The 57671-nt window shown below is 60.0% G+C and carries 49 protein-coding genes (1 of these 49 running past the window's edge); 24 read left to right on the top strand and 25 right to left on the bottom strand.

Features of this window, described 5'->3' with window-relative positions:
- Positions 1–15: 15 nt before the first annotated feature.
- The 7 genes from urtD to atzF all read right to left on the bottom strand — a co-directional run bounded on the left by urtD (position 16) and on the right by atzF (position 11265).
- Positions 16–813, bottom strand: coding sequence for an urea ABC transporter ATP-binding protein UrtD (gene urtD / locus KFZ77_RS09035; protein WP_264386169.1), 798 nt, complete (start codon positions 811–813; stop codon positions 16–18).
- Complete coding sequence (urtC, locus tag KFZ77_RS09030) at positions 813–1886, bottom strand: urea ABC transporter permease subunit UrtC (protein WP_031522696.1); 1074 nt, start codon at positions 1884–1886, stop codon at positions 813–815. The genes urtD and urtC overlap by 1 nt, the downstream gene beginning before the upstream one ends.
- A complete protein-coding gene (gene urtB / locus KFZ77_RS09025; protein ID WP_264386059.1) occupies positions 1886–3451 on the bottom strand; it encodes an urea ABC transporter permease subunit UrtB in 1566 nt (521 codons plus the stop codon). Before urtB ends, urtC begins: the two co-directional genes overlap by 1 nt.
- Before the next feature lie 71 nt (positions 3452–3522).
- Positions 3523–4794, bottom strand: coding sequence for an urea ABC transporter substrate-binding protein (gene urtA / locus KFZ77_RS09020; RefSeq protein ID WP_264386058.1), 1272 nt, complete (start codon positions 4792–4794; stop codon positions 3523–3525).
- Positions 4795–4826: 32 nt separating this feature from the next.
- Positions 4827–5528, bottom strand: a complete 702-nt coding sequence (locus KFZ77_RS09015; RefSeq protein ID WP_264386057.1) for a GntR family transcriptional regulator — start codon at positions 5526–5528, stop codon at positions 4827–4829.
- A 289-nt stretch (positions 5529–5817) separates the two neighbouring features.
- The gene (gene uca / locus KFZ77_RS09010; RefSeq protein ID WP_264386056.1) at positions 5818–9438 is read right to left on the bottom strand and encodes an urea carboxylase; all 3621 of its coding nucleotides are present in this window, start codon (positions 9436–9438) and stop codon (positions 5818–5820) included.
- Between the two features lie 9 nt (positions 9439–9447).
- A complete protein-coding gene (gene atzF / locus KFZ77_RS09005) occupies positions 9448–11265 on the bottom strand; it encodes an allophanate hydrolase (protein ID WP_264386055.1) in 1818 nt (605 codons plus the stop codon).
- A 341-nt stretch (positions 11266–11606) separates the two neighbouring features.
- On the opposite strand from atzF, the gene KFZ77_RS09000 reads away from it, so the two are divergent.
- A complete protein-coding gene (locus KFZ77_RS09000) occupies positions 11607–12647 on the top strand; it encodes an NAD(P)-dependent alcohol dehydrogenase (protein ID WP_264386054.1) in 1041 nt (346 codons plus the stop codon).
- Positions 12648–12733: 86 nt separating this feature from the next.
- Here the strand turns inward: KFZ77_RS09000 and KFZ77_RS08995 are convergent, their stop codons facing one another.
- The gene (locus KFZ77_RS08995; protein ID WP_031522687.1) at positions 12734–13837 is read right to left on the bottom strand and encodes a cobalamin-independent methionine synthase II family protein; all 1104 of its coding nucleotides are present in this window, start codon (positions 13835–13837) and stop codon (positions 12734–12736) included.
- 343 nt (positions 13838–14180) lie between these two features.
- On the opposite strand from KFZ77_RS08995, the gene KFZ77_RS08990 reads away from it, so the two are divergent.
- The 3 genes from KFZ77_RS08990 (at position 14181) to KFZ77_RS08980 (ending at position 17753) form a co-directional block, all read left to right on the top strand.
- Positions 14181–14975, top strand: a complete 795-nt coding sequence (locus KFZ77_RS08990; protein WP_264386053.1) for a MerR family transcriptional regulator — start codon at positions 14181–14183, stop codon at positions 14973–14975.
- A 283-nt stretch (positions 14976–15258) separates the two neighbouring features.
- Complete coding sequence (locus tag KFZ77_RS08985) at positions 15259–15912, top strand: epoxyqueuosine reductase QueH (protein WP_031522685.1); 654 nt, start codon at positions 15259–15261, stop codon at positions 15910–15912.
- Positions 15913–15965: 53 nt separating this feature from the next.
- Positions 15966–17753, top strand: coding sequence for a sensor domain-containing diguanylate cyclase (locus KFZ77_RS08980; protein ID WP_264386052.1), 1788 nt, complete (start codon positions 15966–15968; stop codon positions 17751–17753).
- Between the two features lie 398 nt (positions 17754–18151).
- Here the strand turns inward: KFZ77_RS08980 and dcp are convergent, their stop codons facing one another.
- The gene (dcp, locus tag KFZ77_RS08975; RefSeq protein WP_264386051.1) at positions 18152–20197 is read right to left on the bottom strand and encodes a peptidyl-dipeptidase Dcp; all 2046 of its coding nucleotides are present in this window, start codon (positions 20195–20197) and stop codon (positions 18152–18154) included.
- A 162-nt stretch (positions 20198–20359) separates the two neighbouring features.
- On the opposite strand from dcp, the gene ydfG reads away from it, so the two are divergent.
- The 3 genes from ydfG (at position 20360) to ydfZ (ending at position 22216) form a co-directional block, all read left to right on the top strand.
- Positions 20360–21109 (top strand): bifunctional NADP-dependent 3-hydroxy acid dehydrogenase/3-hydroxypropionate dehydrogenase YdfG, encoded by a 750-nt coding sequence (gene ydfG / locus KFZ77_RS08970; protein WP_264386050.1) that lies wholly within the window; start codon positions 20360–20362, stop codon positions 21107–21109.
- 88 nt (positions 21110–21197) lie between these two features.
- Positions 21198–21884 (top strand): GntR family transcriptional regulator, encoded by a 687-nt coding sequence (locus tag KFZ77_RS08965; RefSeq protein WP_031522677.1) that lies wholly within the window; start codon positions 21198–21200, stop codon positions 21882–21884.
- Positions 21885–22012: 128 nt separating this feature from the next.
- Positions 22013–22216, top strand: coding sequence for a putative selenium delivery protein YdfZ (gene ydfZ / locus KFZ77_RS08960; RefSeq protein ID WP_031522676.1), 204 nt, complete (start codon positions 22013–22015; stop codon positions 22214–22216).
- Positions 22217–22252: 36 nt separating this feature from the next.
- Here the strand turns inward: ydfZ and KFZ77_RS08955 are convergent, their stop codons facing one another.
- From KFZ77_RS08955 to KFZ77_RS08935, 5 genes are all read right to left on the bottom strand, one after another.
- Positions 22253–23719 carry a mannitol dehydrogenase family protein gene (locus tag KFZ77_RS08955; protein WP_264386049.1) on the bottom strand — a complete coding sequence of 489 codons (1467 nt, stop codon included), beginning with the start codon at positions 23717–23719 and terminating at the stop codon, positions 22253–22255.
- A 175-nt stretch (positions 23720–23894) separates the two neighbouring features.
- Entirely contained in the window at positions 23895–25268 is a 1374-nt protein-coding gene (locus tag KFZ77_RS08950) for an MFS transporter (RefSeq protein WP_264386048.1), read from the bottom strand.
- 87 nt (positions 25269–25355) lie between these two features.
- On the bottom strand, positions 25356–26375 hold the full coding sequence (locus KFZ77_RS08945) for a Zn-dependent oxidoreductase (RefSeq protein WP_264386047.1): 1020 nt from the start codon (positions 26373–26375) through the stop codon (positions 25356–25358).
- Between the two features lie 11 nt (positions 26376–26386).
- Positions 26387–27601, bottom strand: a complete 1215-nt coding sequence (gene manD, locus KFZ77_RS08940; RefSeq protein ID WP_264386046.1) for a D-mannonate dehydratase ManD — start codon at positions 27599–27601, stop codon at positions 26387–26389.
- A gap of 111 nt (positions 27602–27712) precedes the next feature.
- Entirely contained in the window at positions 27713–28039 is a 327-nt protein-coding gene (locus KFZ77_RS08935) for a YnfA family protein (protein WP_035891319.1), read from the bottom strand.
- Positions 28040–28156: 117 nt separating this feature from the next.
- Between KFZ77_RS08935 and KFZ77_RS08930 the strand changes: the two genes are divergently transcribed.
- Both KFZ77_RS08930 and speG read left to right on the top strand, forming a co-directional pair.
- A complete protein-coding gene (locus KFZ77_RS08930; protein WP_264386045.1) occupies positions 28157–28498 on the top strand; it encodes a DUF1283 family protein in 342 nt (113 codons plus the stop codon).
- Positions 28499–28545: 47 nt separating this feature from the next.
- A complete protein-coding gene (gene speG / locus KFZ77_RS08925) occupies positions 28546–29103 on the top strand; it encodes a spermidine N1-acetyltransferase (RefSeq protein ID WP_264386044.1) in 558 nt (185 codons plus the stop codon).
- A 20-nt stretch (positions 29104–29123) separates the two neighbouring features.
- On the opposite strand, the gene KFZ77_RS08920 is transcribed toward speG, so the two are convergent.
- Positions 29124–29834 carry a YnfC family lipoprotein gene (locus tag KFZ77_RS08920; RefSeq protein WP_031522660.1) on the bottom strand — a complete coding sequence of 237 codons (711 nt, stop codon included), beginning with the start codon at positions 29832–29834 and terminating at the stop codon, positions 29124–29126.
- A 107-nt stretch (positions 29835–29941) separates the two neighbouring features.
- Between KFZ77_RS08920 and KFZ77_RS08915 the strand changes: the two genes are divergently transcribed.
- The 5 genes from KFZ77_RS08915 to dmsD all read left to right on the top strand — a co-directional run bounded on the left by KFZ77_RS08915 (position 29942) and on the right by dmsD (position 34994).
- On the top strand, positions 29942–30244 hold the full coding sequence (locus tag KFZ77_RS08915) for a DUF1161 domain-containing protein (protein WP_264386043.1): 303 nt from the start codon (positions 29942–29944) through the stop codon (positions 30242–30244).
- Positions 30245–30436: 192 nt separating this feature from the next.
- Positions 30437–32866 carry a dimethylsulfoxide reductase subunit A gene (gene dmsA / locus KFZ77_RS08910; RefSeq protein ID WP_264386042.1) on the top strand — a complete coding sequence of 810 codons (2430 nt, stop codon included), beginning with the start codon at positions 30437–30439 and terminating at the stop codon, positions 32864–32866.
- A gap of 10 nt (positions 32867–32876) precedes the next feature.
- Positions 32877–33494 carry a DMSO/selenate family reductase complex B subunit gene (locus tag KFZ77_RS08905; RefSeq protein WP_264386041.1) on the top strand — a complete coding sequence of 206 codons (618 nt, stop codon included), beginning with the start codon at positions 32877–32879 and terminating at the stop codon, positions 33492–33494.
- A 1-nt stretch (position 33495) separates the two neighbouring features.
- Positions 33496–34353, top strand: coding sequence for a dimethyl sulfoxide reductase anchor subunit family protein (locus KFZ77_RS08900; RefSeq protein WP_031522651.1), 858 nt, complete (start codon positions 33496–33498; stop codon positions 34351–34353).
- A 2-nt stretch (positions 34354–34355) separates the two neighbouring features.
- Complete coding sequence (gene dmsD / locus KFZ77_RS08895; protein WP_264386040.1) at positions 34356–34994, top strand: Tat proofreading chaperone DmsD; 639 nt, start codon at positions 34356–34358, stop codon at positions 34992–34994.
- A 28-nt stretch (positions 34995–35022) separates the two neighbouring features.
- On the opposite strand, the gene KFZ77_RS08890 is transcribed toward dmsD, so the two are convergent.
- Positions 35023–35358 (bottom strand): GlpM family protein, encoded by a 336-nt coding sequence (locus tag KFZ77_RS08890; protein ID WP_031522647.1) that lies wholly within the window; start codon positions 35356–35358, stop codon positions 35023–35025.
- Positions 35359–35679: 321 nt separating this feature from the next.
- Here KFZ77_RS08890 and KFZ77_RS08885 point away from each other — a divergent pair, with 321 nt between their 5' ends.
- From KFZ77_RS08885 to osmV, 4 genes are read left to right on the top strand one after another with little or no spacing between them, the layout of a single operon-like run.
- Positions 35680–36390: an ABC transporter permease gene (locus KFZ77_RS08885; protein ID WP_264386039.1), complete on the top strand. Its 711-nt coding sequence runs from the start codon at positions 35680–35682 to the stop codon at positions 36388–36390.
- 14 nt (positions 36391–36404) lie between these two features.
- Positions 36405–37307 (top strand): glycine betaine ABC transporter substrate-binding protein, encoded by a 903-nt coding sequence (locus KFZ77_RS08880; RefSeq protein WP_264386038.1) that lies wholly within the window; start codon positions 36405–36407, stop codon positions 37305–37307.
- A 9-nt stretch (positions 37308–37316) separates the two neighbouring features.
- On the top strand, positions 37317–37964 hold the full coding sequence (gene osmW, locus KFZ77_RS08875) for an osmoprotectant ABC transporter permease OsmW (protein ID WP_031522641.1): 648 nt from the start codon (positions 37317–37319) through the stop codon (positions 37962–37964).
- Complete coding sequence (osmV, locus tag KFZ77_RS08870) at positions 37964–39109, top strand: osmoprotectant ABC transporter ATP-binding protein OsmV (RefSeq protein WP_264386037.1); 1146 nt, start codon at positions 37964–37966, stop codon at positions 39107–39109. Before osmW ends, osmV begins: the two co-directional genes overlap by 1 nt.
- A 110-nt stretch (positions 39110–39219) precedes the next feature.
- On the opposite strand, the gene bioD is transcribed toward osmV, so the two are convergent.
- The 3 genes from bioD to KFZ77_RS08855 all read right to left on the bottom strand — a co-directional run bounded on the left by bioD (position 39220) and on the right by KFZ77_RS08855 (position 42267).
- Positions 39220–39897, bottom strand: a complete 678-nt coding sequence (gene bioD / locus KFZ77_RS08865) for a dethiobiotin synthase (protein WP_264386036.1) — start codon at positions 39895–39897, stop codon at positions 39220–39222.
- A 125-nt stretch (positions 39898–40022) separates the two neighbouring features.
- Positions 40023–41240, bottom strand: coding sequence for a sugar metabolism global transcriptional regulator Mlc (gene mlc, locus KFZ77_RS08860; protein ID WP_264386035.1), 1218 nt, complete (start codon positions 41238–41240; stop codon positions 40023–40025).
- Positions 41241–41316: 76 nt separating this feature from the next.
- Entirely contained in the window at positions 41317–42267 is a 951-nt protein-coding gene (locus KFZ77_RS08855) for a LysR family transcriptional regulator (RefSeq protein WP_264386034.1), read from the bottom strand.
- Positions 42268–42380: 113 nt separating this feature from the next.
- On the opposite strand from KFZ77_RS08855, the gene KFZ77_RS08850 reads away from it, so the two are divergent.
- Positions 42381–43631, top strand: a complete 1251-nt coding sequence (locus KFZ77_RS08850) for an MFS transporter (protein WP_264386033.1) — start codon at positions 42381–42383, stop codon at positions 43629–43631.
- A gap of 48 nt (positions 43632–43679) precedes the next feature.
- Here KFZ77_RS08850 and glgX read toward each other — a convergent pair whose 3' ends face one another.
- The 6 genes from glgX to KFZ77_RS08820 form a co-directional block, all read right to left on the bottom strand.
- Positions 43680–45755, bottom strand: a complete 2076-nt coding sequence (glgX, locus tag KFZ77_RS08845; RefSeq protein WP_264386032.1) for a glycogen debranching protein GlgX — start codon at positions 45753–45755, stop codon at positions 43680–43682.
- Between the two features lie 68 nt (positions 45756–45823).
- Positions 45824–48349 (bottom strand): malto-oligosyltrehalose synthase, encoded by a 2526-nt coding sequence (gene treY / locus KFZ77_RS08840; RefSeq protein ID WP_264386031.1) that lies wholly within the window; start codon positions 48347–48349, stop codon positions 45824–45826.
- Positions 48346–50136: a malto-oligosyltrehalose trehalohydrolase gene (treZ, locus tag KFZ77_RS08835; RefSeq protein ID WP_264386030.1), complete on the bottom strand. Its 1791-nt coding sequence runs from the start codon at positions 50134–50136 to the stop codon at positions 48346–48348. The genes treY and treZ overlap by 4 nt, the downstream gene beginning before the upstream one ends.
- A 367-nt stretch (positions 50137–50503) precedes the next feature.
- Positions 50504–51400, bottom strand: coding sequence for a dihydrodipicolinate synthase family protein (locus tag KFZ77_RS08830; protein ID WP_264386029.1), 897 nt, complete (start codon positions 51398–51400; stop codon positions 50504–50506).
- Positions 51401–52073: 673 nt separating this feature from the next.
- Positions 52074–52613: a 5' nucleotidase, NT5C type gene (locus KFZ77_RS08825; RefSeq protein ID WP_264386028.1), complete on the bottom strand. Its 540-nt coding sequence runs from the start codon at positions 52611–52613 to the stop codon at positions 52074–52076.
- 45 nt (positions 52614–52658) lie between these two features.
- On the bottom strand, positions 52659–52988 hold the full coding sequence (locus KFZ77_RS08820) for a winged helix-turn-helix transcriptional regulator (protein WP_264386027.1): 330 nt from the start codon (positions 52986–52988) through the stop codon (positions 52659–52661).
- Between the two features lie 93 nt (positions 52989–53081).
- Between KFZ77_RS08820 and KFZ77_RS08815 the strand changes: the two genes are divergently transcribed.
- From KFZ77_RS08815 to asr, 5 genes are all read left to right on the top strand, one after another.
- Positions 53082–53831 carry an SDR family NAD(P)-dependent oxidoreductase gene (locus KFZ77_RS08815; protein WP_264386026.1) on the top strand — a complete coding sequence of 250 codons (750 nt, stop codon included), beginning with the start codon at positions 53082–53084 and terminating at the stop codon, positions 53829–53831.
- A 410-nt stretch (positions 53832–54241) separates the two neighbouring features.
- Positions 54242–54946: a hypothetical protein gene (locus KFZ77_RS08810; protein WP_264386025.1), complete on the top strand. Its 705-nt coding sequence runs from the start codon at positions 54242–54244 to the stop codon at positions 54944–54946.
- A 209-nt stretch (positions 54947–55155) separates the two neighbouring features.
- Positions 55156–55629, top strand: a complete 474-nt coding sequence (locus KFZ77_RS08805; RefSeq protein ID WP_264386024.1) for an Hcp family type VI secretion system effector — start codon at positions 55156–55158, stop codon at positions 55627–55629.
- 353 nt (positions 55630–55982) lie between these two features.
- Entirely contained in the window at positions 55983–57467 is a 1485-nt protein-coding gene (locus KFZ77_RS08800; RefSeq protein WP_264386023.1) for a carboxypeptidase M32, read from the top strand.
- A 150-nt stretch (positions 57468–57617) separates the two neighbouring features.
- A protein-coding gene (asr, locus tag KFZ77_RS08795) for an acid resistance repetitive basic protein Asr (protein WP_264386022.1) crosses the window boundary here: on the top strand, positions 57618–57671 show its start. The gene runs 309 nt beyond the window's last position; 54 of the gene's 363 nt are visible here — the first part of the coding sequence; the start codon lies at positions 57618–57620; its stop codon lies beyond the right edge, outside the window.

Below are 57671 nucleotides of genomic sequence, written 5' to 3'. Positions count from 1 at the left end.
CGTTATCTCTGCGCTTCAGCGCCCAAGGTAGACCTCAATCACCTGCTCATTGGCCTGCACGTCGCGCAGCGAGCCCTCGGCCAGCACCTGCCCCTGGTGCAGCACGGTCACGTGATCGGCAATGGTTTCCACAAAGCCCATATCGTGCTCCACCACCATCAGGGAGTGCTTTCCGGCGAGGGTGCGAAACAGCTCGGCGGTGTACTCGGTTTCGGCATCGGTCATCCCGGCCGCAGGCTCATCGAGCAGCAGCAGATGCGGCTCCTGCACCAGCAGCATGCCGATCTCCAGAAACTGTTTCTGTCCGTGCGAGAGCTGTCCGGCGCGGCGGTGCCGCTCCCCGCCCAGGCGCAGCAGCGTCAGCATCTCGTCGATGCGGTCGCGCTGTTCGCCGCTCAGGGCCGCGCGCAGCGTGCCCCACACGGTTTTGTCACCCTTCTGGGCGATCTCCAGATTCTCGAACACCGTCAGCGCCTCAAACACCGTCGGCTTCTGAAACTTGCGTCCGATACCCCGCCGGGCTATCTCTGCCGGGCTGAGCGCCGTAAGATCGGTGGACTGATCGTACCAGGCGCGGCCGGTCTGGGGCCGGGTTTTACCGGTGATGACATCCATCAGCGTGGTCTTGCCGGCTCCGTTGGGGCCGATTACGCAGCGTAATTCACCCACGCCGATGCGCATCGACAGATTGGTCAGCGCCTGAAAGCCGTCGAAGCTGACGTTGATCTCTTCCAGCTGCAGCACCGGGTCGGTATGGGCGCGAAAGCGGTCGCTCGGCTGCTGGCGGGTAAAGGGTTGCTCTGACGGCTGCATCATTTCTCTCCTCTGCGCAGCAGGCCAATCACCCCGCGCGGTAAAAACAGCGTAACCACAATGAAGATCAGTCCGAGGAACAGCTGCCAGTACTCCGGCATCGCCACGGTAAACAGGCTTTTTGCTCCGTTAACCAGCCCGGCACCGAGCACCGGGCCAACCAGGGTGCCGCGTCCGCCGAGGGCGACCCAAATCGCGGCTTCAATAGAGTTGGTGGGCGACATCTCGCCGGGGTTGATGATCCCCACCTGCGGCACGTACAGCGCCCCGGCCAGGCCACACAGCACCGCCGACAGCGTCCATACCAGCAGCTTGAAGCCGCGCGGATCGTAGCCGCAGTACATCAGCCGGTTCTCCGCATCACGCACCGCGGTCAAGATGCGGCCAAACTTGCTGCGCGCCAGCATGAAGCCGATGAGCAGTGTCGCCAGCAGCAGGATCACCGTTGCCAGAAACAGGCCGATGCGCGTAGATACCGCGGTCACCGGCTGGCCCAGCAGCGTGGTGAAGCCGGTGAAGCCGTTATTACCGCCAAAGCCAGTTTCATTGCGAAAGAACAGCAGCATGCCGGCATAGGTCAGCGCCTGGGTCATGATCGAGAAGTAGACGCCTTTAATTTTCGAGCGGAAGGCAAACCAGCCAAATACCAGGCCGAGCAGCCCCGGCAGCGCTACCACCAGCACCATTGCCCAGGCGAAATGCTGGGTGCCCCACCAGTACCATGGCAGCTCGCTCCAGGAGAGAAACGACATAAACGCCGGTAGCCCGTCCCCGGCGGCCTGGCGCATCAGATACATCCCCATCGCATAGCCGCCGAGGGCGAAAAACAGGCCGTGCCCCAGCGACAGCAGCCCGGCATAGCCCCAGACGAGGTCGAGCGCTACGGCGACGACGGCATAGCAGAGCACCTTACCCACCAGCGTCAGGGTCCAGGTTGACAGCGCCAGCGGATGCGCAGCGGGAAGCAGCGCCAGAAATGGCATAATCAGCAGCAGCGCCACCAGCACCGACCCGAGCAGCAGGCTCAGGCGCGGCGCGCGGCGCGTCAGGGTTAACGTCAGCGGCTGGCTCATCAGTCCATCACCCTCCCTTTGAGTGCGAACAGCCCCTGCGGGCGTTTCTGAATAAACAGGATCACCAGCACCAGAATGGCGATTTTCGCCAGTACCGCGCCGGTCTGCGGTTCAAGGATTTTATTGAAGATGCCAAGGCCAAACGCCGCGGCGACGCTGCCCGCCAGCTGCCCGACACCGCCCAGCACCACCACCAGGAAAGAGTCGATGATGTACCCCTGGCCCAGTTCCGGCCCGACGTTACCCAGCTGCGACAGCGCCACGCCGCCCAGCCCGGCAATGCCCGACCCCAGCCCGAAGGCCAGCATATCGACGCGGCCCGTCGGCACGCCGCAACAGGCCGCCATCGAACGATTCTGGGTGACGGCGCGGATCTGCATCCCCAGCCGGGTGCGGCTGAGAATAAGCCAGGTGAAGAACAGCACCAGCAGCACGAAGCCGACCACAACCAGCCGGTTCCACGGCAGGATCAGGTTCGGCAGCACCTGCAGCCCGCCCGAAAGCCAGCCGGGATTGGCCACTTCGAGGTTTTGCGCGCCGAAAGTCATGCGCACCAGCTGGATCAGCATCAGGCTGATCCCCCAGGTCGCCAGCAGCGTCTCGAGCGGACGACCATACAGGTGGCGGATCACCGTGCGCTCCAGCGCCATGCCAATACCCGCGGTAATAACAAACGCCACCGGCAGCGCTACCACCGGGTAGAGGGCAAGCCACTGCGGCGCAAACTGGATGAAGGCGCTCTGCACCAGCCAGGCGCTGTACGCGCCCAGCATCAGCATCTCCCCGTGCGCCATGTTGATGACGCCCAGCAGGCCGTAGGTAATGGCGAGGCCCAGAGCCGCCAGCAGTAGGATCGAGCCGAGGGAAACGCCCATAAACGCCTGCCCCAGCAGCTCGCCCACCATCAGGCGCTGGTCGATTTTGCGCAGGCTCTGGCTGGCGGCATCGCGCACCCTGGCATCAGGTTCATGTTCCGCCCCGGCGAAGGGAGCCAGCCGGGCGCGCATTTCCGGATCGGCAATGCTTCCCAGCCGCTCTACCGCCTGTAAGCGCAGCGCCGCATCCGGGCTGTTGAGCTGCAGCCCCGCCAGCGCGCCATTCAGGGCATCGCGCACATCGTCATCTTGCTCCACCGCCAGCCGGGCTTCGATCAGCGGCAGCATCTCGGGCTGCGGATCGCGTCCCAGTTCACGGGCTGCGGCCACTCTTTGCGTGACGTTGTCACTCACCAGCTGGTGCGTGGCGAGGGCGGTACGGGTCAGGTTGCGCAGGCGATTGGTCAGGCGCACCTGCTTTATCGCCCCGGAAGGCGTCGCGGCGTCGCCCAGCGGCGTCAGCGTCTCGCCGTGCCGGGCAAACGGGTGTTTCGCCTCATCCACCACCAGGCTCTCCGCCGCCAGCGCCTGCAGCAGCGGCAGACGTGCCGCATCGGGTGCCGCGGCCCAGTGTTGCAGCAGCGCGGTTTGCTGCGTGCGGTTCGCCGCAGTGAAGGCGTCGGCATCGGCGGCGCGCGCCAGGCCGGGAAGCAGCCAGGCGGCTATCAGCAGCCAGCGTAGAAATTGCATGGTCGTCTCCCTGGTATTCAGCGGATGGAAAATCCCCTCAGCGCCAGCGCCTTGCCTGAGGGGCTTTTTCGTCAGTTAGCGGCAGTTTTCACCGGCGCATCAGACTTCTTGTCATTCCCGGCGATAAACGGGCTCCACGGCTGGGCGCGCACCGGCTCTTCGGTCTGCCACACCACGTTGAACTGGCCGTTACCTTCGATTTCACCGATCATCACCGGCTTGTGCAGGTGGTGGTTGGTTTTATCCATGGTCAGGGTGAAGCCCGACGGCGCACTGAAGGTTTGCCCCGCCATCGCCGCACGCACCTTATCCACATCCGTGGTGCCCGCTTTCTCAACGGCCTGCGCCCACATATGCAGACCGACATACGTCGCTTCCATCGGGTCGTTAGTCACCACGGTGTCGGCGTTCGGCAGCTTGTGCGCTTTGGCCCAGGCCCGGTAGGCGGCAACAAATTTCGCGTTAGTCGGGTTATCCACCGATTCGAAGTAGTTCCATGCCGCCAGGTTACCCACCAGCGGTTTGGCATCGATGCCTCGCAGCTCCTCTTCCCCCACCGAGAAGGCCACCACCGGCACGTCAGTGGCCTTCAGGCCCTGGTTAGCCAGCTCTTTATAGAAGGGAACGTTGGAATCGCCGTTGATGGTAGAGACCACGGCGGTTTTGCCACCGGCGGAGAATTTCTTGATGTCAGCGACGATGGTCTGGTAATCGCTGTAGCCGAACGGGGTATACACCTCCTGGATATCCTTATCCTGCACCCCTTTCGAATGCAGGAAGGCGCGCAGGATTTTGTTGGTGGTGCGCGGATAGACGTAGTCGGTGCCGAGCAGGAAGAAGCGTTTCGCCTCCCCGCCATCCTCGCTCATCAGGTACTCCACCGCCGGGATCGCCTGCTGGTTCGGTGCCGCGCCGGTGTAGAAGACGTTCGGCGACATCTCTTCGCCCTCGTACTGCACCGGGTAGAACAGCAGGCCGTTCAGCTCCTCAAACACCGGCAGCACCGATTTACGCGATACCGAGGTCCAGCAGCCGAACACTGCGGCCACCTTGTCCTGGCTCAGCAGCTGGCGCGCTTTTTCAGCGAACAGCGGCCAGTTAGATGCCGGGTCCACCACCACCGGTTCAAGCTTTTTACCCAGCACGCCGCCGCTGGCGTTGATCTCATCGATGGTCATCAACGCCACGTCCTTGAGCGGCGTCTCTGAAATCGCCATGGTGCCGGAGAGCGAGTGCATAATGCCCACTTTGATGGTGTCGGCGGCCTGAGCGCTGAAGGCGAACCCCATGCTGATAACCGATGCAGAAAGTGCGAAAGCTTTTATTAAGGTACGACGATGCATAACTTCACTCCTGAAAAATGGGCTGTGTGTAATTAGCGAAACTTCGACTGCCGCGCCTCGTGCAGCATATGAAGCGTTATTTTGCGAACCTCTTGCTGACTCTGAGCGATATGACCGGACAACAGGGTATGCGCCTCCTTCAGGTTGCGGTTGAGAATGGCGAGCAGGATCTGGCTGTGCTCGGCGTACGTAGCCTTTACGCGCGCCGGTTGGGTGAAGTCCATGCGGCGCACGATGCGAATTTTATCGGTGACGTCGCGATGCACCCGCGCCATCTCCGGGTTGCCTGCGGCCTCCAGCAGCGCCATGTGGAACGCTTCATCGTGACGCGCCACGCTCTGGCCCTCCGGCAACGGCGGCGCGTCGATCCAGAACTGCTTTAAGGCCTGCAGCGCCAGCGGGGTAACGTCCGGAGGCAAGGCGCACAGGCGCTTCACCGCCTCGCACTCCAGCACCACGCGCAGGTCGTACAGCGCCTCCAGATAATCGAAATCGATGGTCTTCACCTGCCAGCCGCTGCGCGGCTGCACCGCCAGATAGCCCTCCTGCTCCAGGGCATACAGCGCCTGACGCACCGGCGTGCGGCTGGCCGCCATCCGCGCGGCGATATCGTTTTCGCTGAAGCGATCGCCGGGCAGCAGCTGGAAATCGAAGATCTCCTGCTTCAGCAGCCGGTAGATGCGATCGGCCTGGCCTTCGGCGTTCAGCGGCTTTAACCGTTTTTGCACGGGCATGGTGGTGCTCCTGAGTCGTGTGCCATTGCGGGTGCGCGGTGCTTACCCGCCCTACAAAACGGGAGAACGAGGTGCAGTTCGTAGGGTGGGTAAGCAACGCGCACCCACCTTCCGTCACCCGAGTAAAACCGAGGCCAGCCCCCTTATGACCGTCTGACCGTCGGCGGCGCAGGCAGATTGCGTGCGGACTGCACGGACCGAGGGGAACGTACACGCAGTACGTGACCCTCGGGAGTACAGCCCAGGCGCAAGCTGGCCAGTGAGCCAGGTCTGGCACCCGTAAGCCAGGTCAGGCGCCCGCCAGCCACAGCAGTGCATCCCCCGGCGCCACTGTCCGCCCCTGCTGGCAATGGATATGCGACACCGTGCCGTCGCAGGGCGCGCTGACCATCAGCTCCATCTTCATCGCTTCCACCACGATCAGCGGTTCGCCCTGCTTCACGCGCTGTCCCGGCTCGACGAGGATCTTCCAGATATTGCCGTTAAGATCGGCGCTTACACGCTGGCCTTCGCGCTCGGTTTCCTGGTGCTGGGGTGCATCGAATGCTGCTTCTACTGCTGCGCTCTCCTGAGCCTGCCAGTGCGCCACTTCGGCGCTAAAGGCGGCCTGCTGGCGGGTGCGGAAGGCGGCGATATCCGCTGCGTTTTCCTCCAGGAAGCGCCGGTAGTGCGCAAAATCAAACTCGCCCTCTTCGATGCGGATCGGCGCTCGCCCTTCGCGGAATGCCTCCCGGAAGTCGGTGAGTTCCGCTTCGGTTACCGGATAGAAACGCACCTGGTCGAAGAACTTCAGCAGCCAGGGCTCGTCGCCAAACTGGGCGTTTTTCAGGAATTTGTTCCAGATCGGCAGCGTGCGCCCCACCAGCTGATAACCGCCCGGCGAGTCCATGCCGTAGATGCACATGTACATCCCGCCAATGCCCACCGTGCCTTCAGCCGTCCAGGTGCGCGCCGGGTTGTACTTGGAACTGAGCAGGCGATGACGCGGGTCTACCGGCACAGCACAGGGTGCACCGAGATAGACGTCACCCAGCCCGAGGATCAGGTAGCTGGCATCAAACAGAATGCGCTCCACCTCTTCACGGCTTTCCAGCCCGTTGGCGCGGCAGATGAAATCGACGTTGTTCGGCAGCCACGGCGCGTCGCTGCGCACCGTCTGCTGGTAGCGATCCACCGCCGCCAGCGTGGCGCTGTCTTCAAACGCCATCGGCAGCCAGACCACGCGCGACGGCACTTTCAGTTCGCTGACGTCACCGAGGCTGCCGTCAATTTCCACCAGCAGCGCCAGCAGCTGGCGCTGGGAAATCAGCTGGCTGTCATAGCGCACCTGTAACGAGCGCACCCCCGGCGACAGCTCGGCGATGCCCGGCTCCTTCAGGCCGCGAATAGCCTCCATCAGCAGATGCACCCGCAGGCGCAGCGCCAGATCCATCACGTTCTCGCCGTACTCAATCAGCACGTAGTTGTCCCCGGCCTGACGCCAGACCACCGCCGGGATATTCCCCTGCGCCGGGCGCTCCGCGAGGATAGCGGCGCTGGAGGTAGCGGCGGGCAGGATTGACGGGTGCACATCCGGCAGCGTTGCCACCGCGCACAGGTTGGTCACCGCTACCTGCTGGGCAATTTCCAGCGACTGGGCGTGCTCAAAGGTAATGGCGTGGAAACGGATGCGATCCCCCGGCTTCACCTGGCCCACTTTCCACAGCTCCGCCTTCGCGATGGTTACCGGACAAACAAAGCCGCCAAGGCTCGGCCCGTCGCGGGTCAGGATCACCGGAAAGTCGCCGGTAAAGTTGATCGCCCCAATGGCATACTCGCAGTCGTGAACGTTGGAGGGATGCAGCCCGGCCTCGCCGCCGTCGGCGCGAGTCCATTCCGGTTTCGGGCCGACCAGCCGCACGCCGAGGCGGTTGGAGTTGTAGTGCACCTGCCACTCGGCATCGAAGAAGGTCGCCATCGATTCCGGGGTGAAAAAGTCCGGTGCGCCGTGCGGCCCGTAGAGCACCCCGATGTCCCATACCTCGCCGTAGGTCGGGATCAGCGCCGGCTCCGGGGCTTGCGGTAGTGCAATGGGGGCCGGCGTGGTACAGGCCGGCAGCGCCGGCTGGGAGATAGCCAGCACGTCGCCCGGACGCAGCGTGCGCCCGCTCTGACCGCCAAACTGCCCGAGGGCGAAGGTGGCGCGGCTGCCGAGATAGACCGGCACATCAATGCCGTTGCGCACCGCAAGGCAGGTGCGGCACCCGGTGGTGGCACGCCCCAGGGTCAGGATCTGCCCGGCTTTCACGATCACCGGCTGCCAGTACGGCACCGGCGTGCCATCAAGATCCGCCGGGCAGTTTGCTCCGGTCAGCGCCACGGTGGCATCAGTATGAAAACGCAGCGTCGGTCCCTGCAGCGTGAATTCCAGTCCGGCGGCGTCCGGGTGGTTACCGACGATGCGGTTAGCCAGCCGGAAAGCAAAATCATCCATTGGCCCGGAGGGCGGCACGCCGACATCCCAGTAGCCGGTGCGGCCCGGATAATCCTGCACGCTGCTCCAGGTGCCCGGCTCCAGCACCTCAATGGCATGAGCCTGCCAGGTCACCTCATCCAGCAGACGGGTCCACATCACCCCGGCGCGGAACTCATCGAGGCGCACGATCTGGCGCAGATAATCCAGGTTGGTGGCAATGCCGTGCAGACGCGTCGCGGCCAGCGCGGCATCAAGCTTATCCAGCGCCTGCTGGCGGGTTTCACCCCGGACGATAATTTTGGCGATCATCGGATCGTAGAAACCGCTGACTTCCGTGCCGGTGCTGACCCAGCCGTCAACGCGCACGTCGGGCGGGAATGCCACCTCGGTCAGCACACCGGGGCTGGGCTGGAACTGCCGGATCGGATCTTCGGCATACAGGCGTACCTCAATCGCGGCGCCCTGCGGTGCCTGACGCAGCCGCGTCCAGTCCGGGGTTACGCCTGCGGCGACGTTGACCATACAGGCCACCAGATCGACGCCGGTGACCATCTCGGTGACCGGATGCTCAACCTGCAGCCGGGTGTTCACTTCCAGGAAGAAGAAGCGGTCCTGCAGCGGATCGTAGATAAACTCCACGGTCCCCGCGCTGCGATAGTTAACCGACTCGCCGAGCGCCACCGCCGCGCGGTGCAGCGCCTCACGGGTCGCCTGCGGCAGGTTCGGTGCCGGGGTCTCCTCCACCACTTTCTGATTGCGGCGCTGGAGCGTGCAGTCGCGCTCGCCCAGGGCGACCACGGTGCCGTTGCCGTCACCAAAGATCTGCACTTCAAGGTGGCGGGCGCGGTCTACAAAACGCTCAAGGAACACGCCGTCATCGCTGAAGAACTGCGCCCCCAGCCGCTTAACGCTGCTCCAGGCCTCGTTCAGCGCCGCCGGGGTGTCACAGCGCGTCAGGCCGATGCCGCCGCCCCCCGCCGTGGTTTTCAGCATGACCGGAAACCCCATCTCCGCCGCCGCCAGCTGGGCTTCTGCCAGGCTGGTGAGCAGACCGGTGCCCGGCGTCATCGGCACGCCCGCTTCGGCGGCCAGCGCACGAGCGCGGTGCTTAAGGCCAAAATCGGCTATCTGCTGTGCGGTCGGGCCGATAAAGACGATCCCCGCCGCCTCGCAGGCCTCAGCGAACTCGGCGCGTTCGGAGAGAAAACCGTAGCCGGGGAAGATCGCCTGCGCGCCGCTGCGGGCGGCAGCGCTGAGGATTTTATCGATATCGAGATAGGTCTGCGCTGCGCTGTCTCCGCCGAGGGCAATGGCTTCACTGGCCGCGGTGACGTGCGGGGCATTGCGGTCGGCATCGGAGTAGATCGCAACGCTGGCAATTCCCAGGGCATCCAGGGTGCGAATGGCGCGACAGGCGATTTCGCCGCGGTTGGCAATTAACACTTTACTGAACATGGTGGCTCCTCAGGCACGGTGGTGGCGGGCAAGCCAGGCTTTCCAGCCGCCCCAGGATGTAATGTCGGTGGCGTGGTTAAGCGCCTGCGGTTCACAGATGAAGCCCTTCACGCTGCTACCGTCGGCCAGCTCAAGCGTGCCGATGCCGAGCGGGGCCGGGATTTCGGCGACGAACTCGCCAAAGCGCGCCAGCGGAATGTCCCACAGCTCCAGCGCGATGGGCTGCCCCTCGTCGCTGCGCACCAGACCCGGCTTTGGCGGCGTGGTATTAGCGAGGGCATACAGGCGGTACCCGTCGCCGGTGGTGGTTTCGCAGACGAAGCGCGCATCGCGCGTCGTCAGCTGGTGATTCAAAGGCTGGCCGCGCAGGTGCGCCCCCACCACCGCGACGCGCACGTGATCCTTTCCGATCTCCGGGCGCGTCTGTGGGGCCAGCGGTTTCTCCGTGGCGCCGGGCGGAAGGCTCTGCGCCTGCTGCCAGCGCACGCCAAACGCGCTCAGCGCCAGATCGTGCCAGGCCGGGGCGATAAGCGTGATCCCGAACGGCAGGCCGTCGGCACGGAAGCCCGCGGGCAGCGCCAGGGCGCTGAGATCGGCGAGGTTGGTGAAGTTGGTGTAGGTGCCAAACTGCGAGTTGTAACGCACCGGCTCCTGCGCCATCTCATGCAGGGTGCGGATGGTGGGCGATGTCGGCACCACCAGCGCGTCATACCGGGCCAGCTGCTGCTGGATGCGGCGCGCCAGCCCGGCGCGGGTGTATTCCGCCTGCCAGGCGTCGCAGGCGCTGTAGTTCAGCCCGCCGGCAACAATTCCGCGCACCGTCGGGTCCATTTCGTCAGGGTCGCGGGCCAGCATTTTCCCCACGGCCACGGTGCGCTCCGCCACCCAGGCACCGGAATAGAGCTGGGCCGCCAGCTCGCTGAAGGCGCTGAAATCGATATGCTCAAGCGTGGCGCCCATCGCTTCAAGCTGCGCCAGGCTACGGCTGAAGGCGGCCTCGCTCTGCGCGTCACCGAAGAATTCCAGCCGGTCCGGCACCGCGATGCGTGGCGCATCCGTGAAGCGCGCCGGGGCGGTGTGCGGATGCTGACGCGAATAGGGGTCGGCGGCGTCATAGCCCCCGGCAAGCGTCGCCACGGACCAGGCATCGGCCACCGTCAGGGCGAAGATCGACACGCAGTCATTGAGCCGACAGGCAGGCACTACGCCCCGGGTGGAGAGCCAGCCTTTGGTCGGCTTGAGGCCGATAATATTGTTGAACCCGGCGGGAACGCGCCCGGAACCGGCGGTGTCGGTGCCCAGCGCAAACGCCACCAGCCCGCGAGCTACCACAGACGCCGAACCTGAGCTTGACCCGCCGCTGACATAGTCCGGGTTGAAGGTGTTAGGCACGGCGCCGTAGGGAGAACGCGTGCCCACCAGCCCGGTAGCGAACTGATCGAGATTGGTTTTTCCCACCACAATCGCCCCGGCGGCTTTCAGGCGCGCCACCACAGTGGCGTCGTGGTCGGGCAGATAGCGAAAGGCCGGACAGGCGGCGGTGGTCGGCATCCCCGCGACATCGATATTGTCCTTCACGGCGAAGGGAACGCCGTAGAGCGGAAAGTCAGCCAGCGTCTTTTCGCCCTGACGTAACGCCGTCTGCAGAGCGGTTATTTGCGCACTCAGCGCAGCGTTATCGGCGCGACATATCCAGGCGCAGTCGTCATTATTTTGCTCGCGGGTAAAGGCATCGAAAATATCGCTGATACGCTCAGGCTGCGCGGCGTAATATTCCCGCCATTGCGTAAGGGTATATCCCTGAAATAAAGACCATGTGAGTGTCATGCGCTGGCATCCTTTCTGGTATACAAGTTGGGATACCTGTAGCAAACAGAGTGCCAGAATTAATTAAGTTATATTTTTCAAACAGATGAAAGAAACCGCTGCATTATTTGCCGTTAATTTCTAGACGGGGGTGAGGCTTTGCGGGCAATTATGGTGCGCGCTGCGTTATTTATGTGCAGCAAGGATAATAAAAATGCATGCATCGGTTATTTATGAGGCGATTAGCTTATATTTATTGGCAACTTGTGCGCTCAACCGGTCATTACCCGGCGGGGAGAGGTGCAGGCATGTACTATAGTTGTCCTGAATCTTATTCCCGCTATCACGACAGGATAATGACAATGTCTCAAGCTAAAGGTTATGCCGCCTTCGCGGCTACAACGCCCCTCGGTCCCTTCTCTTTTGAGCGCCGCGAGGCACGTGAAGACGATGTGGTGATCGATATTAAATATTGCGGCGTCTGTCACTCCGATATCCACATGGTGCGCAATGAGTGGGGCGGCGCGACCTATCCGATGGTGCCGGGTCATGAGATCGTCGGCATCGTGAAATCGGTGGGTGCGAAGGTGACGAAATTTAAGCCGGGCGACAAAGTGGGTATCGGCTGCTTCGTCGACTCCTGCACCACCTGCGGGCATCGCGACGAAGATATCGAGCAGTATCTGCCGGGTCTGGTGATGACCTACAACAGCCCGGAAGTGGGCACCGACAAGCCCACCTACGGCGGCTACTCTGACCATATCGTGGTAAAAGAGGGCTATGTGCTGCGCGTACCGGATAATCTGGAACTGAATGCCACCGCCCCGCTGCTGTGCGCGGGTATCACCCTGTGGTCGCCGCTGAAACGCTGGAACGCCGGTCCGGGCAAGAAGGTGGCGATTGTCGGTATGGGTGGTCTGGGTCATATGGGTGTTAAGCTTGGTCACGCGCTGGGGGCGGAAATCACTGTGCTGAGCCAGTCGCTGTCCAAAAAGGAGGACGGCTTGCGTCTTGGAGCCGATCACTACTACGCCACCAAAGATGCAGAAACCTTTGAGAAGCTGCAGAACCACTTCGATCTGATCATCTGCACCGTATCGGCTAACATCGACTGGAACGCCTACCTGCAGCTGCTGAAGCCGGACGGTACTTTTGTGGTGCTGGGTATTCCGGAGCAGCAGATCCCGATCTCCGCCATGCCGCTGGTCAGCGCCCGTCGTACCATTTCCGGTTCGATGATTGGCTCTATCAAAGAAACCCAGGAGATGCTCGATTTCTGCGGCGAACACAACATCGTGTCTGAAATCGAGATGATTAACATCGACCAGATCAACGAAGCCTACGAGCGCGTGCTGAAAAGCGACGTGCGCTATCGCTTCGTAATCGATATGGCGAGCCTGTAACACGCGCCTGTGGCGGAACCGCGCCATTAAAAAAGGGATGCACACTGTGCATCCCTTTTTAGTTCCTGCCGGTTACGCGCGCTGGCTTACCACACCTGCTCTGCGATGCGGGTGACGAGGCGCACCTTGTCCCACTGCTGTTCCGGCGTCAGGGTGTTGCCCTCTTCGGTAGAGGCAAATCCACACTGCGGGCTCAGGCAGATCTGCTTGAGATCGACATACTTCGCCGCTTCCTGCAGACGCGCTTTCACCCCTTCCGGATTTTCCAGCTCGCCGTTTTTGGTGGTGATCAGGCCCAGTACCACCTGCTGATGACCCGGACGGATAAAGCGCAGCGGCGCGAAATCGCCGGAGCGGTCATTATCGTATTCAAGAAAGAAGGCATCCACGTTGACGCTGCCGAACAGCACTTCCGCTACCGGCTCGTAGCCGCCTTCAGAGATCCAGGTGGAGCGGAAGTTGCCGCGGCAGACGTGCAGCCCGATGGTCAGATCGGCGGGTTTGCCCTCCAGCGCCTTGTTCAGCACGCGAGCGTAAGTGCGCGCCAGCTGGTCCGGGTCGTCACCGCGTTCGCGGATCTGGCGGCGCTGATCATCGGAGCACAGGTACGCCCAGACGGTATCGTCGAGCTGCAGATAGCGGCAGCCGGCGTTATAGAAGGCGTGAATCGCATCGCGCCAGGTGGTGGCGAGATCGTCGAAATACACATCAAGATCCGGATATACGCTGGCATCGATATCCTTGCGACCGCCGCGGAAGTGCAGCACGCTCGGGCTGGGAATGGTCATTTTCGGCTCGGCGTTACCGCTGATGCTCTTCAGGAATTTGAAATCTTCCAGCATCGGATGATCGCCGAAGCCGAGCTTACCGACGACGCGCACGCCGTGCGCTTTGGTCTGCACGCCGTTGAACTGAATCCCCTGCTGTGAATCGTAGCGCTCAACGCCCTGCAGGCCGTCAAAGAAATCGAAGTGCCACCAGGCGCGGCGGAACTCACCGTCTGTCACCACATGCAGACCGCAGTTGCACTGCTGCTCCACCACGTGGCGGATCTCATCGTTCTCAATCTGGCGCAGCGCAGCGGCATCGATTTCGCCGCGCGCAAACTGCTGACGCGCCGCTTTGATGGTATCCGGGCGTAAAAAGCTGCCGACTACGTCGGCGCGGAACGGGGCGTGCTGTCGTTGCATTCTTCTCTCTCCTGCCCTGCGCAGTAATTTAGCAGGGTGATAATTCACAGTCTGAATTTTAGACTTCTGGATGGCTATATGTCCAAAGAATGCCATGCACACGATGATTCGCCAAACGAAGAAAATTCATCATCCATGAATTTTCTTCATGTTGGTGGTCAGCGCCAGGCGGATAAAAGGCGTCATGATTGCGAATGAAAGCAGGCTATTAATAAATGTAGTTATTTTGCGAAACTATTAGCAAGTGAGGAACGTTCCCGGTATTTTTATGCCACGCAGTCGCTGCTCCTCCTCGTACTGAGGCCCGAACTTCCACCGCCCGTTTACCTTCGTCAGGAAATACATGGCCCAGTTTACTATCGAAATGCTTTCCGATCAGTGCGGTGTAAGTATACCTAACCTCCGCACCTGGCAACGTTACGGCCTGCTGAAACCGGCGCGCGATGGTAACGGGCGGCGCTTCTATGATTACAGCCACCTGATGCGTACGCAGATGATCGTGAAGTGGCTGGAACGCGGTATCCCGCTCACGGAAATCACGAAGCTGGTGAAGGGTGAACACGCCACCCTGAACAGCCAGTGGGCGCTGTATCAGGAGAGCCTCCTGTCGGCGCTGGAGAAGCCAACCAGCGATAAGCTACGGGCGCTGCTGCGCCGTCTGGGGCGGGAGTTGCCCGCAGGCTTGATGGTAGACAATATCATCGCCCCGCTGCGTCTGTGGTTGCAGCAAGGCCAGAATGCTACCCAGAACACGCGCCGGGTGCGGTTTGATACGCTGGTGCTGGAGTATATCACCTGGGTGCTACAGACGATGCGCAAGCGCCCCGCGGCCTCGCTGGTCATCATTCCGCTGAATATGAACGATCCGCTGGCGGTATGGCTGGAAGCGTTACGCTCTTCCAGCGAAGGCTTTCGCATTGAGGTGCTGTGCGAGGCGGTACAGCATCCGGAGCTGAAGATGTTCGTCGCTGAGCACTACATGCTCTACAGCGATCTCCCCCTGACGCCGCTCCAGGAGGTCCAGCTTCAGCAGTGGCAGAGCGAGGGCATGCCGCTGTTTTTCGCGGGCCGGGCGTTTCAGTCGCTTAGCACCTTCCCGTCTACGCTGTACAACGACGCGCTGGAAGATGTCGGCTGATGCCTTCTGAGCGGGATGACGGGCAAAAAAAACCGCCAGGGTAACCGGCGGCAATGCTTGCATGGATAGACTGTTTTATCTTTTATCGCTATGCGCATTTTCCTGGCGCATAACGGATCGCGTACCTACGCTAGCATCGTGATTCTTAACGGCGCTTAAACAACACGATCATTTATGCTTCACCGCGCTTTACGCCTCAGGCCATAAATTAAAGCCTTACCAGGCCCCTTTTTTCCTGGTAAGGTCAATAATAATTGTTAAGCAAACCGACTGAACTGAGATGATGACTGACGTAAAACGCCCGCAGCTTCAGCTGCCGAACAACGCACCAAAACTCCTGTTGCACTCCTGCTGCGCACCCTGCTCCGGTGAAGTGATGGAGGCACTGCACGCCTCTGGTATCGACTACACCATCTTTTTCTACAATCCCAATATTCACCCGGAAAAAGAGTATCTGCTGCGCAAAGAGGAAAATATTCGCTTTGCCGAGAAACACGGCGTGCCCTTTGTCGATGCGGATTACGACACCGATAACTGGTTTGAGCGGGCAAAAGGGATGGAGTGGGAGCCTGAGCGCGGCGTGCGCTGCACCATGTGCTTCGATATGCGTTTCGAGCGCACCGCGCTGTATGCCCACGAACACGGTTTTCGCGTGATCAGTAGCTCGCTGGGTATTTCACGCTGGAAAAACATGCAGCAGATTAATGACTGCGGCCAGCGTGCAGCAGCGCCTTATGAGGGCATGGTTTACTGGGACTATAACTGGCGCAAACAGGGCGGCTCCTCGCGCATGATTGAGATCAGCAAGCGCGAACGTTTTTATCAGCAGGAGTACTGCGGCTGCGTTTATTCGCTGCGTGACAGCAATCTGCACCGAAAATCCCAGGGTCGGTCGCTGATCAAACTGGGTAAACTCTATTACGGCGATGACGACTGAGCGCATTGCCGCTTTTGACTCTGAATACGCCTTTTTTCTGGCAGGAACCCTCTATGTTCTCCGGGTTGAACAAGCATCAAAGTAAAAAACTGGCAGCCGTAGAGCTGTTGCGCCAGGAAGACGGCACCCGCGATCGCACGCTGGGGGAATTTGCCCGTCTGGCAAAAAGCATCATGGGTGTGGAGGGGTGTTTCGTCACCGTCTTCGACAATAATTTCCAGTACATTAAGTTTGCGGAGAACGTACCGCATCTGCTGGAAAAAATGCCGGTGGATGAGGCGATGTGCCAGTATTCGGTGCTGACCTGCGAGCCGGTGATCTGCCAGGATACCCGCCTTGACGAGCGCTTTATCGATCATCCGCTGGTCCAGCGCGGGGTGGTGATTTTCTATGCTGCTGCGCCGCTGACCACCCGCGACGGCCTGGCGCTCGGTACCCTGTGCGTCAGCCACGCCTCCCCGGTGATGCCTTCACCCGAACGGATCGCGCAGTTTATTCAGCTGGCTGGCCTCGCCAGCGCCTGGCTTGATACCTGGTACTCGGTGGGCCGCATTGATGCGCTGACCGGGCTGCCGAATCGGCAGACGCTGCTCAAAGAGATGGATCGTCTCTCTTTCGCAGGAGTGGATGAACCGCTGGTGATGATGATCTTCGACTGCATCGACATTACCCGCGCCTACGAGTTGTCGCGCTATCTCGGGCTGGCGGCGGTGGAGAAACTGCTGCGCAACTTCGGGCCGCTGCTGCGTATGCGCCTGCGCCTTACACCGGATGTGCCGCTGTATGCCTTTGCAGCGGAGCGCTACGCCCTGCTGGTGAACAACAAGCTGGCACGTACCCTGATCAAACGTACCCTCGCCCTGCCGCCTACCCGGGCAAAAATTGCCGGTGATACCGAAATCCCGCTGCGCACGCATGCCGGTTACGCCAGTTTTATTCCTAACCAGGATTCCGGCCAGGAGGTGTTCCGTCAGGCGGTGAGCGCCCTGCATGAAGCAATTCGTCAGGGGAACACCGTTCAGGCGTTCGATGCGGTGCTGGACGGCAAGCGTAATGATGACTTCCGCCTGCTGTACGATCTCGGCGAAGCGGTAAAAAATGGCGGCGAGCTTTATCTGGTCTACCAGCCGAAGGTATCGCTGCATGACGGTCGCACCGTCGGGCTGGAAGCCCTGTTACGCTGGACCCACCCGCAGATGGGCGATATTCCGCCGTCAAAAATCGTTGCCCTCGCCGAACGTACCAGCCTGATGACGGCGATTACTGACTGGGTGACCGCCGAAGTGCTGCGGCAACTCATCTGCTGGCGCAGCGTGGGGATTATGCTTCCGGTCTCGATTAACGTAACGGTCAGCGACTTCTCGGCCCCTGGATTTGCCGACGCGCTGGAAGCAAAAGTGCTGGCCGCCGGGCTGACGCCAGCGGATTTGCGCATTGAGTGCCTGGAAACCGAAAAAGTGCTGGAGAGTGCAACGGCGTTGCAGGAGCTGGATATGCTTAAGCTGCGCGGTTTTAAAATCCTGCTTGATGACTTCGGCGCGGGCTACAGCAATATCAATTACCTGCGGCGCATTCCCATCGACATCATCAAACTCGACCGCACGTTGATAAGCCAGATCACCCGCGATACCGGCAGCCGGGTCATTGCCCGCAACGTCATCGTGATGCTCAAGGAGCTGGATTATCTGGTACTGGCGGAGGGGGTGGAAGATGCCGACACGGCGCGCCTGCTGAAAACCTTTGGCTGCGATGAGATTCAGGGTTACTTCTGCTCCCGCCCGATCCCTCCGGCGGAGATTGCAGGCTGGCTCGAACAACACGACCCGTTCTGCGGCATGTAAGCGTAACCGCCTGAGCTGAAATAAAAATTTATTTTAAGTCACCCAGGCCGCGCGGATACTCAGTTGTTACCGCTTACACTGATTTCCTACGAAATCATTAGTAGTATGAATGTATAAAAAACATGCTAATGTGAAGCTTCAATAGTACAGCCTGGAGGGGTTATCCCCAATTTAAAATTTGTCTGTCCTGTCTGTAGCAGCACGGGTTTTCGTTTTACCAACGCCTGTACGGACAAAAATCATCCCCACGGAGCCGTCTGCTCAGTGTGTGGAACCCGGGTTACGGCTCGCGCCTGCCTTGCTAAAAAACGGCATGCTTCCAGAACCACCCTATAAAACAGAGGCCAAAGCCTCTGTTTGTCTTTAGAGGCCGGGATAATACCCGGCCCGATGCCCCGTCAGTCACGTAATCCCCGATTTTTCAGCATTGGCTCGATCTTTGGATCGTGGCCGCGCCAGTCGCGGTACAGCGCCTCAAGATCTGAAGTATTGCCGCGCGACAGGATTGCGTCGCGGAAGCGCTGTCCGTTTCCCTCATTCAACCCGCCCTGCTCGACAAACCACTGATAGCCGTCATCGGCCAGCATCTGCGTCCAGAGATAGGCGTAGTAGCCCGCCGCGTAGCCACCGCCGAAAATGTGCGCGAAATAGCTTGAGCGGTAGCGCGGCGGCACTGCTTCCAGCAGCAGGTTTTCCCGCGCCAGCGAAGCGGTTTCAAACCAGGTAACGTCCTTAATGCTCTGTCCGGCATTAATGCTGTGCCAGTTCAGGTCGAGCAGCGCCGCCGCCAGCAGTTCGGTCATGTCGTAGCCCTTGTTGAACTGCTCGGAGCGGAACAGCTTCTCGCGCAGCGCCTCCGGCATCGGCGCGTCGGTCTGGTAGTGGCGGGCGTAGCGGGTGAACACTTCCGGGTGGCTGGCCCAGTGCTCATTGATCTGCGACGGGAACTCAACGAAATCACGCGGGGTATTGGTGCCGGAGAGGCTGGCGTAGCGCGTGTTGGCAAACAGGCCGTGCAACGTGTGACCAAATTCATGGAACAGCGTGATAACGTCATCCCATGATATCAACGCCGGTGTACCAGGGGCGGGTTTCGGGTAGTTGCAGACGTTATAGATCACCGGTTCGTTGCCGGTAAGCGTAGACTGCTCAACGAAGTTACCCATCCATGCCCCGCCGCTTTTGCTTTCCCGGGCGAAGAAATCGCCGTAGAACAGCGCCAGGCCTCGCCCGTCCTTATCAAAAATTTCCCAGGTGCGCACATCGTCATGATAGCGCGGGATGTCGAAGCGCTCGACGAAGCGAATGCCAAACAGGCTGCTGGCCGCCCAGAACACGCCGCGGGTCAGGACGTTATCCAGCTCGAAGTAAGGTTTGATCTCGTTTTCGTCGAGGGCATATTTTTCGCGGCGCACCTGTCCGGCGTAGTAGTTCCAGTCCCAGGCCCGGACGCTGAAATCCTCGCCCAGGCGATCGATCACCTGCTGAATATCTTCCCGCTCGCGCTCGGCACGGGCGCGGGCCGCCGGAGCAATGTTGCGCATAAAACGCTGGGCGGCCTGGGGCGTTTTCGCCATCTGATCGGCGATCTTCCAGCTGGCATAGTCATTGAAGCCCAGCAGTTTCGCCTGCTGCGCCCGGAGCTCCACCAGACGCAGCACCAGCGCCCGGGTATCGTTGTCGTCGCCGCGCTGCGCACGCTCCCAGGCGGCATTAAACAGGGTTTCCCGCGTGGCACGGTTTTCCAGGGCTGCCAGCGCTGGCTGTTGGGTGGTGTTGAGCAGCGGCAATACCCAGCGCCCTTCCAGGCCGCGCGCCCGGGCGGCTTCCGCAGCCGCCGCGATCTCCTCCTCGCTCAGCCCGGCAAGCTGCGCCACGTCATCCACCACCAGCGCACCGGCTTTATTCGCCGCCAACAGACGGTTATTGAACTGGCTGGTCAGTTGCGCAGCCTCTTTATTCAGGGCTTTCAGCTGCGCCTTCTGCTCATGGCCGAGGCGCGCCCCGGCCAGCATAAAGCGCTGCCAGAGGGTTTCGACCAGCCGCAGCGACTCGGCGTCCAGCCCGAGGCGGTGACGCGTCTGATATACCGCATCGACGCGCACAAACAGCGGCTCGTTGAGGTAGATATCATCTGCCAGCTCCGCCAGTTCAGCGCTGAACGCTTCGTCCAGCGTTTGCAAATTATCGTTAGTGTGCGCGGCGGTCATGGCAAAAAACACGGCGGTGACGCGGCTCAGCATGCGCCCGCTGTTCTCCAGCGCCAGCACGGTGTTGTCGAAGTCCGGTGCGGCTGTGTTAGCCACAATGGCGGCAATCTCCTCGCGCTTGATGCGCACCGCTTCATCGAACGCCGGACGGTAATGTTGATCGGTTATCACATCAAAACGGGGGGCCTCGTAAGGCAGCAGGCTGGTCTCAAAAAACGGATTCTGTGCGGACATCGTCGGCTCCGGTTAGGTCATCATGACAATCCTCTAGCTTATGCAACGATGCCCCCTCCGGCAATGGGCAGGCGGGAAACAGGCTGATACGTATCCAGGTTCCCTGAAAAGCAGTGAGCGTGCTAAGGTAATACAACACAAAAAGCGTTGAGGAACAGTGAGATGATTATATTAGTTACCGGAGCCACCTCCGGGTTTGGCGAACATATCACCCGTCGCTTCGTAAAAAATGGTCATAAGGTTATCGCGACCGGCCGCCGCCAGGAGCGTCTGCAGGAGCTGAAGGACGAACTGGGCGACGGCATTCACACCGCGCAGCTCGACGTGCGCAACCGCGCTGCCATTGAGGAGATGCTGAGCGCCCTGCCCGCTGAGTGGCAGGCAATTGATATCCTGGTCAACAACGCAGGCCTGGCGCTCGGTCTGGAGCCAGCCCACAAAGCGAGCCTCGAAGACTGGGAAAACATGATCGACACCAACAACAAAGGGCTGGTGTACATGACCCGCGCGGTGCTGCCGGGCATGGTGGAGCGTAATCGCGGCCATATCATTAACATTGGCTCCACCGCAGGCAGCTGGCCTTACGCGGGCGGCAACGTCTACGGCGCAACCAAAGCCTTTGTGCGCCAGTTCAGCCTGAACCTGCGTACCGACCTGCACGGCACCGCGGTGCGCGTCACCGACATTGAGCCGGGCCTGGTGGGCGGTACCGAGTTCTCCAACGTACGTTTCAAAGGTGATGATGCCAAAGCGGGTAAAACCTACGAGAACACCAGCGCCCTGACGCCGGACGACGTCACCGAGGCGGTGTGGTGGGTGGCGACGCTGCCAGCGCACGTCAACATCAATACCGTGGAAATGATGCCGGTCAGCCAGTCCTTTGCCGGGCTGAACGTCCATCGCGGCGAGTGATCCTCCCGCCCGGCCTGCGGGCCGGGTATGGGCTGACCCGCCAAAAGGTGATAGATTACGCGCATACCCGCTTAAAAAGTAAGAAATAATGGCCGCCGAAACGCAACTCAATCCCACCCAACCGGTTAACCAGCAAATCTATCGTATTTTACGACGTGATATCGTGCACTGCCTGATCCCACCGGGAACGCCGCTGTCGGAAAAAGAGGTGTCGGTACGGTTCGACGTGTCGCGCCAGCCGGTGCGGGAAGCGTTTATCAAGCTGGCTGAAAATGGACTGATTCAGATCCGCCCCCAGCGCGGCAGCTACGTAAATAAGATCTCCCTTTCCCAGGTACGCAACGGCTGCTTTGTGCGTCAGGCGATTGAGTGCGCGGTAGCTCGGCGTGCGGCGTCGTTGATTGACGATGCCCAGTGCTACCAGCTGGAGCAGAACCTGAACCAGCAGCGGATTGCCATTGAGCGCAAGCAGCTTAACGATTTCTTCCAGCTCGACGATGAGTTCCACCAGCGCCTGGCCCAAGTGGCAGACTGCCAGCTGGCCTGGGACACCATCGAAAACATCAAGGCGACCATTGACCGCGTGCGCTATATGAGCCTCGATCACGTCTCGCCGCCCGAGATGCTGCTGCGCCAGCACAACGATATTTTCCTCGCGCTGGAAAAGCGCGACGGCGACGCGGTAGAGCACGCCATGACGGTCCATCTGCAGGAGATCAGCGAGTCGGTGCAGCTGATCCGTCAGGAAAACCGCGAGTGGTTCAGCGAAGAGTAGCCTGCTGCACAGCGTGATATTCATCACACAAATCCATCAGATTTTGATCGAGGTTAAGGTTTTCTGCGGTCGCGTTTTTACACTTTACAGCGTCTGAATTTTTATCGCTGTTCAGAGGAGAAACCACCATGAGAACTTACGACCGTAACCGCAACCCGATTTCCACCGGCAGCCGCGTGATGATTAGCGGCAGTGGCCAGACCGGCGTTATCAAAGCTATTCACGCCGACGGCCTGAGCGCAGAGAAAGTACGCCGTGAAAAAACCGTGGAAGTGGAAGGGTGCGACGGGCAGTATGCCCCGGTTGAGCTGATCCGGCTTGGTTTGCACTAAAGGAAACGTGCCGCCTTAGGGCGGCACCAATGTTTGTTACGCTACCCGTTCAGCGTAAGCCGCCACCGTTGCTTTCGCCCCCTTCTCGCACAGCATCAGATACGCCTGGGTGACCGCCGCGGTAAACGCCGCATCTTCAGGCAGCTCGTTACCGAATATCGCCTCAATCCCCAGTAACGCCTTCACCCGCGCTGCGCCGTCGTCGCTACGCTCAACCGCCTGCTGAATAACCGGCAGCAGCGGATCGCTGACGTCAATGGCTTCTCCCTGCTCGTCCACACCGCCCACGTAACGCATCCAGGCCGCAATCCCCAGCGCCAGTAGATCGAAGCGGCTGCCGTGTACACGATGCCAGCGCACCGAATCGAGCAGGCGCTGGGGCAGCTTCTGGCTGCCGTCCATCGCGATCTGCCAGGTGCGGTGGCGCAGCGCCGGGTTGCTGTAGCGCTCAATCAGCAGGTCGGCATAGCGCGCAAGATCCACGCCTTTCACCCGCAGCGTTGGCGCCTGCTCGTTCAGCATCAGCGCCCGCGCAGCGCGTCTGAAACTCGTATTTTCCATGCAGTCGTTGATGTGCTGATACCCGGCCAGGTAGCCGGTGTAAGCCAGAAACGAGTGGCTGCCGTTCAGCATGCGCAGTTTCATCTCTTCGAACGGGATGACGTCGGACACCAGTTCCGCCCCGGCCTTTTCCCACGCCGGACGCCCGGCGACGAAGTTATCCTCAATCACCCACTGGCGGAACGGCTCGCAGGCCACCGCCGCCGGGTCGCGCACGCCGGTAAGTTGCTCAATTTTCTCCAGCGTCTGCGGCGTGACGGCCGGGACGATGCGATCCACCATAGTTGACGGAAAAGTCACCTTATCGGCGATCCATTGCGCCAGCGCGGCGTCGCGCGCCGCGGCAAAGGCCAGCACCACGTTTTTCAGCACGTGACCATTTTCCGGCATGTTGTCGCAGGACATGACGCTGAACGGGGGCAGCCCCGCCTCTCTACGCCGCGCCAGCGCTTCGACGATCACGCCCGGAGCCGACCCCGGCCGCTGCGGATGCTGCAGGTCGGCGACAATCAGCGGATGATCCAGCACCAGCTGCCCGGTAGCCGGCGCATGGCAGTAGCCTTTCTCGGTAATGGTGAGTGAGACGATAGCCACCTGCGGCTCGCACAGCGCGTCAAGCACCACCTCCAGCCCGTCCACTCCGGCGTGCAGCGCCCTCTTCACCACTCCCACGACGCGCGCATTCCAGCCATCGGCCGACATCTCTGCCACGGTATAGAGATTGTCCTGAGCGCGCAGATCGGCGATCTGCTGCTCGCCGCCAATCAGATTGACTTCGCAGTAGCCCCAGTCGCTGCCGTGCTCTGCGGCGAGCATATCGGCGTAGAGCGCCTGATGCGCTCGGTGAAACGCGCCGAAGCCGAGATGAACGATGCGCGGGACCAGCGCGTCACGCGAGTAAGTCGGGGTCACAGCCCGAGCAGAAAGTAGTTTATGTGCCATAGAAGAGACTCGTCTCAGGAAATAAAACAGTGGTTCAACAGATTACGTCTTGCGCCGCCAGCGATGTTGACCTGCGACAGGATCTGCTGACTACCTTGACTAGAATGGTAACCGGATGTGTCAAAAAAACGCCTGCGGTCAGGCAGGCGTTGAGGTTAAGATAATGACAAGCATATCAGACGTAATGCCCCACCCGCTCCGTCGCTCGCGCGGCAGGCTCTGCGGCATCCTCCAGCACATTCAGGTCGCGGTCGCGCACTTCCGGCATCAGCAAGGCCGAGGCAAGGCCAATCAGCGAGTAGACAATAATCATGGCGACGATGGGTAACCAGCTGCCGGTCATGTTGCAGAGAATGCCCGCCACCAGCGGCCCGAAACCTACCGCCACCAGACCACCCACCTCTTTCGAGATAGCCATGCGGGTGAAGCGATTTCGCGCGCCGAACATCTCCGCCATCGTGATGTTTTCCAGCGCAAACAGCCCCAGCACCGCGAAGTTATGGATAACGATGATTGAGAGCATGATGGTGCCGGGGGCGTAACTCTTATCGACAATAATCGACAGCATCGGGTACGCCAGGATAATCGCCGAGATATTCAGCAGAATATAGGGCACGCGCCGCCCGTATTTATCCGACAGCCAGCCGAGCAGCGGAATGGTGATGAAGCCAATAAACGAGCTGATCATCAGCGCATCGGTAGGAATGGCCTTATCAAACAGCAGGGTCTGCACCAGATAACCGGCAAGGAAGGTCTGGATCAGCCCGGAGTTACCGGCCTGGCCGAAGCGCAACCCGGTTGCCAGCCAGAAGGATTTACTGGTGAACATCGCCCCGAGCGTGGTTTCACGCGGTTCGATCTGCGCCGGGGCTTTATCGCCGTCGCTGACCTGTTCAAACACCGGGCTTTCTTTCAGGTTCATACGCAGCCAGATGGCGAAGATCATCACCACCACGCTGGCGAGGAACGGCACGCGCCAGCCCCAGGCCACCAGCTCTTCGCGCTCCAGCACAAAGAACATCACCGCCCAGATGGCGGTCGCGCTCAGGGTGCCGCAGTTGGTGCCCATCGCCACCAGCGAGGAGATAATGCCGCGACGGCCTTTCGGCGCGTACTCGGCCAGCATGGTGCCGGCCCCGGAGATCTCCGCTCCGGCGCCCAGCCCCTGCACGATGCGCAGCGTCACCAGCAGGATTGGCGCGAAAATACCGATCTGGGCGTAGGTGGGCAGCACGCCGATCAGCGTGGTACAGATCCCCATCATGGTGATGGTAATAAACAGCACTTTTTTGCGGCCTATGCGGTCGCCCATCTTGCCAAAAATAAATGCGCCAACGATACGGGCGATGTAGCCCGCGCCGTAGGTGCCCATCGCCAGGATCAGCGCCATTGCGGCAGACTGTTCCGGGAAGAATATTTCATGAAACACCAGCGCCGCGCCCAGCGAATAGAGCTGGAAATCCATAAATTCAAGGGCGGTACCCAGCCAGCCCGATACGGCGGCTTTAACCAGGTCTGAGGTCGATCTCTCGGCTTTTACTTGCGTCATAATGGCTATCTCTGCAAAGGGTAAGATGCGGACCACGTACTCGCATGACTATTTTCCCGGCGCGACGAGCGGCCGGGTTGTCCGTTTTTATTCATTGAAGGTGAGAAGCACCTTGCAGCACTGCCGCTGGTTATTCTCAAACAGTTCAATGGCGTCGGTAACGTGTTGATAAGCAAACGTGTGGGTCACCAGCTTCGCCGGACTGATAAGCCCCCGGCTTAGCCAGTCGATAACCACGGGGAATTTCTTCGCATTAAGCCGCGAGGAAAAGATGGAAATCTCTTTGCCGGTGATGCTCTGCTGGGTGATGCTGCTCGGCTCGCTGGAGAACCCCATCAGCACGACGCGCGCCGCCGGGGAGGCCAGCAGCACCGCCTCCTGTAAAATTGACGGATGACAGGCGGCATCGACAATCAGCGTCGGCCTGATGCCCTGCGCCTCCAGCACCGCCGCCAGCGGTTGATTGAGATTATTAATCACCATATCCGCCCCGCTCTGGCGCGCCATCTCCAGCCGCTCCTCGATGCGGTCCACCACAATCACCTGCCCGACGTTATAGACGCCCTTCAGCACCTGAATGGTGGTGAGCCCCATCGGGCCCGCGCCGTAAACCAGCGCCACATCGCGCGGGGTCGGGTTGACCTGGCCGGTGACGTTGGCGGCAATGGTAAAGGGTTCAATCATGACTGCGTCGGCGTCGGGAATGGCGTCCGGCACTGTCCAGGCGTTGCGCTCAGGCACTACGGCATACTCACTGAAGCCGCCATCGCGGTGCACACCGAGCACTACCAGCGACGTACAGACGTTAGGCTTGCCCACCGAACACGGGTAGCAGTGACCGCAGCTGATCACCGGATCGACCGCCACGCGCTCGCCGAGACGGGCGGCGGATACGCCCTCGCCCACCGCGTCGATAAGGCCAAAGAACTCGTGGCCGATAACGCGCGGGTATTTCGCGAACGGATTATGACCGCGGTAGATGTGGCTGTCCGAGCCGCAGATGCCCGCCAGTTTCACCTTCACGCGCACCTCTCCCACAGCGGGTTCGGGCAGGCTGCGGGTTTCAATGTCCAGCCGGTTCGGCTGCTGGATAACAATACTTTTCATCATTGCTCCTGTTACCAGTTCCACAGCGTGCCGTCTTCGAGGCGGGCCACCGGCAGGTACGCTGGATCGTAGGGGTATTTCGCAGCCAGCTTCTCATCGAACTCAATGCCGAGGCCCGGCTTGTCGCCCGGATGCATATAGCCGTTGTCAAAGGTCCAGCTGTGCGGGAACACCTCCAGCATCTGCTCGGAATAGCCCATGTACTCCTGCACGCCGAAGTTTGGCACCCACAAGTCAAAGTGCAGCGCCGCCGCGTGGCAGATGGGTGACAGATCCGACGGGCCGTGAGAGCCGGTACGCACCTGATACAGCGAGGCGAAGTCGGCGATGCGACGCATACCGGTGATGCCCCCGGCGTGGGTGATGGTGGTGCGGATGTAGTCGATGAGCTGCTCTTCAATCAGCTGTTTGCAGTCCCAGATGCTGTTGAACACTTCCCCGACCGCAATCGGCGTCACGGTGTGCTGGCGGATCAGACGGAAGCAGGCCTGGTTTTCCGCCGGGGTCGGGTCTTCCATCCAGAACATGCGGTACTCTTCGATGCTCTTACCAAAACGCGCGGCTTCGATGGGGGTCAGGCGGTGGTGCATGTCGTGCAGCAGGTGTTCGTCAAAACCAAACTCGTTGCGCACGGCATCGAACAGTTTCGGCGTAAAGTCGAGGTACTTTTCGGTAGACCAGAGCTGCTCTTCCGGCCACTGCCCTTTGGTGGCGGGTTCATACGCCAGCCCTTTGCCCTTCGCCATGCCGTAGGTGGTTTTCATGCCCGGCACGCCGCACTGAACGCGAATCGCTTTGAAGCCCTGCTCTTTGTGGCGGGCATAATCTTCCAGCACCTCATCAATGCTGTGCCCGGTGGTGTGGCAGTAGACCATCACCCCCTCGCGCGACGCGCCGCCCAGCAGCTGGTAGAGCGGCATCCCGGCGGCTTTCGCTTTGATATCCCACAGCGCGGTATCGATGGCGGAAATGGCGGACATGGTCACCGGGCCACGACGCCAGTAGGCGCCTTTGTAGAAAAACTGCCAGATATCTTCGATACGGTGCGCATCGCGGCCAATCAGCTGCGGGCACAGGTGATCTTTCAGATAGGAGGCAACCGGCAGCTCGCGCCCGTTCAGGGTGGCATCGCCCAGCCCGGTCAGGCCGCTGTCGGTGGTGATTTTCAGCGTAACGAAGTTACGTCCAGGGCAGGTAACAAACACTTCAGCCGCGACGATTTTCATGGGGGATCCTTACCTCTGTAATGGCCTCAATAGCGCTAAACTTACGCAACTGCGCTACTACCATACAAGTATAAGATCACAAAAATCCGCGCACGGTCACACTTCAGGCGCTCAGGCACGCCCCCATCCGGCGACGATGATCAGCATGCCGCACAGGGCCACACCTGCGCCGAGCCAGTCGTAGAGCGACAGCTTTTCGCCATCCACTACGCGCAGCCACAGCAGCGCCGCGCAAACATATACCCCGCCATAAGCGGCATAGACGCGCCCGCTCGCCGCCGGGTGCAGCGTCAGCAGCCAGACGAACATCCCCAGCGACAGCGCAGCGGGCAGCAGCACCAGCGGTGTGACGCCGCGCTTAAGCCACAGCCAGGGAAGATAGCAGCCGATAATTTCCGCCAGCGCGGTGGCAAAAAACAGCAGGGTTGTTTTGATCATGTTGAACCTCAGGGCGGAATAATTTGTAACCGGCTGACGCTGTCCGCCCCTGAGGTGCGGTGATATAATCGTCAGTCTGTGCAACCGAAGCACCGCACACCCTAAAAGGAAACGGTTATGAATACAATCCTTCGTCCCTTACTGGCGCTGATGCCGCTGGCATTTGCCGCTTCCCTCGCCTTCAGCCAGGCGGTTCAGGCCGAAACCAGCCGTCTGGTGATCGAGTCCGGCGACAGCGCCCAGAGCCGCCAGCACGCCGCAATGGAAAAAGAGCAGTGGAACGATACCCGCTCCCTGCGCCACAAGGTGAACACCCGCGTGGAAAAAGAGTGGGATAAAGACGACGTGGCGTTCGACCTGCGCGATAAATGCCAGCAGAGCGTCAACGTTAACGCTTACTGGGAAAGCAACACTCAGCGCTGTCTTGATCGCCGTACCGGCCGCACCGTCGCCCCGTAATGACCTTTGCAGGCTCCACCCGGAGCCTGCTGCTTTCAGGATTCTGCATGTCTGACCAACTACAGGTAAAACTCCGTCCGCTGGAGCGCGAAGATCTGCGCTTCGTCCACCAGCTTGATAACAACGCCAGCGTAATGCGCTACTGGTTCGAAGAGCCGTACGAGGCTTTCGTTGAGCTGTCCGATCTTTACGACAAGCACATTCACGATCAGAGCGAGCGCCGCTTCGTGGTGGAGTGCGACGGCGACAAAGCCGGGTTAGTGGAGCTGGTGGAGATCAACCACGTGCACCGCCGCGCCGAGTTTCAGATAATCATCTCCCCCGAGCAGCAGGGCAAAGGCCTCGCTTCCAGGGCGGCGAAGCTGGCGATGGATTACGGTTTCACCGTCCTCAACCTCTACAAGCTCTATCTCATCGTCGATAAAGAGAACGAGAAAGCCATCCACATCTACCGTAAGCTTGGGTTTATGGTCGAGGGGGAACTGATCCACGAGTTCTTTATCAACGGCGAGTACCGCAACACCATCCGCATGTGCATCTTCCAGCATCAGTATCTGGCCGAGCACAAAACGCCGGGAAGCCTGTTGAAGCCTACCGCGCAGTAAAGCCGCGGCAGGCATCACACTCAGTAGTAGCTGATGGTGTTTTTGATGGTGAATTTTTGAATTTTATGGGGGGTGACGGAGAGATCCGTCATCACCAGCTCACAGCTTAACGGGTTGAAATGGCTGTCATAGCGGCAGCTCTGATTTGCGCGCCCCACCACCTCGTCGTTAAGCGTCGTTTCGGCAGTGTAGTCGTGCTTCTTGCGCTTGTCCGATGATACCGTGGCTTCCACCGACAGCGTTTTGTCTTTGCTTTTTGCCGTGCGCCCCAGCGGATAACCGTCGCTGTCGTAGTGATAGATGATTTCCGCCTCGTTGTTCCGCGCGGCGACCACAAAGCCCTTTTCATTGGTCTCATAGATGAGGCCGGTTCCCGACAGCTCCGCCAGCTGGCATTTGCCCTGCAGCTTTACGCGTTTCTCCTGGGTCATGGCATCGAGATAAAAGTTGGCGTTCAGCACCAGCGAGGCACCGGTATTGTTTTCCACGTCGTGGAATTCGAGCGTATCGAAGCAGCCCTCTTTCGACAGCGTGCCGGCGACGCGCAGCGCCACTTTATCTTCTTCATTCATTAGCGTCTGGCTGAAATCCTTTACCGGCCCGCGCAACGGATCGAAATCAAACTCGTTCGAAAAGCTTGCCATTTCCGGGCTGAAGGCGTCAGGAGCAGGCGCGTCATCGCAGCCCGCCAGCGTGGCGGACACCAGCGCCAGAGCGATTAACTTTTTCACAGTACTGTCCAGTTTTCCGAAAGTACCCGGGATGATATAAGCAAATACAACTATTTACACTATCAATGCTATGCTTAATCTGATTCGACACGCTTAAGGAGCCGATTATGAAATCAGCATTGTGGGTAGGCGCTCTGGTCCTGATGGCCTCTGGCCCGGCACTTGCCGCGACCGGGTCGTGCGAGCGCGTAAAAGCAGACATCTCTCAGCGTATTATTAATAACGGCGTACCGGAAACAGGCTTTACCCTGTCGATTGTACCTAACGATCAGGCGGATCAGCCTGACGCACAGGTGGTTGGCCACTGCGCCAACGACACGCAAAAAATTCTTTATACCCGCACCAGCAGCGGTAATTATCCGGTCAGCGGCGCGGCCACTCAGGACGCCACTTCCACCGAACCGCAGTAAACGGCATCAGGCGCTTCGGCGCCTTTTTTTATTCCTTCCCGCGCTGACTCCATCCGACTTGATACGGATTAACGTTTTCTACCCCATTATGGGTAACACTCGCCCCCTGCCAATCCATTAGCACACTAATGCTTTTACTTTTCTTACCATCTGGTTGCCGGTTCAGCAGGCGACACGGTCAGGGAGCGAATCATGTCACACCATCAGGACGGGATCAGCCGTCGCACATTTCTCACCACCACCACGCTGGGTGGGCTGGCGCTGGCGGCGGGCGGTATTTCGTTGCCGTTCGGCATCACCCCGCTCGCCGCGGCGGTGGGGGAATCAGTCAGCACGCATCAGGATCGCAAGGTGTGGAGCGCCTGCACCGTTAACTGCGGGAGCCGCTGCCCGCTGCGTATGCACGTTGCCGACGGTGTTATTCAGTATGTGGAAACCGACAATACCGGCGACGATAATTATGACGGGCTGCATCAGGTACGCGCCTGCCTGCGCGGGCGCTCCATGCGCCGTCGCGTCTACAATCCCGACCGGCTTAAATATCCGATGAAGCGCGTCGGCAAGCGCGGCGAAGGTAAATTCGAGCGGATCAGCTGGGATGAGGCTTACGACATGCTGGTCCGGGAGATGCGGCGCATCATCAGCCAGTACGGCAATGAAGCCATCTATCTGAACTATGGCACCGGCACGCTGGGAGGCACCATGACGCGCTCGTGGCCGCCGGGCAAAACCCTGATTGCGCGCCTGATGAACTGTTGCGGCGGGTACCTCAACCACTATGGCGACTACTCTACCGCACAAATCGCGGCCGGCCTGAACTACACCTACGGCGGCTGGGCCGACGGCAACAGCCCGTCAGACATCGAAAACAGCAAGCTGGTGGTCCTGTTCGGTAATAACCCGGGCGAAACGCGAATGAGCGGCGGCGGCGTCACGTATTACCTGGAGCAGGCGCGTCAGAAATCGAATGCCCGCATGATCATCATCGACCCGCGCTACACCGACACCGGGGCGGGCCGCGAGGATGAGTGGATCCCGATCCGTCCCGGCACCGATGCAGCGCTGGTTGCCGCCCTCGCCTGGGTGATGATTAATGAAAATCTGGTCGATCAAGCCTTTCTCGACCGCTACTGCGTCGGCTACGACGAGAAAACCCTGCCGGCAGGCGCACCGGCTAACGCACACTATAAAGCGTATATTCTCGGTCAGGGCGATGACGGGGTTGCCAAGACGCCAGACTGGGCCGCGCGCATCACCGGTATTCCCGTGGCGCGTATCGTCACGCTGGCACGAGAAATCGCCCAGACAAAACCCGCCTTTATCGCCCAGGGCTGGGGTCCGCAGCGCCACTCCAACGGTGAGCTGACGTCGCGGGCCATCGCGATGCTGTCGATCCTGACCGGCAATGTCGGGATTAACGGCGGGAACAGCGGCGCGCGGGAAGGCTCTTACGCCCTGCCCTTTGAACGGATGCCGACGCTTCAGAACCCGGTTGAGACCAGCATTTCGATGTTTACCTGGACCGATGCCATCGAGCGCGGCCCGTCGATGACGGCGCTGGCAGACGGCGTGCGCGGGAAAGATAAGCTCGACGTGCCGATTAAAATGATCTGGAACTATGCCGGCAACTGCCTGGTAAACCAGCACTCGGAGATCAACCGCACCCATCACATTCTGCAGGACGAGACGAAGTGCGAGCTGATTGTGGTGATCGACTGTCATATGACCGCTTCCGCCAGATACGCCGACCTGTTGCTGCCAGACTGCACCGCCTCTGAGCAAATGGATTTCGCCCTTGACGCCTCGTGCGGCAACATGGGTTATGTGATTTTCGCCGACCAGGCGATCAAACCGAGGTTCGAGTGCAAAACCCTGTATGAAATGACCAGCGAGATTGCCCATCGTATGGGGGTTGGCGAGCAGTTTACCGAAGGCCGCGACCAGGAGGGCTGGCTGCGCCATCTCTACGCCCGCTCGCGTCAGGCTATTCCGGCGCTGCCTGATTTTGACACCTTCCGCCAGCAGGGCATTTTCAAACAGCGCGATCCCGAGGGCCATCACGTGGCCTACCAGGCGTTTCGCTCCGATCCCGCCGCCAGTCCCCTGACCACGCCGTCGGGAAAAATCGAAATTTACTCGGCGCAGCTGGCAGACATTGCCGCTCGCTGGACGCTGCCCGACGGCGACCTCATCGATCCGCTGCCGGTGTACAGCCCCGGTTTTGAACACAACGACGATCCGCTGAGTGCCCGCTATCCGCTCCAGCTGACCGGCTTCCACTTTAAGGCTCGCACCCACTCCACTTACGGCAACGTGGAGGTGCTGAAGGCCGCCTGTCGCCAGGAGGTGTGGATTAACCCGCTGGATGCGCGCCCGCGCGGCATCGCTAACGGCGACACGGTACGCATCTGGAACGGGCGCGGTGAAACGCGTATCAGTGCGAAAGTCACGCCGCGCATCCTGCCGGGCGTGGTGGCGCTGGGGGAAGGTGCCTGGTACGACCCGGATGACAAGGGTATCGATCGCGCAGGGAGCATTAACGTGCTGACCAGCCAGCGCCCGTCGCCACTCGCGAAGGGTAACCCGTCCCACAGCAACCTGGTCCAGATCGCGAAGGTGTAAGGAGTAACCGATGACAACCCAATATGGCTTTTATATTGATTCCAGCCGCTGCACCGGATGCAAAACCTGCGAGCTGGCGTGCAAGGATTACAAGGATCTCACCCCGGATGTCAGCTTTCGCCGCATCTACGAGTATGCCGGCGGCGACTGGCAGGAGGATAACGGCGTCTGGCACCAGAACGTGTTTGCGTATTATCTGTCTATCGCCTGCAACCACTGCGCCGACCCGGCCTGTACCAAAGTCTGCCCGAGCGGGGCAATGCACAAGCGCGACGACGGCTTTGTGGTGGTCAACGAAGAGGTGTGCATTGGCTGTCGCTACTGCCACATGGCCTGCCCCTACGGCGCGCCGCAGTACGATGCCGCCAAAGGCCACATGACCAAGTGCGACGGCTGCTATGACCGTATCGCCGATGGCAAAAAGCCAGTCTGCGTCGAGTCCTGCCCGCTGCGCGCGCTGGATATGGCACCGATTGACGAGCTGCGTAAAAAGTACGGCGATCTGGCGCAGATCGCCCCGCTGCCCGCCGCACGTTTTACCCGACCCAATATTGTGATCAAACCCAATGCCAACAGCCGCCCTGTCGGGGATACCACCGGCTATCTGGCTAACCCGAAGGAGGTGTGAGATGGGCAACGGATGGCATGAATGGCCGCTGGTGCTGTTTACCGTGCTCGGTCAGTGCGTGGTGGGCGGCGTTATCGTTACCGGCTGCGCCTGGTTCGCCAGCAGCAGAAACAGTGAACAGCAGCAGCGCATCGTGCGCGCCATGTTTTTCCTCTGGCTGCTGATGGGCATCGGCTTTGTCGCCTCGATGCTGCACCTCGGTTCGCCGCTGCGGGCGTTTAACTCCCTGAACCGCATCGGGGCGTCGGCGCTGAGCAATGAGATCGCCGCCGGGTCGCTGTTTTTCGCCCTCGGCGGAATCGGATGGCTGCTGGCGCTGTCCGGCCGACTGCCCGCCGCGCTGGTAAAGCTGTGGCTGCTGGTCACCATGCTTGCCGGGCTGGGGTTTGTCTGGGCCATGACCCGCGTTTACCAGATTAACACCGTTCCCACCTGGCACACCGGCTACACCACCCTCGGCTTCTTTATGACGGTGCTGCTTGGCGGCCCGCTGTTGGGTGCGGCGCTGCTCTCCGGGGCGCGCTATCGCGGTACCAGCCGCCGATTTGCCTTGCTGAGCGTGCTGGCGCTGCTGGTCAGCGCGGGCGCGGCGCTGATGCAGGGCGTTTCGCTGGGCGCGATCCACAGTTCGGTGCAGCAGGCCAGCGCGCTGGTGCCGGGTTATGCCACGCTGCAACTCTGGCGCTTCGGGTTGCTGCTGCTCGGGCTGGCATGCTGGCTGGTGCCGCTTATGCGCCGCAGCGCACCGCGCACGCTGACGCTGGCAAGCGGATTTATGATGGTCGTGGCCGCGGAAGTGATTGGTCGCGGGCTGTTCTACGGCCTGCATATGACCGTCGGTATGGCGGTGGCGGGATGAGCATGCCCCTCACTGAACCTCTGCTGACCCCGCTCATGGATAGCCTGTCGCTTAGCGGACGCATCCTCGGTGCCCTGTTCAGCCAGCCGCCGGACAGCCCGACGCTGGCCCCGGTACTGACGCTGCTTGAGGACGAGGCATTTGCTGCCGCCTGGCCGGTCACCCATCCGCAGCTCGATGACATCGTCCAGCGCCTGCGCCTCGGGCTGAGGTCCGGCGACGAGCCACTGCCCGCCGCCTGGCAGCGGCTGTTCATTGGCCCCTGGGCGCTACCTGCGCCGCCCTGGGGGTCGGTGTGGCTGGATCGGGAGAACGTGCTGTTTGGTGAATCGATGCTGGCGCTGCGCCAGTGGATGACGGCCAGCGGCATCGACTATAACCACAGCGAACGCGAGCCGTGCGATCACATCGGTACGCTGCTGATGCTGGCCGCCTGGCTGGCTGAGGCCGGGCGGGAACACGACGTCGATTGCCTGCTCGCCTGGCATCTTCTGCCCTGGTCCGGGCGTTTTCTGGAGGTGTTTATTGCCGAAGCGCGCCATCCGTTTTACGTCGCGCTCGGCGAACTGACCCGGCTGACGCTGGCGGCGTGGCGCAGCGACCTGCCGATCCCGGTGGCGCAAAAAACCCTCTGGCGTTAATCTTCAGGCCCGCCACCCGGCGGGCCAGTCAGTGAAAGCGCGTCCAGAGCGCAATCAGCACCCACGCCGACAGGCTCCACATCGCCACCGCACTGAGCAGCGCCAGCGGCACCCGCATCATGGCGCTGAAATACCACAGCGACGCCAGATAGATGAAATAGGGAATGATCGACCACATGCCGAAGATCACCGTGGTGCGCAGCGCCTCGACGTTACGCTCGGTGGCGACGATGTAGTGGGCAATCAGGGCAAAGGTGGGAAACAGCGGGATCAGCCCGGCGATATAGTAGTTTTTACTCTTCGACAGCACGCCAATTAACAGCACAATGGCCGCGCCGAGCGCCGCCTTGATTAACAGACCCATCAGCATCCCTCATGTTTTTTTCTCACCCTGACATAAGGTGATATTGCTGGCAAGCCGCTCCGCATCTGGCCTGTACAAAAAATCGCTTATGTTACGGTGTCACCTTAGCGCTTCGCTTTTAAGATTATTCTCGCCAATAGTTACAATTCGTTATGGTTACAGGGTAAAACGGCCATTTTATCCTAAGGCACTGACATTACTGGCGCTTCGCTGACTGGAATCCTGTCGTATCCGTTGCTATAGCTCTAAGCACCCTGCCAACACAAGGCATAACAAAGCAACGCTGGGTTGCGATAAACCGTGCACAGGGAGACAACAGCAATGCACTTCTCACTACTCCAACGCACCTTCGGGGCGATACTGCTGATCGCTGCCGTGGTGACGGCGCTGGTGTGGGGCATCGGCCTCGATACTATCAGCGCCCGCAAGGTGGATTTACTCTACCTCGGGCAACAGCACCTGAAGCTGGTCTTTACCTCTATGGCACTGGCGCTGGCGGTCGGTATTCCGAGCGGCGTGCTGTTGAGCCGTCCGGCTGCCCGCCGTTTCGCTGAACCGGTGATGCAGATCTTTAACGTGGGTAACACCCTGCCGCCGCTGGCTGTACTGGCGCTGGCGATGATCGTGGTGGGTATCGGGGATAAGCCGGCAATTGTCGCGCTGTTCCTCGCCTCGCTGCTGCCTATCGTGCGCAATACCTATGCCGGGCTGTGCGCGGTGCCGGCCTCGCTCACCGAAGCGGCGAAGGGCATCGGCATGACGCGCTGGCAGCGTCTGCGTCAGGTGGAAGTGCCCGCCGCCCTGCCGGTAATACTTTCAGGCATCCGCATCGCTACCGCGATAAACGTCGGCACCGCACCGCTGGCGTTCCTGATCGGGGCCAGCAGCTACGGCGAGCTGATCTTCCCCGGCATCTACCTGAACGACTTCCCGACGCTCATCCTGGGCGCGGCCGCCACGGCCCTGTTTGCGCTGATCCTTGATATGGCGCTGGCCGGACTGGGTCGCCTGCTTAGCCCCCACACCGCCTGATAAGGAGCGTTGAGATGAAACTGAAAGCAACTCTGTGCAGCCTGGTGGCTGTCCTCTCGCTGCTGACCAGCCAGGCGCAGTCCGCCCCGCTGATCCTCGCGACCAAAAGTTTTACCGAGCAGCATATTCTTTCGGCGATGACGGTGCAGTACCTGCGCAAAAAGGGCTTTGACGTGCAGCCGCAAACCAATATCGCCACCGTGATCTCGCGTAATGCGATGATCAACAAACAGGTGGACATGACCTGGGAGTACACCGGCACCTCGCTGATTATCTTCAACCACATCAACAAACGCATGACCCCGGAAGAGAGCTACCAGACCGTAAAGCGCCTCGACGGCAAGCTCGGCCTGATGTGGCTTAACCCGGCCAATATGAACAATACCTACGCTTTCGCCATGCAGCGCAAGCGCGCCGAAGCGGAAAACATCTCCACCATGTCGCAGCTGGTAGAGAAGATTGAACATATCCGGCAGACCGACCCGGATAACAACTGGATGCTCGGCCTGGATCTGGAGTTCTCCGGACGCAGCGACGGCATGAAGCCGCTGCAGAAGGCCTACAACATGGAACTGGATCGTCCGCAGATCCGCCAGATGGACCCGGGCCTGGTGTATAACGCCATCCGCGATGGCTTTGTGGAAGCCGGGCTGGTGTATGCCACCGACGGACGCGTGAAGGGCTTCGATCTGAAAGTGCTGGAAGATGATAAAGGCTTCTTCCCGAGCTATGCGGTGACGCCGGTAGTGCGCCAGGACACGCTGGATGCCAATCCGGGGCTGGCCGAGGCGCTCAATACCCTCTCCGGTAAACTGACCAACGAGGCGATCACCACCCTGAACGCCAGAGTGGATATCGATCACCAGACGCCGCAACAGGTCGCCCGCGACTTCCTGCGTGAAAACGGGCTGCTGTAAGGAGGCACTATGGATACGATTCACTACATGATGGACAACGCGCCGTACCTTGCGAGCCTGACGCTGCAACATCTGTGGCTGGTACTGCTGGCGGTGGGGCTGGCGATTGTGATTGGCGTTCCGCTGGGCATCATCATCACCCGCCATAAATGGCTGGCACCGCCGGTGTTAGGTCTGGCAACCCTGCTGCTGACCATTCCGTCGATTGCGCTGTTTGGCCTGATGATCCCGCTGTTTTCGATGATTGGTCACGGCATCGGCGCCCTGCCGGCTATCACCGCCGTGTTCCTTTACTCGCTGCTGCCGATCATGCGTAACACCTTTACCGCGCTGGACAGCCTGCCGCCAGGCCTGCGTGAAGCTGGCCGCGGTATCGGCATGACTTTCTGGCAGCGTCTGCGCTGGGTTGAGATCCCGATGGCGCTGCCGGTGATTTTCGGCGGTATTCGCACCGCGGTGGTGATGAACATTGGCGTGATGGCGATTGCGGCGGTGATCGGCGCGGGAGGCCTCGGCTTACTGTTACTCAACGGCATCGGCGGGAGCGACATTCGTATGCTCATTGCCGGTGCGGTGATGATTTGTTTACTGGCGATTGTGCTGGACTGGTTACTCCACCGTCTGCAGGTTCTGCTGACACCTAAGGGGATTCGATAATGATTACACTGGAAAATCTGACTAAAGAGTTCGTGCAGAAAAACGGCCAGAAAGTTAACGCGGTGGATAACGTCAGCCTGACGGTACCGCAGGGGGAAATTTGCGTGCTGCTCGGCCCGTCCGGCTGCGGCAAGACCACCACCCTGAAGATGATTAACCGCCTCATCCCCTCCACCAGCGGGAAGATCCTGATTAACGGGGAAGACACCAGCGGCATGGATACCGTGACGCTGCGCCGCAATATCGGCTATGTGATCCAGCAGATTGGCCTGTTCCCGAACATGACCATTGAAGAGAACATTGTGGTGGTGCCGCGCATGCTGGGCTGGGATAAAGCCCGCTGCAAAGCGCGCGCTGCCGAGCTGATGGAGATGGTGGCGCTGGATCCGAAACGCTACCTGCACCGCTACCCGAAAGAGCTTTCCGGCGGTCAGCAGCAGCGTATCGGCGTGATCCGCGCCCTGGCGGCAGATCCGCCGGTGCTGCTGATGGATGAGCCTTTCGGCGCGGTGGACCCGATCAACCGCGAGGTGATCCAGAATGAGTTCCTCGAGATGCAGCGCAAGCTGAAGAAAACCGTGCTGCTGGTGAGCCACGATATTGATGAGGCGCTGAAGCTGGGCGACCGCATTGCGGTGTTCCGCCAGGGCAAAATCGTGCAGTGCGCCAGCCCGGACGAGCTGCTGGCCAAACCGGCTAACGAGTTTGTCGGCAGCTTTGTCGGCCAGGACCGCACCCTGAAGCGCCTGCTGCTGGTGCAGGCAGGCGACGTGACCGATCAGCAGCCGACCATCACGGTGCGCCGCGCCACCCCGCTGGCTGAAGCCTTCGCGGTGATGGATGACAACGACATGCGTTCCATCACGGTGGTGGATGAAAATGAAAAGCCGCTCGGGTTCGTGAAGCGTCGGGAAGCACGTGGTGCCACCGGTGAATGCGCTGACCTGCTGCACCCGTTCCGCGTGACAGGCAAGGCGGAGGACAACCTGCGCGTGGTGCTCTCGAAACTGTATGAGCACAACACCGTCTGGATGCCGATTGTCGATGAAGAGGGTCGTTACAGCGGGGAGATTTCGCAGGATTATATCGCCGACTATCTCAGCTCCGGCCGTACCCGCCGGGCGCTGAATATTCAAACCGCGTAATCATCAAAGAAGGCGGGTCCAGGGTGACTATCCGCCCTGGACCCGCCTGTCACCCTCTTTTTGTAGGGTGGGTAAGCGCAGCGCACCCACCACCACTTAGCATAACGGCGTTAACCCCAGCAACGCTCCAGCAGCGGCAGGTTGATGTACTGCCCCAGCTCGCGATGCTCGGCGCGCGGCAGATAGGGTAACTCCCCCACCATCGGCGCAGAGAGTTTCTTACTAAGCACGTCAATCACCTCGGCATAATGCGCCAGGCCCGGATTGATGCGGTTAGCAACCCAGCCCATCAGCGGCAGCCCGTCGCTGGTAATGGCTTGCGCCGTCAGCAGCGCGTGATTGAGGCACCCTTCCTGGATCCCCACCACCATCACCACCGGTAACTGCTCCTGTACTACCCACTCGGAGAGCGGGCGCAGATCGTTCATCAGGCTGCGCCAGCCGCCGGTTCCTTCCACCACCACATATTCGGCCTGGGCGCTGAGCGTCGCCAGACCGTCCGAGAGCAGCGGATAGTTAATCGGGCAGCTGTGCGCCACGCTGCTCTCTTCTTCGCTGAAGGCAACGGGATTGATGGCGCTGTAGGGCAGGTTGAGGGTGGAAACGCTTTGCAGCACCAGCGCGTCTTTGTTTCTCAGGCCGTCCGGCGTCTCCTTGCTGCCTTTGGCGACGGGCTTGTAGCCCACGACCTGGCTGCCGCTGGACCCCAGCGCCTGTAACAGCGCACGCGACACGACCGTCTTCCCTACCGAGGTATCGGTTCCAGTAATAAAGAAACGCTTAAGCATCACTTACTCCACGGTTATGCTCTGGAAATATAACTAAAGAGAATAATTCAGTGGCGAAAGTCTACGACAGGACCCACAGGCCGGGCTTGAGATAGCGCAATTTTTCCCGGATCGGTAAAAATTTGTTATCCCTGTAACAACCTGATTAACAGCGTACCGTTGTAAAGCGCTTCTTTGACCAGCGCCGCCCCTGCCATAGTGCCGCGATGGGTAAAGTGCGTCGCCTCCACCCAGGTGTTGCGGCTGTAAGCCGGGAGCGCCTGCTGGGTGATGCAGCTGCTGATGGCGGGAAAGAGGATCTCCGACGCCAGATTTAGCGGGGAACCGATAAGGATTTTTTGCGGATTAAACAGGTTAACCATAATCGCGAGAATGCGCCCGACGTGGGTGCCGACGCCGACGATGATGTCCTTTGCCAGCAGATCGCCCTGACAGGCGGCCTCACACAGCGACTCAACGGTGAGCGGCCTGCCATGCAGCTGCGAGCTCATCGACTGGCCCATGCGCTGCTGCGCCAGCTCCAGCACGCTGTCAATGCTGGCGATGGTTTCCAGGCAGCCGTGGTTGCCGCAGTAGCAGCGCTTACCGAAAGGATCGACCTGGGTATGCCCCATCTCCACCAGGCTGCTGCTGCCGCCGTGCAGCAGGCGACCATCGGTGATGATACCGGCCCCGACGTTATGGTCGATCACCACCTGAATCACATCCCGCGCACCGCGCGCCGCGCCGAACAGCCCTTCCGCCATCGTCCAGGCGCTGATGTCGTGCTGAATAAACACCGGCACCCCGGTATGGCGTTCCAGTACTTCACCCAGCGGCGCGCTCTCCACCTCGTAAAACGGCATGCTGTGGACGATGCCGTTGCCGGTATCAATCACCCCCGGCAGGGTAATGGCGATGGCGGTCAGGCGCTCCAGCTTTTGCTGGTGACGAATAAAGAACTGGTCAACGTGGGTGACGATGCGCTCAACGAACGGCTGCGGATCGTCGAGCGGCAGATCGAGCTGCTCTTCCACCACCAGCTGGCTGCTGAGATCGCGCAGCGCGAGGTTGATTTCACCGCGATTGATACGCACCGAGAGAAAATGCCAGGCCTGGGTCTCGACCATCAGCCCAACGGCCGGGCGACCGCGGCTGCCCGGCTCCTGGATTTCGGTCTCCTGCACCAGGTGGGCTTCGAGCATTTCGCGCACGATTTTAGTAATGCTGGCGGGAGCCAGTTGCGCAAGGCGTGACAGGTCGATACGCGATATCGGCCCAAGCTGGTCGATCAGACGGTATACCGCACCTGCGTTCGTCTGTTTAATCTGATCGATATGCCCCGGCTGGCTATCAGCACCCACGTTAACTCCCTTATTTTCACGCTGCGAAATAAATTGTTGGCTATGGTGAAACACTTAACCAGCCGCCGTCAACTTTTTACCCAGGCTTGTGATTTGCCGCACGTTTTTCCCCACCGGCTGCTGCGGGATTAAGCGAAAGGGCGGCTCCGGTGACCAGCGACATAAAGCGCTGGGTCGCCGCACTGCGCTCACGGTGTTTCGGCCAGACCAGCCACATCTCCGAAATCGCATCCGGCTCGGTAATCGGAACCCAGCGCATCTCGGCCAGCTGCACGCGCTTAAAGGACGCGGGCAAAATCGATACCCCCAGCCCGGCCGCCACCAGCCCGATAATGGTCATCGCCTCCCCCACTTCCTGGGTGATATACGGCGAAATCCCGTAGCGGTGCAGCAGCCCAAGAATATCGTCATACAGACCGGTGCCGACGTGGGGGTCGAAGAAGACAAACGGCTCGCTGGCCAGCTGGTGGAGCGACACCGTCGGCAAGGCCGCCAGCGGGTGATCGCGATGGATCATCGCCAGCAGCGGCTCGCGCAGGATCAGCTGCCACGCCAGGGAATCCGGCAGCCGCGTATTGCGCATCAGGCCGAGATCCAGCGCCCCTTCGCTGAGCGGGCCAATCTGCGCCCGGGTGTTAATCTCCAGCGTCTGGATATGGACATCGGGATAGCGCTGGCGAAACGTAGAGAGGCTGTCAGAGACCGCAGAGATAAAGGGTGCCGACGAGGTAAAGCCGATGCGCAGCTCCCCGGTTTCCCCCTGATGTAAGCGGGCTGCACGGGTGGTGGCGGCGTCCACCTGGCTCAGGATCTGGCGGCTGTCAGCCAGAAACTGGGTTCCGGCGGGGGTCAGGCTGACGCTGCGATTGGTGCGGGCCAGCAAGCGCGCGCCGGTTTCCTGCTCCAGCTGCTGAATTTGCTGGCTCAGCGGCGGCTGGGAAATATTGAGACGCGCGGCTGCGCGGCCAAAGTGCAGCTCCTCGGCGACCGCCACGAAGTAACGCAGATGACGCAGTTCGATAGTCATATTTAATACATATCATTTGAGATTATTAATATATTAGACAGATAAATCGCGATTTTCTACGCTGTGCAGACAATACAGCCCGCCGCGCGGGCGCCCACGCACAGGATGTAATTTTGAGTCGTACTGCCGACGTCAGTCCCGCCCCGACCCGCGAGGCCGACGCACCGCTTTCTCCCACTCCGGTCACCTTTATCAAACGCGGCACTCCCACCTTTATGCGCGTCACGCTGGCGCTGTTTTCCGCCGGGCTTGCTACCTTTGCTCTGCTCTACTGCGTCCAGCCGATCCTGCCGGTGCTCTCGCACGAGTTTGGTATTTCAGCGGCCAGCAGCAGCGTGTCGCTGTCGATTTCCACTGGCCTGATGGCGCTGGGTTTGTTGATCACCGGCCCGCTCTCTGATGCCGTAGGCCGCAAATCGGTGATGGTCACCGCCCTGCTGCTCGCCTCCAGCTGTACGCTGCTCTCCACCATGATGACCAGCTGGCACGGCATACTGATCGTGCGCGCCCTGATCGGCCTGTCCCTCAGCGGCGTCGCGGCGGTTGGCATGACGTACCTGAGCGAAGAGATGCACCCGGCGGTGGTGGCGTTCTCGATGGGACTGTACATCAGCGGCAATTCCATCGGCGGAATGAGTGGTCGTCTGCTGAGCGGCGTGCTCACCGATTTCTTCAGCTGGCGCGTGGCGGTGGCGACCATCGGCTGCTTCGCCCTCGCCTCGGCGCTGATGTTCTGGAAAATTTTACCGGCCTCGCGCCACTTCCGCCCGACCTCGCTGCGCCCGCGCACCCTGGCGATCAACTTCCGCCTGCACTGGCGCGATGCGGGTCTGCCGCTGCTGTTTGCTGAGGGCTTTCTGCTGATGGGCGCGTTCGTGACGCTGTTCAACTACATCGGCTATCGCCTGATGCTCTCCCCGTGGCATCTCAGCCAGGCGGTGGTCGGGCTGCTGTCGGTGGCCTATCTCACCGGCACCTGGAGCTCACCGAAAGCCGGCGCGATGACCGCCCGCTATGGCCGCGGCCCGGTGCTGCTGGCTTTCACCGGCATTATGCTCGGCGGCGTGCTGCTGACGCTGTTCAGCTCGCTGTGGGTGATTTTTGCCGGCATGCTGCTGTTCTCGGCGGGCTTTTTCGCCGCGCACTCGGTAGCAAGCAGCTGGATCGGCGTCCGGGCGCGGCGCGCCAAAGGTCAGGCATCTTCCCTGTATCTGTTCAGCTACTACCTGGGTTCGAGCCTGGCGGGCACTACCGGCGGGTTCTTCTGGCATGACTATGGCTGGAACGGCGTGGGGGCGTTCATCGGCGTGCTGCTGGTGCTGGCCCTGCTGGTCGGGCGGCGTCTGCACCGCAGAGTGCAATAAAAAAGCCCGCCCGGTGGAATGCCGGGCGGGCGATGAGGGCCTGTCAGATTAAGGGCGTCTGAACAGTGCCAGACTGCGGCCCTCCAGTTCAAAATCCTTCTCTTTGGTGATCACCAGACCGTGCTTCGCGCTGTCCGAGGTCGTCAGCTCCAGCACCCAGCCGCCTTCGCCAAACTGCGGGATCCGGAACGGCACGTTGCCTTCGAACGGGTTGATCAGCATCAGCACGTCATGCCAGATGCCCTCTTCGGTCTGCAGATCCGGTCGCCCGATGTAGACGCCAAGCGTTGAGCCTTCATCCCACTGCTCCGGGGTCTGCAAACCGCCACCAGCGTTGAACCACTCGATCACCATCCCGTCACGCCAGTTCTCACGCCGCAGCAACGGCTGGGCGGCACGCAGGGCGATCACCTTGCGGGTGAACTCCCGCAGCGCCTCCGCACTCTCCGGCAGGTTTTCCCAGTGCACCCAGGAGATCTCGCTGTCCTGGCAGTAGCCGTTGTTATTGCCCATCTGGCTGCGCCCGAACTCGTCTCCCGCCAGCAGCATCGGCGTCCCGTGGGAGAAGAACAGCGTGGCGAGGAAGTTGCGCTTCTGACGCTCGCGCACCGCATTGATGCCTTCATCCTCCGTCGGGCCTTCGGCACCGTAGTTGTACGAACGGTTATCGTTGTGGCCGTCGTTGTTATCTTCCCCGTTCTCCTCGTTGTGCTTCTCGTTGTACGACACCAGATCGTTGAGCGTGAAGCCGTCGTGGGCGGTGATGAAGTTAACGCTGGCCCAGGGGCGGCGGCCGCGCTGATCGTAGAGATCGCCGGACCCCAGCAGCCGGGCGGCGAAATCGGTCGGCACGTTATCGCCCTTCCAGTATTCGCGTACCGTATCGCGGTATTTGTCGTTCCACTCCGCCCAGCCCGGCGGGAAGCCGCCCACCTGATAGCCGCCGGGGCCGATATCCCACGGCTCGCCGATGAGTTTCAGCTTCGACAGTACCGGGTCCTGAGTGACGGCATCGAAGAAGCCGCCGCGCTGGTCAAAGCCTTCCGGCTCGCGACCGAGAATGGTGCCGAGGTCGAAGCGGAAGCCGTCGATGTGCATCGATTCCGCCCAGTAGCGCAGGGAGTCCATCACCATCTGCAGCACGCGCGGATGCGAGGTGTTCACCGTGTTGCCGGTCCCGGTATCGTTGATGTAATAGCGATGCTGGCCCGGCAGTGTGCGGTAGTAGGAGAAGTTATCGATGCCCTTAAAGGAGAGCGTCGGCCCCAGTTCGTTGCCTTCGGCAGTGTGGTTGTAGACCACGTCGAGGATCACCTCGATACCGGCATCGTGGAAGGCGCGCACCATATCGCGGAAGCCCTGGATGCCGTTCGGCCCGTAGTAGCGCGAGGCCGGCGCAAAGAAGCCGAGGCTGTTATAGCCCCAGAAGTTCTTCAGCCCCTTGTCGAGCAGGTGCTGATCGTCCGGGAACCAGTGCACCGGCAGCAGCTCTACCGAGGTGATGCCGAGGCTTTTAATGTAGTCCACCGAGGCCTTATGCCCCATGCCCTCAAAGGTGCCGCGCAGCTCCGGCGGCAGCGCCGGATTGAGCTGGGTGAAGCCTTTGACGTGGGTTTCGTACACCACGGTGTGCGGCCAGGTGATGACAGGCCGGTTATTGTCCTGCCAGTCGAACTGATGCGGATCGATGACCTTACATTTCGGCGTGAACGGGGCGCTGTCGCGCTCGTCAAAGGTGAGGTCTTTGTCTTCGTGCAGCAGCTCGTAAGCAAAGTGCGCCTCGTTCCACTCGATATCGCCCACCAGCTCCCGGGCATAAGGGTCGATCAGCAGCTTGTTAGGGTTGAAGCGGTGACCGTTCTCCGGATCGTAGGGGCCGTGAACGCGATAGCCGTACAGCGCCCCGGGCTGAAGGCCGGGTACGTAGCCGTGCCACACTTCGTGGGTATATTCCGGCAGGTCGAAGCGTGCGATTTCCGTTTTGCCGCTCGGATCGTAGAGGCAAAGCTCTACGCGCTGGGCGTGTGCCGAAAATATCGCGAAGTTAACCCCTTCGCCATCGTAGTTGGCGCCCAGCTGATGGCTGTTCCCCGCCGTAATTTCATAAGCCTTACCGTTTGACATGCATTCCTCTCCATCGAAAGTACAATTTAACGTGCAACAGCGATTTATGACTTTTTATATGATTTAAATCATACACTTATTAACAATACACACCCATTGAGCGCCACGGCGCCGGGATCGAGGCTGTCCTCTAGCGTCAGCACGTCTCCGCTCAGCAGATCCCGGTATCGGCGATGCGCCAGCCCGGCGGGCAGCGCGATGTGCGTGGCTTCCCAACGTTCGGCGTGCGGGCCTGCCAGGGTGCCGTCGAGGGCGTTAAACACCAGCCGCGGCGCGATAACAATCACCGCGTCATCGGCGTGGGTGCGGGCAAACGCAATCACATCCTCAGCGTGTTCCCCCTGTGCCGCCAGCGGCAGGTACGCTCCCCGGCGGAACAGCGGCGGCTTCTGCTGGCGCAGGCGCAGCAGCTTCGCGGTGACGTGCTGCTTGAGCTGCCCGCTCAGCCAGCTCTGCTCGCTGTACAGCGGGGCGCTGGTGTCGTCGTTCAGCATCTGCGCCAGCGCGACGAAATCCGGCTCGCGGCGGTTATCCGGGTCAACCAGGCTGAAGTTCAGCCCCTCGCTGCCCTGATAGATATCGGGCACGCCCGGCGCGGTGAGCTTGATCACCGCCTGGGTCAGGCTGTTCACCAGTCCGGCACGGATAAACGGCTGCAGCGATGCGGCGAAGTCCTGCAGGAAATCCTGATTGTCCGGGGAGAGCAGATGCCGGGCGTAATCCAGCACCGCTTTCTCATAGGCATCGTTGCTGTCCACCCAGTCGGTACGCAGCTTGGCTTCGCGCAGCGCTTTTTCAACAAACTCGACATAACGCGTTTCCAGCGCCTGCAGGCCCGCCGCATCACGCGGGTCGAGGGTGGGCGGCCAGACCCCGGCCAGCGCCTGGTACAGCATCCAGGTATCCACGCCACGGGGGGCGGTGCCGTCGTTCAGGAACACCACTTTGGTCTGGTTCACCTGCCGCCAGCGCGCCACGCATTCGGCCCACAGCTCCGGCGCTTCGGTCAGGGTGTAGAGCCGCGCCCGGGCATCTTCCCCGCGTTTGGTATCATGGGTCGAGGTGCCGGACAGCGCATCCGGCTGGCGTTCCAGCCGGGTTTTCATTTCCGCGTGGAAGCGCGCAACCGAGAAGCCGCGCGGGATCGGCTCGGCCCCCACTTCGTTGAGCGCCAGATCCAGGTGCTGACGGAAGAACAGCGTGTCCTCCACCGATTTCGCCATCAGCGGCCCGGTGAGCTGCTGGAAACGGGTGCGGAAGGTGGCGGCCTCCTGCTGCGCCGTTACCGCGCCGCGGAGAATGCGGGTCAGGACATCAAGCGCGTCAGCGTCCGGGGCGCTGGCGCTGGCTTTCACCCGCGCCACGACCTTATCCAGCAGCGCCTGGTCGGCGGCGCTCAGACCCTGAGCCCGTCCGTAGGTGCGGTATACCGGGAAAGCGATCAGCAGCTCGCGCAGCGCCTGACGCAGTAGTTCAGGCGCCAGCGCAACGCCCTCACGCTCGGCGATCTCGCCCACCAGCTGCAGCAGCCGGGTGAATTCCCCTTCAAAGTTGCGGTCCACCATCAGCAGCCGGGCATCGCGCAGCTCGGCGCGCATATCCACCGGCTGGCCCGCCACCTCGTGCCAGGCATCGCGCAGGCGGTCAAGGTTGTCATCGTCCACCAGCACTTCCGCCAGCGCGGCGATAAATTCGTAGCCGGTGGTGCCGGAGATCGGCCACTCCGCAGGCAGGTGCTCGCCTTTGCCAAGAATTTTCTCTACCGTGATGTAGCACTCTGGCCCGGCCTGCTGACGCAGACGCTCCAGATAGCCCTGGGGATCGGCGAGGCCATCCACATGATCGACCCGCAGTCCGTCCACCACCCCGCTGTGCACCAGCTCAAGGATCAGGCGGTGGCAGTCATCAAACACCGCATCGTCTTCGACCCGCACCCCTGCCAGGCCGGTGATTTCAAAGAAGCGGCGATAAGAGAGATCGCGCGGCGCGTCGCGCCAGGACATCAGCCGGTACGGCTGCTCATCGTGCAGTGCAATGAGCGCGGCGGGGTCGCTCAGGCCCAGCACCTCGCTTTCGCGCCCCTGCCAGCTCGCCGGGGTCAGCGGATAGAAATTGTCATAGTAGGCCAGCGCCGGTTTACCGCTCTGCGGGTCCGGCTTCACGCTGATTTCGCCGTTCTCCACCACCGCCTCAAAGCTGTCGCCGAGGAACGGCAGCGTCAGGCGCCGCGACCAGTCGATGTCGAAATAGCGGGCATAGCGGCTGTGCTCCCCGTGCTCGATAACATCGCGCCACCAGGGGTTTTCCAGCGAGGCCGCCATATGGTTAGGCACGATATCGAGGATAAGCCCCAGCCCGGCCTGCTTCAGGGCCTGCGCCATACGGTCAAAGCCTTCGCGCCCGCCGATTGACGGCTCGATCTCGTTAGCATCGGTGACGTCATAGCCGTGGGTCGAGCCTGAGGTGGCGGTAAAAATCGGGGAAGCATACAGGTGGCTGATGCCCAACTGCTTCATGTACGGCACCAGCGCCGCCGCGCGGTCAAAGGTCATGCCGTTGCGAAACTGAATACGATAGGTTGCGGTGGGGATCATTGCGCGGCATCTCCCTGATCGAGGCGAACCAGAATGGCGTGCTGCGGCAGTTTTTCCGCCGCCTGTGGCCAGGCAAACAGCGTCTCGCCCGGCATCTCCGGCAGCGTCTGCGGCTGCTCACCGATATTGAGCGCTAGCGACAGCGTGCCTTTCGGGAAGCGCCAGCTGACGGCGAGGAAACCCGGTGCCGTGGCCAGGACGTGACCGCTCTGCCCGCCAGCGGTCGCCAGCAGCGGCACCAGATAGCGCTGGCGCAGCGCCAGCAGTTTGCGCGTCAGCGCCAGCCAGGCCTCGCCCTCCTCCTCGTCCGGCTTATGCCAGTCGAGTTTCGAGCGGGTAAAAGTGCTCTCCTCATTAGGATCGGGCACGCTTTCACCCTCATGCCCGGCATGGCCGTCGAACTCCTTCGCCCGCCCCTCGCGCACCGCTTTCGCCAGATCGCCGTGGAAGTCGGTGAAGAACAGGAACGGATTGGTCTCGCCGTACTCTTCGCCCATAAACAGCAGCGGAATATGCGGGGAGAGCAGCAGCGTGGCGAGCAGTACCCGGGTGCGCGCAGCACCCGCAAGGGTAATCAGACGCTCGCCCTGGGCGCGGTTGCCCACCTGGTCATGGTTCTGGATGAAATCCACAAACGCCACCGGCGGCTGGTTTTTGCTGTCCACCCCACGCGCTTCGCCGCTCTGGGGTGAAATTTCCCCCTGATACGCAAACCCTTCGGCCAGCACGCGAGCGACCCGTTTTTCCGGCTCGTCGGCAAAATCCCGGTAATAGGCGTGCGTCTCGCCGGTGGCCAGGACGTGAATGGCGTTGTGGAAATCGTCGTTCCACTCCCCGGTAAACAGCGGTACCGAACCATCCTCGTTGCGCGGATGCAGGAAGGTGACGTTGCGGCAGTCTTCGGTGGTGAGGTGAATCGGCCGATCGGTGATGTCGGTGCGAATGCGCTCGGCAATCTCAATCAGCACGTGTTTTTCAGAGCTGTCTTCAATCTGATCGATGGCGTCGAAGCGCAGCCCGTCGAGACGGTACTCCTGCAGCCAGTAGAGCGGCGCTTCCGCGATATAGCAGCGGGCGGCATCCACATCGTAAGCAATCCCGGCACCCCAGGGGGTATGACGCTCCTTGTGGAAGAAATCCGGGGCCAGCAGCGGCAGGTAGTTACCCTCCGGCCCGAAGTGGTTAAGCACGATATCCAGCACCACCGACATGCCATGCCCGTGCGCAGCGTCGATAAAGGCTTTGAAATCGTCCGGCGTACCGTAGGCCGAATGCGGAGCATACAGCAGCACACCGTCATAACCCCAGCCGCGGTTGCCGCCGAACTGCGAGACCGGCAGCACTTCCAGCATGGTGATGCCCAGCTCAGCCAGATAAGGCAGCTTCTCAATCGCGGCACGGAACGTTCCCTGCGGGGTAAAGGTGCCGATGTGCATTTCGTAGACGACCGCCTCTTCCCACGGCCGGCCTCGCCACTGGGTGTTCTGCCAGCGGTACTGTTCAGGGTCAATCACCAGCGACGGGCCATTGACGTCGGCTTTCTGGGCGCGGGACGCCGGGTCCGGCACCACCATGCCGTCGGCCAGCACAAAGTTATATTCCGTACCGGGGGCCACGCCGCTGACCTCACGCTCGAACCAGCCGTCGCCCGATGGGGTCATCTCAAGATCGTTGCCGTTAAGCCGCAGCGTGACGCGTTGCTGGCCGGTCGCCCACAGGCGAAAGCGCGCCACGTTTTCGGCCACCAGCTCGGCCCCCCAACTCTTCGCAAATGATGTGGATTCCATTCTGATGCCTCGTTTGTTCCGGAAGTGAGCAATGCACGACATCGCGCGGGCGGCCCCGGCGATGCGAGCTCAGATAGCTAAACGTATAAGCGTGAACCGGATGCCGTGCAGGGTCGACGCTCCCCGCCGCGCCAGAAGGTAGCGCGGCGAAAAACCTGCTATGAGCGGTGTCAGCGTGTCGCGACCCCAGGCAGCACTTGAAAATCAATCATAGACCATTGCGGAAGAAGTGAAGGGTGACGGGAGGCGAAAGCGCCTGCGGGAGGCAGGCACCATGACGTTATTAGCGCCCCTGCATGTAGAGTGGGTAAGCGTAGCGCACCCACCTTTGGCTACTGACAAGCATTACCGGTAACGGTGTGATTTCTCATTCCGGGCGTAACGCCGAGCCGGAGAGCAGCGCCGCCAGCTGCTCGCGATCCCCGCCCTGCAGGGTGCGCAGCGGAAACGGCAGGCACGGCGGCTGCGCCGCGCCGGACAGCTCGGCCAGCGTGGCGATGGGGCGCAGACTGCCGTAACGCTGAAACAGCGCCCACAGCGGGGCCAGCTCAGCGTTGAGCCGCGCCACCTCCTCTTCCCTGCCCTGAAACGCCGCCTGCGACAGCCTGCGTGCCGCGTGGGGAAACAGCCCGGCCAGTACCGAATACCAGACGTCGCACCCGGCGAGCAGTCCGGCTGCGGCGTGGGCATCGCCGCTGATGCCGAGCGTAATGGTTTCCGGAATGGCCTGCCGCAGCGCCTGTAGCCGCGCCGAGGCCTCCGCGCGCGTGCCGGAGAGCGGGCCGAGCTTAAGCGACCCGATGTTCGGCAGCTGGCATACCGCGATCAGCAGTTCATCATCAAAGGAAAACCGCGTGGTGGCGGGGTTGTCATACACACACAGCGGCACCGCCACCGCCTGGCTCACCCGCTCATACAGGCGATACACCTCATCCCGGCTCAGGGGTTGATAAGATACCGGGGCCATCAGCACCCCGCTGACGCCCGCCTGCTGCGCGTCGTCGGCCAGACGCAACACGTCGTCAATATTGACCGCCCCGATACTGACCACCACCGGCACATCGCCCGCCGCGGCGGTTGCCCGTTGCGCCACCCGCGCCCGCTGGGCACGCGACAGATATGCATAGCTCCCCGTCGAGCCCAGCGCTCCGATGGCGTCCACCTTCGCGGCAACCAGGGTTTCAATCAGCGCGGTAAACGCTTTTTCATCCACGTTGCCGTTTACCAGTGGGGTAAGCGGAAACGCACTAAGGCCGTTAAACATCGTGTTCTCCTGATTTGCGAAGGTGTGGAATGCAGTTAATTTTTTCGGTTAGCCCGTGCTTTACATCAGCGCGCTGAACGTGGAGAACCTCGCAGCCCCTCCTGCCGCACCGAGGGCGTCCGTAACGGCCCTGATCAGGCGTACGAGGGTGCTCTAGAGTAAAGTGGCCGTTAATCCAGAAGCCGTCGCCCTTCTGTCAGTCAAATTTCAACTATGTTCTCGTGTTATTAATCAATCGCCCCCTGAAACTGCTTATCGTGACGGCCGGACTATATTTTTTTGCCACCGACACGCCCTCTGCCTTATAGGAAAGGTAACCCTGGTAATATTGGTGAAGGTCTTTTTCCGGGGTGCCGCAAAATAATTTCCGCATGAAACTTCTTATTTATTATTTAGCGGGCGCGTGCAGACTAACGCAATGCAGAGTTGATGTTCTACCACCAGATTTAGTGTTAACCCTTAACAGCATTAAGCGATTTATTCGCTCTGTTAACCTCAACCCTGCACATCTGACGGGGAACTAAGGAAACATAATGTCTACAGCCGTTATTATTGATATGCAAAACGTTGTTATCGACTGAATCAGTAAGGGCGTGGATGTTTGCCCGGCTGTTGATTGCCTGACACCTCTGCTCTCCCCGCCGGGAGAGCATTATTTAACGCGTTTATCCGTTCAGGACAACAACTCATCAGAAGCGAAGAGAGCGTCGATCTCCTGCCAGCTATTTACCCGGCGAAAGCCCGTGACGTTTTGATTATGCGGAGCGGAAAACAAAATGCCCTCGCCACGAAAATGCGCAAAATGACGGGCATTGTCGTCGATAAGATAATCAGCGTTAAGAATGCTTTTATTGCCGCAGAAGACAATATTCATCGGACTGATAAACGGGAAATGCGCTGCCAGCCAGCGGAATTTGGCATCAAACGACAGCGGAAACTCCATCGCGGCCGTAGTGATTAAGACCTCGTGCTTCTGCGTCAACTTTTCAATCACACGCTGGCTGTCGGGGATCACCGCCAGGTCCGCAAAGAAATCTACCTCACCAATCATCGCTTCAATCTGCTCTTTGATGTCCGGGCGCAGTTGCTGAATGGTCAAGCCGTTGAGATCGGCCAGGGTGATGTGCGTATTGAAGCGGGTGTTGATGTGAGGAAGCAGTTTGCTGTTGAAGTCGGCGATGACCTCATCCATATCGATGGCAATTCTCGTCATGACGTTTTCTCCTTTATGCCGCAGCGGCAGATGATTATGGCAGGTTCAGACGTCGCTGTGCTCCGCAGCAGCGCGCGCCCGGTTGGCATTTCCCCACTCGCAAAGCGGTTGCAGCGCGTGCGCCAGCGTGCGGCCAAACTCAGTAATGGTGTACTCCACCCGCGGCGGCACCTCTTTAAAGTCATGCCTTACCAGGATGCCGTCTTCCGTTAAGTCCTTGAGCTGCTGAATTAACACTTTCTCGCTGATCCCCTCCGCCAGCCGCTTGATTTCGCCGAAGCGACGCGGACCGTGCTGAAAATGAAACAGCAGGATGGGTTTCCATTTCCCACCAATGTAACGCAGGGCCACATCAAGCCCGCAAACGGGTTCCATAATTTTCTCCATACATACCTTTTGGTAGGTACTAGTATATACGAAAGTAAGTCATTACTCTGGTTTTCCGCTTCATCAACAGGGTAAAAAAACATGGGAAAGCTAGCAGGTAAAGTCGTGGTAATAACCGGTGCAAACAGCGGCATCGGTCTGGCATCGGCAAAACGTTTTGCCGCCGAAGGCGCGCGGCTATTTATGACCGGACGCCGGGCGCGCGAACTGGAAGATGCGGTAAACGCCGTGGGCCATAACGCCGTCGGCATCCCGAGTGATATCTCAAATATGCAGGATCTGGACGCGTTGTTCGCGCAGGTTGAACGCGAGGCGGGACAGATTGACGTGCTGTTCGCTAATGCAGGCGGCGGTGATTTCGCCACGTTAACGGATATCACCGAAGCGCATTACGACCGTATCTTCAGCACCAACGTGAAAGGCACGCTGTTTACCGTGCAGAAAGCGCTGCCGCTGTTAAAGGATGGCGCATCGATTATTCTGACCGGCTCAACCAGCGCCACCACCGGCGTGCCCGCATTCAGCGTGTACAGCGCCAGTAAAGCCGCGATACGCAATTTTGCCCGCAGCTGGATCCTGGAACTGGCCCCGCGAAAAATCAGAGTCAATGTGCTGGTGCCGGGCGCAACCTCAACCCCCGGCTGGCATGGCCTTGCCTCGGATCAGGAATTTAATCAGGAGATGATCCGCGCCGTGGAAGCCACCACCCCGCTCGGCCGACTGGCCGATCCCGCCGAAGTCGCCGCCGCCGCGTTATTCCTCGCCTCGGATGACAGCAGCTACGTTAACGGCAGCGAACTGTTTGTCGATGGCGGCGCTGCGCAGATTTGAGCGTGGGTAGTTGATAAAAAAGCCCTGAATGGGGGGTTCGGGGCTTTGTGTCTGGTCCAGCGCGAGAGCGGATATTTTCACTTTCGACAACCCACAATACATCGCAGTAATTGCACAGATTTAATCAGGCGATTATTCATTTCCTGAGCTATCACTGTTGCTGCTCTGCTCATCGCTGTGATTGTGAAAGGTCAGTGTTTGTGATGCTCATTAATCTGTACAAGCAGCGAGTATTACCACGATATGGACAAGGCGAATTTACGCGAAAAACCGTAAAATTTTCCTTTAAAAAACTCAATATTTCATAAATATCTTTTTGAAATAATCTTTGCTCTGCCGGTATTTTTGGTAGGTTTAATTCTTGAATGTGACCCGCTATAATGCCCAAAAACAGATTGTCAGGATGACAAATGGATAACTATAGCTCCTATCTAAAACTTAAAATTAAATCAGATCGCAAGCTGGCATCAGTCCTCGATAAAGCTGTAAATCAGGTGGGTCAGAACTTATATGATATGGCCAGTGATGCACTTGCGGGTGCAGAGAGAGCAACCTGGTATCTGTCCTGTCTCACTCCCGGCTACGCTGATGTATGTCGTGAACAGAGTCATGAAGACATCAGATATTTTTACGGCCTTTACCAGGCAGCGCGCCGTGAAGATGTCATACTGGATATGGTAGAAATCTATTTCAAAAAAGAGATAGTTCAAATTTCAGATTCGGCAGAACAATCTCTTCTTGTGAGCGTCGCCCAATATTTCGCAGATATCGCATCAGAAAGATTGAACAAACAAACGCTAGCTTATTTTTTAGCAATTATTGTTTTAAGCTCAAGAAATTTCAAAGAAGCAGTGGTGAAAGCGATAACCAAAAGCATGGGTACAGTTATCGGGGCTGTCTCATTCTATGGAAAGGTGCAAAATGCAGCACTTTCTGCCCGAAAATTAAAAACATTACATCCGGAATATTATTGGGAACTTTATAATAATAAAATAGAGATGCTGTATCACCTCATTGAGAGTGAAATGTCAAAAATCATTTATTTTATTATGTCTGGTTCAAACGACGAGGAAGAATTACTTTTCCTTATTCGAGAATTAGTGAGAAACAAATGAAATGGATAATTGAATTTATAGGGCAGTTTTTTGGTCATTTGCTGCCTGTAGCGCTGATTGCTGTAGGTGGCGTTATTATCGTTTTATTCATTCCAAAGTATACTATTTTCTTTGTGTTTGGGTGGGCGTTCTTAGTTTGTTATTTATACATAAAATACTCTAAATGGTTTTGAATTTATAATTACCTTGTTAAATAAAAGGATGTACGCATGGCGAACTTAATTTATCTTAGCATTACTGGTGATAAGCAAGGTTTGATATCATCAGGATGCGGCACAGAGAAATCTATCGGTAACAAGTGGCAAAAGGGGCATGAGGACCAGATATTCATTTTTGAGGCAAATAATGTTGTCTCCGCTGAGGATAATATATCATTTCATGCATATACCTTAAGAAAACCAATAGATAAAGCAACCCCTTTAATGCTTCAGGCCTTAAACGATAAAGAAAAACTTGATTGCACACTGGATTTTTACAGAACTTCAGCCAACGGTGGCAATGAACTTTATTTCAAAATTCATTTAAACAAAGCAAGAATAACAGAGATTAGTTACGCCTACCCGAACTCGATGACTCACAATGATATTCAACCTCAGGAGTTGGTATCATTAAGCTTTGCAACTATTACGATGGAACACATTATTGCAAATACATCGGCATGGGCTAGTTGGAAAGAAGAGTAAGTACTTTGCCCGGTTCAACCGGGCTTTATAAATTCAGGAAGACAAGTCTTCCGGGCAGCCCTGACTTCTCTGTGCTGGCTCGATCACCTCATACACAAGTCCCGCGGGCGCAACCGCACATCATGCACACCGCTAATAGTGACATCAGCGCGATGGCTCCCGGGGTGCTGATGGTCTGCGTTTTATCGTTGCTCGAGACTACGACCGGTTGCTCAAGCCGATAAGGCGCTGCCCTATACCCCTCAACCATCGTAACCTGCAACCCAGTATCCATTCTGCGCCTGCCCACCCCTCGCCTTCCCCGGCGCATAATGCTACCTTCTGAAAAAAGCACTCCCCTGACGCGAGGCCCTATGGAAAACACGCATTATCAAAACCTTACCCGCACGTTTGCCCGACTCTCCCGCTTCTCTCACCTCTCGGCTATCGCCAGCTGGGATATGTTCGCGATGATGCCGCCGGCGGGCAGCGCCGCGCGCGGTGCCGCGCTGGCGGAGATCGGCGTGCTGCAGCATCAGATCCTCACCGATAAGCAGGTGGGCCAGTGGCTCAGCGCCGCCGAGCAGGAAAATCTTAACGACGTGGAACGCGCCAACCTGCGCGAGATGCAGCGGCACTATCAGCAGGCGGTGTTGCTGCCGGAGTCGCTGGTGGAGGCCAAAAGCCTGGCGGGCAGCAAGTGCGAGCACGCCTGGCGCACCCAACGTCCGGCCAACGACTGGGAAGGGTTCTCTGCCAACCTGAAAGAGGTGGTGAAGCTCAGCCGTGAAGAGGCGCGCCTGCGTGCCGAGGCAAAGGGCGGCTCGCGCTATGATGCGCTGCTCGATATCTTCGAGCCAGACATGACCAGCGCCCGCCTCGACGTGCTGTTTGCCGACCTGAAAAGCTGGCTGCCGTCGCTGCTGGAGAAGGTGACCGACAAACAGGCAGCGGCAAACCTGGTGGCACCCACCGGGCCGTTCCCGGTTGAGACGCAGCGCGATCTCGGTCTTGATGCGATGGCGCTGCTGGGCTTCGACTTTAACGCCGGACGGCTGGACGTCAGCGCCCATCCGTTCTGCGGCGGCGTACCGGAAGATGTGCGCATCACCACCCGCTACGACGAGAACGAACTGTTCAGCGCGTTGTTTGGCGTGGTGCATGAAACCGGCCACGCGCGTTACGAGCAGAACCTGCCGCGCGAATGGCTCGGCCAGCCGGTGGCCCTCGCCCGCTCTACCGCCATTCACGAATCCCAGAGCCTGTTCTTTGAGATGCAGCTCGGGCGCAGCGAAGCTTTCCTCCAGCGCCTGCTGCCGCAGATCGTCAGCCGCTTCGGCAACCAGCCGGCGTTTGAAGCGCAGAACTACATCGCGTGGAACCAGCGCGTGAAGCCGGGCTATATCCGCGTTGATGCCGACGAGGTGAGCTACCCGGCACACATCGTGCTGCGCTACGAGATCGAGCGGGCGCTGATCGACGGCGACATCGAAGTGGACGACATTCCGGCGCTGTGGGATGAAAAAATGCAGGCGTGGCTCGGGCTGTCCACCAAAGGCAACTACCGCAACGGCTGTATGCAGGATATCCACTGGACCGACGGCGGCTTCGGCTACTTCCCGTCCTACACCCTCGGTGCGATGTACGCCGCCCAGCTGTTCCACGCCGCACGCCGCGCCCTGCCGCATCTCGACCAGGCTATCGCGGCGGGCGACTTCAGCGCGCTGTTCGACTGGCTGCGTCAGAACATCTGGCAGCACGGCAGCCGCTTCTCCACCTCGGCGCTGATGACCAACGCCACCGGGGAAGATCTCAACCCGCTCTATTTCCGCCAACATCTGGAAGCGCGCTACCTGTAACAAATGCCGCCGGGGGGCCGCCCCCGGCGTTGTACAAAGCGTTACACGCCGATACCAATCACTCACTGAAGCCCTTCGCGTCTCCCCCTATAGTTGCTGTCAACGGCCCCGCAGTGGGGTTGAAACCAAAACCAATTTGAGGGATTCACGATGAAAAAAGTATTAGCTCTGGTTGTTGCCGCTGCTATGGGCCTCTCTTCTGCT

Origin of the sequence: Siccibacter colletis (assembly GCF_025914095.1) — a bacterium.
Lineage (GTDB): Bacteria > Pseudomonadota > Gammaproteobacteria > Enterobacterales > Enterobacteriaceae > Siccibacter > Siccibacter colletis.
This window is presented reverse-complemented; position numbering and strand designations above follow the sequence as displayed.

Excerpts from the sequence above, each read along its gene's own strand:
- urtD (WP_264386169.1), bottom strand. The coding sequence starts at position 813 with ATGCAGCCGTCAGAGCAACCCTTTACCCGCCAGCAGCCGAGCGACCGC.
- urtC (WP_031522696.1), bottom strand. The coding sequence starts at position 1,886 with ATGAGCCAGCCGCTGACGTTAACCCTGACGCGCCGCGCGCCGCGCCTG.
- urtB (WP_264386059.1), bottom strand. The coding sequence starts at position 3,451 with ATGCAATTTCTACGCTGGCTGCTGATAGCCGCCTGGCTGCTTCCCGGC.
- urtA (WP_264386058.1), bottom strand. The coding sequence starts at position 4,794 with ATGCATCGTCGTACCTTAATAAAAGCTTTCGCACTTTCTGCATCGGTT.
- KFZ77_RS09015 (WP_264386057.1), bottom strand. The coding sequence starts at position 5,528 with ATGCCCGTGCAAAAACGGTTAAAGCCGCTGAACGCCGAAGGCCAGGCC.
- uca (WP_264386056.1), bottom strand. The coding sequence starts at position 9,438 with ATGTTCAGTAAAGTGTTAATTGCCAACCGCGGCGAAATCGCCTGTCGC.
- atzF (WP_264386055.1), bottom strand. The coding sequence starts at position 11,265 with ATGACACTCACATGGTCTTTATTTCAGGGATATACCCTTACGCAATGG.
- KFZ77_RS09000 (WP_264386054.1), top strand. The coding sequence starts at position 11,607 with ATGTCTCAAGCTAAAGGTTATGCCGCCTTCGCGGCTACAACGCCCCTC.
- KFZ77_RS08995 (WP_031522687.1), bottom strand. The coding sequence starts at position 13,837 with ATGCAACGACAGCACGCCCCGTTCCGCGCCGACGTAGTCGGCAGCTTT.
- KFZ77_RS08990 (WP_264386053.1), top strand. The coding sequence starts at position 14,181 with ATGGCCCAGTTTACTATCGAAATGCTTTCCGATCAGTGCGGTGTAAGT.
- KFZ77_RS08985 (WP_031522685.1), top strand. The coding sequence starts at position 15,259 with ATGACTGACGTAAAACGCCCGCAGCTTCAGCTGCCGAACAACGCACCA.
- KFZ77_RS08980 (WP_264386052.1), top strand. The coding sequence starts at position 15,966 with ATGTTCTCCGGGTTGAACAAGCATCAAAGTAAAAAACTGGCAGCCGTA.
- dcp (WP_264386051.1), bottom strand. The coding sequence starts at position 20,197 with ATGTCCGCACAGAATCCGTTTTTTGAGACCAGCCTGCTGCCTTACGAG.
- ydfG (WP_264386050.1), top strand. The coding sequence starts at position 20,360 with ATGATTATATTAGTTACCGGAGCCACCTCCGGGTTTGGCGAACATATC.
- KFZ77_RS08965 (WP_031522677.1), top strand. The coding sequence starts at position 21,198 with ATGGCCGCCGAAACGCAACTCAATCCCACCCAACCGGTTAACCAGCAA.
- ydfZ (WP_031522676.1), top strand. The coding sequence starts at position 22,013 with ATGAGAACTTACGACCGTAACCGCAACCCGATTTCCACCGGCAGCCGC.
- KFZ77_RS08955 (WP_264386049.1), bottom strand. The coding sequence starts at position 23,719 with ATGGCACATAAACTACTTTCTGCTCGGGCTGTGACCCCGACTTACTCG.
- KFZ77_RS08950 (WP_264386048.1), bottom strand. The coding sequence starts at position 25,268 with ATGACGCAAGTAAAAGCCGAGAGATCGACCTCAGACCTGGTTAAAGCC.
- KFZ77_RS08945 (WP_264386047.1), bottom strand. The coding sequence starts at position 26,375 with ATGAAAAGTATTGTTATCCAGCAGCCGAACCGGCTGGACATTGAAACC.
- manD (WP_264386046.1), bottom strand. The coding sequence starts at position 27,601 with ATGAAAATCGTCGCGGCTGAAGTGTTTGTTACCTGCCCTGGACGTAAC.
- KFZ77_RS08935 (WP_035891319.1), bottom strand. The coding sequence starts at position 28,039 with ATGATCAAAACAACCCTGCTGTTTTTTGCCACCGCGCTGGCGGAAATT.
- KFZ77_RS08930 (WP_264386045.1), top strand. The coding sequence starts at position 28,157 with ATGAATACAATCCTTCGTCCCTTACTGGCGCTGATGCCGCTGGCATTT.
- speG (WP_264386044.1), top strand. The coding sequence starts at position 28,546 with ATGTCTGACCAACTACAGGTAAAACTCCGTCCGCTGGAGCGCGAAGAT.
- KFZ77_RS08915 (WP_264386043.1), top strand. The coding sequence starts at position 29,942 with ATGAAATCAGCATTGTGGGTAGGCGCTCTGGTCCTGATGGCCTCTGGC.
- dmsA (WP_264386042.1), top strand. The coding sequence starts at position 30,437 with ATGTCACACCATCAGGACGGGATCAGCCGTCGCACATTTCTCACCACC.
- KFZ77_RS08905 (WP_264386041.1), top strand. The coding sequence starts at position 32,877 with ATGACAACCCAATATGGCTTTTATATTGATTCCAGCCGCTGCACCGGA.
- KFZ77_RS08900 (WP_031522651.1), top strand. The coding sequence starts at position 33,496 with ATGGGCAACGGATGGCATGAATGGCCGCTGGTGCTGTTTACCGTGCTC.
- dmsD (WP_264386040.1), top strand. The coding sequence starts at position 34,356 with ATGCCCCTCACTGAACCTCTGCTGACCCCGCTCATGGATAGCCTGTCG.
- KFZ77_RS08890 (WP_031522647.1), bottom strand. The coding sequence starts at position 35,358 with ATGGGTCTGTTAATCAAGGCGGCGCTCGGCGCGGCCATTGTGCTGTTA.
- KFZ77_RS08885 (WP_264386039.1), top strand. The coding sequence starts at position 35,680 with ATGCACTTCTCACTACTCCAACGCACCTTCGGGGCGATACTGCTGATC.
- KFZ77_RS08880 (WP_264386038.1), top strand. The coding sequence starts at position 36,405 with ATGAAACTGAAAGCAACTCTGTGCAGCCTGGTGGCTGTCCTCTCGCTG.
- osmW (WP_031522641.1), top strand. The coding sequence starts at position 37,317 with ATGGATACGATTCACTACATGATGGACAACGCGCCGTACCTTGCGAGC.
- osmV (WP_264386037.1), top strand. The coding sequence starts at position 37,964 with ATGATTACACTGGAAAATCTGACTAAAGAGTTCGTGCAGAAAAACGGC.
- bioD (WP_264386036.1), bottom strand. The coding sequence starts at position 39,897 with ATGCTTAAGCGTTTCTTTATTACTGGAACCGATACCTCGGTAGGGAAG.
- KFZ77_RS08855 (WP_264386034.1), bottom strand. The coding sequence starts at position 42,267 with ATGACTATCGAACTGCGTCATCTGCGTTACTTCGTGGCGGTCGCCGAG.
- glgX (WP_264386032.1), bottom strand. The coding sequence starts at position 45,755 with ATGTCAAACGGTAAGGCTTATGAAATTACGGCGGGGAACAGCCATCAG.
- treY (WP_264386031.1), bottom strand. The coding sequence starts at position 48,349 with ATGATCCCCACCGCAACCTATCGTATTCAGTTTCGCAACGGCATGACC.
- treZ (WP_264386030.1), bottom strand. The coding sequence starts at position 50,136 with ATGGAATCCACATCATTTGCGAAGAGTTGGGGGGCCGAGCTGGTGGCC.
- KFZ77_RS08830 (WP_264386029.1), bottom strand. The coding sequence starts at position 51,400 with ATGTTTAACGGCCTTAGTGCGTTTCCGCTTACCCCACTGGTAAACGGC.
- KFZ77_RS08825 (WP_264386028.1), bottom strand. The coding sequence starts at position 52,613 with ATGACGAGAATTGCCATCGATATGGATGAGGTCATCGCCGACTTCAAC.
- KFZ77_RS08820 (WP_264386027.1), bottom strand. The coding sequence starts at position 52,988 with ATGGAACCCGTTTGCGGGCTTGATGTGGCCCTGCGTTACATTGGTGGG.
- KFZ77_RS08815 (WP_264386026.1), top strand. The coding sequence starts at position 53,082 with ATGGGAAAGCTAGCAGGTAAAGTCGTGGTAATAACCGGTGCAAACAGC.
- KFZ77_RS08810 (WP_264386025.1), top strand. The coding sequence starts at position 54,242 with ATGGATAACTATAGCTCCTATCTAAAACTTAAAATTAAATCAGATCGC.
- KFZ77_RS08805 (WP_264386024.1), top strand. The coding sequence starts at position 55,156 with ATGGCGAACTTAATTTATCTTAGCATTACTGGTGATAAGCAAGGTTTG.
- KFZ77_RS08800 (WP_264386023.1), top strand. The coding sequence starts at position 55,983 with ATGGAAAACACGCATTATCAAAACCTTACCCGCACGTTTGCCCGACTC.